The 57,671-nt window shown below is 47.5% G+C and carries 50 protein-coding genes, 1 tRNA gene and 1 pseudogene (1 of these 52 running past the window's edge); 28 read left to right on the plus strand and 24 right to left on the minus strand.

The features are described 5' to 3' along the window. Nucleotides 1-581 precede the first annotated feature (581 nt). The 3 genes from KXR87_RS11420 (at nt 582) to KXR87_RS11430 (ending at nt 3,911) form a co-directional block, all read left to right on the plus strand. Entirely contained in the window at nt 582-2,468 is a 1,887-nt protein-coding gene (locus KXR87_RS11420; protein ID WP_437432380.1) for a beta-glucoside-specific PTS transporter subunit IIABC, read from the plus strand. A 151-nt stretch (nt 2,469-2,619) separates the two neighbouring features. After that, entirely contained in the window at nt 2,620-3,639 is a 1,020-nt protein-coding gene (locus KXR87_RS11425; protein WP_437432381.1) for a LacI family DNA-binding transcriptional regulator, read from the plus strand. Between the two features lie 11 nt (nt 3,640-3,650). Then, complete coding sequence (locus KXR87_RS11430; protein ID WP_437432382.1) at nt 3,651-3,911, plus strand: SemiSWEET family transporter; 261 nt, start codon at nt 3,651-3,653, stop codon at nt 3,909-3,911. 59 nt (nt 3,912-3,970) lie between these two features. Here the strand turns inward: KXR87_RS11430 and KXR87_RS11435 are convergent, their stop codons facing one another. Together KXR87_RS11435 and KXR87_RS11440 are read right to left on the minus strand one after the other, a co-directional pair. Then, a complete protein-coding gene (locus KXR87_RS11435) occupies nt 3,971-4,561 on the minus strand; it encodes a hypothetical protein (protein WP_437432383.1) in 591 nt (196 codons plus the stop codon). Next, nucleotides 4,561-4,707: a hypothetical protein gene (locus KXR87_RS11440; RefSeq protein ID WP_437432384.1), complete on the minus strand. Its 147-nt coding sequence runs from the start codon at nt 4,705-4,707 to the stop codon at nt 4,561-4,563. The genes KXR87_RS11435 and KXR87_RS11440 overlap by 1 nt, the downstream gene beginning before the upstream one ends. A 341-nt stretch (nt 4,708-5,048) precedes the next feature. On the opposite strand from KXR87_RS11440, the gene KXR87_RS11445 reads away from it, so the two are divergent. Beyond that, nucleotides 5,049-5,372 (plus strand): DUF1889 family protein, encoded by a 324-nt coding sequence (locus KXR87_RS11445; protein WP_437432385.1) that lies wholly within the window; start codon nt 5,049-5,051, stop codon nt 5,370-5,372. A 559-nt stretch (nt 5,373-5,931) separates the two neighbouring features. After that, complete coding sequence (locus KXR87_RS11450) at nt 5,932-6,189, plus strand: hypothetical protein (RefSeq protein WP_437432386.1); 258 nt, start codon at nt 5,932-5,934, stop codon at nt 6,187-6,189. Nucleotides 6,190-6,659: 470 nt separating this feature from the next. Here KXR87_RS11450 and KXR87_RS11455 read toward each other — a convergent pair whose 3' ends face one another. After that, nucleotides 6,660-7,055, minus strand: coding sequence for a putative T6SS immunity periplasmic lipoprotein (locus tag KXR87_RS11455; RefSeq protein ID WP_437432387.1), 396 nt, complete (start codon nt 7,053-7,055; stop codon nt 6,660-6,662). Nucleotides 7,056-7,955: 900 nt separating this feature from the next. Between KXR87_RS11455 and KXR87_RS11460 the strand changes: the two genes are divergently transcribed. Next, a complete protein-coding gene (locus KXR87_RS11460; protein ID WP_437432388.1) occupies nt 7,956-8,117 on the plus strand; it encodes a hypothetical protein in 162 nt (53 codons plus the stop codon). A gap of 336 nt (nt 8,118-8,453) precedes the next feature. After that, on the plus strand, nt 8,454-8,987 hold the full coding sequence (locus tag KXR87_RS11465) for a beta-carotene hydroxylase (protein ID WP_437432389.1): 534 nt from the start codon (nt 8,454-8,456) through the stop codon (nt 8,985-8,987). On the opposite strand, the gene crtB is transcribed toward KXR87_RS11465, so the two are convergent. From crtB to KXR87_RS11500, 7 genes are all read right to left on the minus strand, one after another. Next, complete coding sequence (crtB, locus tag KXR87_RS11470) at nt 8,884-9,855, minus strand: 15-cis-phytoene synthase CrtB (RefSeq protein WP_437432390.1); 972 nt, start codon at nt 9,853-9,855, stop codon at nt 8,884-8,886. The two genes, KXR87_RS11465 and crtB, sit on opposite strands and share 104 nt — an antisense overlap. After that, on the minus strand, nt 9,845-11,329 hold the full coding sequence (locus tag KXR87_RS11475) for a phytoene desaturase (protein ID WP_437432391.1): 1,485 nt from the start codon (nt 11,327-11,329) through the stop codon (nt 9,845-9,847). Before KXR87_RS11475 ends, crtB begins: the two co-directional genes overlap by 11 nt. Next, nucleotides 11,322-12,497, minus strand: a complete 1,176-nt coding sequence (gene crtY, locus KXR87_RS11480; RefSeq protein WP_437432392.1) for a lycopene beta-cyclase CrtY — start codon at nt 12,495-12,497, stop codon at nt 11,322-11,324. The genes KXR87_RS11475 and crtY overlap by 8 nt, the downstream gene beginning before the upstream one ends. Beyond that, nucleotides 12,494-13,765, minus strand: a complete 1,272-nt coding sequence (locus KXR87_RS11485) for a glycosyltransferase (protein ID WP_437432393.1) — start codon at nt 13,763-13,765, stop codon at nt 12,494-12,496. Before KXR87_RS11485 ends, crtY begins: the two co-directional genes overlap by 4 nt. Beyond that, nucleotides 13,762-14,805 (minus strand): type 2 isopentenyl-diphosphate Delta-isomerase, encoded by a 1,044-nt coding sequence (fni, locus tag KXR87_RS11490; protein ID WP_437432394.1) that lies wholly within the window; start codon nt 14,803-14,805, stop codon nt 13,762-13,764. Before fni ends, KXR87_RS11485 begins: the two co-directional genes overlap by 4 nt. A 45-nt stretch (nt 14,806-14,850) precedes the next feature. Beyond that, a complete protein-coding gene (locus KXR87_RS11495; RefSeq protein ID WP_437432395.1) occupies nt 14,851-15,756 on the minus strand; it encodes a polyprenyl synthetase family protein in 906 nt (301 codons plus the stop codon). A gap of 259 nt (nt 15,757-16,015) precedes the next feature. Continuing rightward, nucleotides 16,016-16,564: a YtfJ family protein gene (locus tag KXR87_RS11500; protein ID WP_437432396.1), complete on the minus strand. Its 549-nt coding sequence runs from the start codon at nt 16,562-16,564 to the stop codon at nt 16,016-16,018. A gap of 1,556 nt (nt 16,565-18,120) precedes the next feature. Between KXR87_RS11500 and KXR87_RS11505 the strand changes: the two genes are divergently transcribed. Together KXR87_RS11505 and KXR87_RS11510 are read left to right on the plus strand one after the other, a co-directional pair. Beyond that, nucleotides 18,121-19,437, plus strand: a complete 1,317-nt coding sequence (locus KXR87_RS11505; RefSeq protein ID WP_167610287.1) for a tyrosine-type recombinase/integrase — start codon at nt 18,121-18,123, stop codon at nt 19,435-19,437. 4 nt (nt 19,438-19,441) lie between these two features. Further along, nucleotides 19,442-20,056 (plus strand): Fic/DOC family protein, encoded by a 615-nt coding sequence (locus KXR87_RS11510; RefSeq protein ID WP_172665411.1) that lies wholly within the window; start codon nt 19,442-19,444, stop codon nt 20,054-20,056. Here KXR87_RS11510 and KXR87_RS11515 read toward each other — a convergent pair. Further along, nucleotides 20,053-20,211: a hypothetical protein gene (locus KXR87_RS11515; RefSeq protein ID WP_103161909.1), complete on the minus strand. Its 159-nt coding sequence runs from the start codon at nt 20,209-20,211 to the stop codon at nt 20,053-20,055. The genes KXR87_RS11510 and KXR87_RS11515 overlap by 4 nt on opposite strands. Nucleotides 20,212-20,727: 516 nt before the next feature. On the opposite strand from KXR87_RS11515, the gene KXR87_RS11520 reads away from it, so the two are divergent. The 4 genes from KXR87_RS11520 (at nt 20,728) to KXR87_RS11535 (ending at nt 24,586) form a co-directional block, all read left to right on the plus strand. Further along, nucleotides 20,728-21,474, plus strand: coding sequence for a hypothetical protein (locus tag KXR87_RS11520; RefSeq protein WP_437432397.1), 747 nt, complete (start codon nt 20,728-20,730; stop codon nt 21,472-21,474). Between the two features lie 514 nt (nt 21,475-21,988). Then, a complete protein-coding gene (locus KXR87_RS11525; RefSeq protein WP_046694510.1) occupies nt 21,989-22,225 on the plus strand; it encodes a helix-turn-helix transcriptional regulator in 237 nt (78 codons plus the stop codon). A 123-nt stretch (nt 22,226-22,348) separates the two neighbouring features. Next, nucleotides 22,349-23,773 carry a YfjI family protein gene (locus KXR87_RS11530; protein WP_437432398.1) on the plus strand — a complete coding sequence of 475 codons (1,425 nt, stop codon included), beginning with the start codon at nt 22,349-22,351 and terminating at the stop codon, nt 23,771-23,773. Nucleotides 23,774-23,965: 192 nt separating this feature from the next. Then, the gene (locus tag KXR87_RS11535; protein ID WP_167610297.1) at nt 23,966-24,586 is read left to right on the plus strand and encodes an inovirus Gp2 family protein; all 621 of its coding nucleotides are present in this window, start codon (nt 23,966-23,968) and stop codon (nt 24,584-24,586) included. A gap of 71 nt (nt 24,587-24,657) precedes the next feature. On the opposite strand, the gene KXR87_RS11540 is transcribed toward KXR87_RS11535, so the two are convergent. From KXR87_RS11540 to KXR87_RS11575, 8 genes are all read right to left on the minus strand, one after another. Continuing rightward, nucleotides 24,658-26,064, minus strand: a complete 1,407-nt coding sequence (locus KXR87_RS11540) for a tetratricopeptide repeat protein (protein ID WP_145550668.1) — start codon at nt 26,062-26,064, stop codon at nt 24,658-24,660. After that, nucleotides 26,057-28,264, minus strand: a complete 2,208-nt coding sequence (locus KXR87_RS11545; protein WP_437432399.1) for a hypothetical protein — start codon at nt 28,262-28,264, stop codon at nt 26,057-26,059. Before KXR87_RS11545 ends, KXR87_RS11540 begins: the two co-directional genes overlap by 8 nt. 94 nt (nt 28,265-28,358) lie before the next feature. Beyond that, complete coding sequence (locus KXR87_RS11550; protein ID WP_437432400.1) at nt 28,359-30,302, minus strand: DUF262 domain-containing protein; 1,944 nt, start codon at nt 30,300-30,302, stop codon at nt 28,359-28,361. Between the two features lie 5 nt (nt 30,303-30,307). Then, nucleotides 30,308-31,744 carry a DUF262 domain-containing protein gene (locus KXR87_RS11555; protein ID WP_249938836.1) on the minus strand — a complete coding sequence of 479 codons (1,437 nt, stop codon included), beginning with the start codon at nt 31,742-31,744 and terminating at the stop codon, nt 30,308-30,310. Between the two features lie 54 nt (nt 31,745-31,798). Next, nucleotides 31,799-34,714, minus strand: coding sequence for a type I restriction endonuclease subunit R (locus KXR87_RS11560; protein WP_063923459.1), 2,916 nt, complete (start codon nt 34,712-34,714; stop codon nt 31,799-31,801). Between the two features lie 58 nt (nt 34,715-34,772). Next, nucleotides 34,773-35,987 (minus strand): restriction endonuclease subunit S, encoded by a 1,215-nt coding sequence (locus tag KXR87_RS11565; RefSeq protein ID WP_063923460.1) that lies wholly within the window; start codon nt 35,985-35,987, stop codon nt 34,773-34,775. Next, nucleotides 35,987-37,594, minus strand: a complete 1,608-nt coding sequence (locus KXR87_RS11570) for a type I restriction-modification system subunit M (RefSeq protein WP_063923461.1) — start codon at nt 37,592-37,594, stop codon at nt 35,987-35,989. The genes KXR87_RS11565 and KXR87_RS11570 overlap by 1 nt, the downstream gene beginning before the upstream one ends. Nucleotides 37,595-37,641: 47 nt before the next feature. After that, on the minus strand, nt 37,642-38,214 hold the full coding sequence (locus tag KXR87_RS11575; protein WP_063923462.1) for a restriction endonuclease subunit S: 573 nt from the start codon (nt 38,212-38,214) through the stop codon (nt 37,642-37,644). A gap of 180 nt (nt 38,215-38,394) precedes the next feature. Between KXR87_RS11575 and KXR87_RS11580 the strand changes: the two genes are divergently transcribed. The 10 genes and pseudogenes from KXR87_RS11580 (at nt 38,395) to KXR87_RS11625 (ending at nt 44,388) form a co-directional block, all read left to right on the plus strand. Next, nucleotides 38,395-39,363, plus strand: coding sequence for an IS5 family transposase (locus KXR87_RS11580; protein ID WP_249938832.1), 969 nt, complete (start codon nt 38,395-38,397; stop codon nt 39,361-39,363). A gap of 272 nt (nt 39,364-39,635) precedes the next feature. Then, a complete protein-coding gene (locus KXR87_RS11585; RefSeq protein ID WP_249938831.1) occupies nt 39,636-40,499 on the plus strand; it encodes a GTPase family protein in 864 nt (287 codons plus the stop codon). 91 nt (nt 40,500-40,590) lie between these two features. Next, nucleotides 40,591-40,929, plus strand: a pseudogene (locus KXR87_RS11590) (DUF932 domain-containing protein); the annotation flags it as partial. Nucleotides 40,930-41,222: 293 nt separating this feature from the next. Continuing rightward, nucleotides 41,223-41,462, plus strand: a complete 240-nt coding sequence (locus KXR87_RS11595) for a DUF905 domain-containing protein (protein ID WP_063163853.1) — start codon at nt 41,223-41,225, stop codon at nt 41,460-41,462. 98 nt (nt 41,463-41,560) lie between these two features. Next, complete coding sequence (locus tag KXR87_RS11600) at nt 41,561-42,019, plus strand: antirestriction protein (RefSeq protein WP_437432401.1); 459 nt, start codon at nt 41,561-41,563, stop codon at nt 42,017-42,019. A gap of 15 nt (nt 42,020-42,034) precedes the next feature. Then, nucleotides 42,035-42,511, plus strand: coding sequence for a RadC family protein (gene radC / locus KXR87_RS11605; protein ID WP_050296583.1), 477 nt, complete (start codon nt 42,035-42,037; stop codon nt 42,509-42,511). Nucleotides 42,512-42,519: 8 nt separating this feature from the next. Further along, nucleotides 42,520-42,741, plus strand: coding sequence for a DUF987 domain-containing protein (locus KXR87_RS11610; RefSeq protein ID WP_249938829.1), 222 nt, complete (start codon nt 42,520-42,522; stop codon nt 42,739-42,741). A gap of 18 nt (nt 42,742-42,759) precedes the next feature. Continuing rightward, nucleotides 42,760-43,077, plus strand: a complete 318-nt coding sequence (locus KXR87_RS11615) for a type IV toxin-antitoxin system YeeU family antitoxin (RefSeq protein ID WP_437432402.1) — start codon at nt 42,760-42,762, stop codon at nt 43,075-43,077. 20 nt (nt 43,078-43,097) lie between these two features. Then, nucleotides 43,098-43,439: a TA system toxin CbtA family protein gene (locus KXR87_RS11620; RefSeq protein WP_050150735.1), complete on the plus strand. Its 342-nt coding sequence runs from the start codon at nt 43,098-43,100 to the stop codon at nt 43,437-43,439. A 115-nt stretch (nt 43,440-43,554) separates the two neighbouring features. Then, a complete protein-coding gene (locus tag KXR87_RS11625) occupies nt 43,555-44,388 on the plus strand; it encodes a DUF4942 domain-containing protein (RefSeq protein WP_167610339.1) in 834 nt (277 codons plus the stop codon). Between the two features lie 102 nt (nt 44,389-44,490). Here KXR87_RS11625 and KXR87_RS11630 read toward each other — a convergent pair. Beyond that, nucleotides 44,491-44,566: transfer RNA gene (locus tag KXR87_RS11630), tRNA-Ile, on the minus strand. Nucleotides 44,567-44,693: 127 nt separating this feature from the next. On the opposite strand from KXR87_RS11630, the gene mug reads away from it, so the two are divergent. The 5 genes from mug to KXR87_RS11655 all read left to right on the plus strand — a co-directional run bounded on the left by mug (nt 44,694) and on the right by KXR87_RS11655 (nt 52,948). Continuing rightward, nucleotides 44,694-45,200 (plus strand): G/U mismatch-specific DNA glycosylase, encoded by a 507-nt coding sequence (gene mug / locus KXR87_RS11635; protein ID WP_437432403.1) that lies wholly within the window; start codon nt 44,694-44,696, stop codon nt 45,198-45,200. A 543-nt stretch (nt 45,201-45,743) separates the two neighbouring features. Further along, nucleotides 45,744-46,520, plus strand: coding sequence for an ABC transporter permease (locus KXR87_RS11640; RefSeq protein WP_437432404.1), 777 nt, complete (start codon nt 45,744-45,746; stop codon nt 46,518-46,520). Next, complete coding sequence (locus KXR87_RS11645) at nt 46,517-47,185, plus strand: ABC transporter ATP-binding protein (RefSeq protein ID WP_437432405.1); 669 nt, start codon at nt 46,517-46,519, stop codon at nt 47,183-47,185. Before KXR87_RS11640 ends, KXR87_RS11645 begins: the two co-directional genes overlap by 4 nt. Nucleotides 47,186-47,196: 11 nt before the next feature. Further along, nucleotides 47,197-50,652 carry an HAD family hydrolase gene (locus KXR87_RS11650; protein ID WP_437432406.1) on the plus strand — a complete coding sequence of 1,152 codons (3,456 nt, stop codon included), beginning with the start codon at nt 47,197-47,199 and terminating at the stop codon, nt 50,650-50,652. A 274-nt stretch (nt 50,653-50,926) separates the two neighbouring features. Further along, nucleotides 50,927-52,948: a hypothetical protein gene (locus KXR87_RS11655; RefSeq protein ID WP_437432407.1), complete on the plus strand. Its 2,022-nt coding sequence runs from the start codon at nt 50,927-50,929 to the stop codon at nt 52,946-52,948. A gap of 36 nt (nt 52,949-52,984) precedes the next feature. Here KXR87_RS11655 and KXR87_RS11660 read toward each other — a convergent pair whose 3' ends face one another. The 4 genes from KXR87_RS11660 to KXR87_RS11675 form a co-directional block, all read right to left on the minus strand. Further along, nucleotides 52,985-53,656: a hypothetical protein gene (locus KXR87_RS11660; protein ID WP_437432408.1), complete on the minus strand. Its 672-nt coding sequence runs from the start codon at nt 53,654-53,656 to the stop codon at nt 52,985-52,987. Between the two features lie 218 nt (nt 53,657-53,874). Then, entirely contained in the window at nt 53,875-55,131 is a 1,257-nt protein-coding gene (locus KXR87_RS11665) for a capsule biosynthesis protein (protein WP_437432456.1), read from the minus strand. Between the two features lie 16 nt (nt 55,132-55,147). Continuing rightward, on the minus strand, nt 55,148-57,172 hold the full coding sequence (locus tag KXR87_RS11670) for a capsular polysaccharide biosynthesis protein (RefSeq protein WP_437432457.1): 2,025 nt from the start codon (nt 57,170-57,172) through the stop codon (nt 55,148-55,150). Nucleotides 57,173-57,278: 106 nt separating this feature from the next. Then, nucleotides 57,279-57,671, minus strand: the end of a protein-coding gene (locus KXR87_RS11675) for a polysaccharide biosynthesis/export family protein (RefSeq protein ID WP_437432409.1). It continues 1,284 nt past the right edge of the window; 393 of the gene's 1,677 nt are visible here — the last part of the coding sequence; its start codon lies off the right edge, out of view — the gene reads right to left on this strand; the stop codon is at nt 57,279-57,281.

The raw sequence follows: 57,671 nt of genomic DNA on the forward strand, positions 1-57,671 counted from the left end.
CACGTTCACGGGTGCGGTGGCTTCAGAGGGAGAATGCACTCAGGGTGAACGGAACCATTCCACGTAGCCTGCATGGGACGAGTCCATGTAACCTGAATAATCCCTTTCGCATCCGTGCGGAATTCTCCCCTCACCCTGACCCTCTCCCCAGAGGGGCGAGGGGACCGTCCGTGCCCACATACAATTCCCCCTCACCCTGACCCTCTCCCCAGAGGGGCGAGGGGACCGTCCGTGCCCACATACAATTCCCCCTCACCCTGACCCTCTCCCCGAAGGGGCGAGGGGACCGTCCGTGCCCGCGTACAATTCCCCTCACCCTGACCCTCTCCCCGAAGGGGCGAGGGAATGGTTCGTGCCCACATACAATTCCCCCTCACCCTGACCCTCTGCCCGTAGGGGCGAGGGGAGCGTCCGTACTCGCTCACACTCTCCCTTTTTTGCTCATAACATATTCACCACGTGAAGTGATTTACCTCTCATATTTCCATGAAACCGGTTGCATGGACAATTGACCAGGTTAGCATGAAACCGGTTTCACTCAGTTACATGACGCACTTCCGATAAAAAAAGGTAGATAAAACATGGCTGTTATCCGGGATTACAACAAGTTAGCTAGCGACATCCTGCGGGAGGTTGGGGGCGAAGAAAACATCAATAGCTTTTCTCGCTGCGCCACCCGCTTACGTTTGGTACTGAATGACACGCCCACTGATGCAAAACGTCAGGTGCAGAGTTTGCCAGGGGTGATTGCGGTGGTGGAAAGCGGTGGACAATTTCAGGTTGTGATCGGAACGCATGTGGCTGATGTGTTTAACGCCATGTCAGGATTAGTTAAAGAGACCGGCTCCGCATCGGTCGCGCAGAAAAAAACGCGCTGGCTGGATGCGGTGATCGCCACCATGTCTGCCGTCTTTGCGCCGATTGTTTACATTCTGGCGGCTGCGGGGATTTTGCAGGGGCTGCTGATTGTCCTCGGCCTGATTGATGCCGACATCAAAACCACCGGCACCTTCGCAGTGCTGAACTTTATGTCCTGGACGCCATTCGCCTTCCTGCCGGTGTTTATTGCCATCACGGCGGCACGTCACTTCAAGTGCAATCCGTTTATTGCCGTACTCTGCTGCTGTGCGTTGATTAGCCCGGACTGGGCGGCGCTGGCAGGGCGTATTGCAGGCGGCGAAAGCATCAATTTCCTCTTCTTCCCGCTGTCGAAAACGGTCTACACCTCGTCCGTTTTACCGCCACTGTTCCTGGTATGGGCACTCTCCTGGTTTGAGCGTCGGGTCGAAAAGTTGATGCCGGAAGTGGTGAGCCCGCTCTTTACACCCCTGGTCTGCTTCGTAGTGATTGTGCCGCTGACCCTCATCGTCATTGGTCCTATCACCACCTGGGCGGCAATGGGCGTTGCTAACGGCTATAACGCGCTGTTCCAGGCCGCGCCTGCGGTGGCGGCTGCGGTTATCGGTGGTGTGTGGCAAATAATCGTCATCTTTGGTGTGCACTGGGGCATTACCCCGGTGATCATGGCGAACTTTGATACCCAGGGTTACGACTCCTTCCAGGCCTACCAGACCATTGCGGTTATCGGCCAGATGGCGGCGGTATTTGGTGTCTTCCTGAAAACCCGGAATACCCAACTGAAAGCGACCTCCATGTCTGCCGGTATTACGGCGATTTTTGGTATCACCGAACCGGCGATTTACGGCGTGACCCTGCGTTTTAAAAAGCCATTTATCTGTGGCTGTATTGGTGGCGCTATCGGTGCGGTGGTGGCGAGCCTGTTCGGTAGCCTCTACTATGCTTATGCCGCGCTGCCGGGCCTGTTCACGCTGGTCAATGCAATTAGCCCGGATGCGCCGATGTCCTTTATTGGTGAGCTGGTGGGCGCTGGTACGGCGATCGTGCTGACCATCGTGATGGTGCAGTTTGTGGGCTTTGAAGATCCGGCAAACGAAGAGGAAACCAAACCGACTGAGCCGGTAAAAGCGCAGGCAACGCCGAATGCAGCAGCGGTGAGCGCCGTTGAGATGCTCAGCCCGCTGAAAGGGGAAGTGATTGCGCTGGAGAGCGTTGCGGATGAGGCTTTTGCCGGGAAAGCGCTGGGTGATGGTATCGCCATCAAGCCCCTGGAAGGGCGGGTAGTGGCACCCTGTGACGCCACGGTCGCAACGCTTATCGATTCACATCATGCCATTGGGTTATTGTGCGATAATGGCGCTGAGTTATTGATCCATGTCGGGTTAAATACCGTCAACTTGCAGGGACAGCATTTCCGTCCACTGGTGAAAGAAGGGGATGTGGTTAAAGCAGGCACGCCGCTTCTTGAATTCGATAAAGCCAGTATTGAGCGCGAAGGGTACGACCTGACCACCCCGGTTCTGGTGGTGAACAGTGAAGACTTTACGCTGACGAAGCATCAGCTTCAGGGCGCAATCGGTATGGGGTCGCCATTGATGTCTCTGGCATAAAGAGACACGGGCACACGTCATGGTGTCATGAAGTCTCGCCGCTGGAAGTGGCGGGCTTCACGAGAAAATCTTTCGCCGTGTATTTACGCATCAGGTCTGCCGGTGGGCAGGCATGCTGTGTTGTGAGCCACCCTTTGATTGAGGTCTGAATATGGTAACGATACTGGATGTCGCCAGACTGGCGGGCGTGTCGAAGGCGACAGTATCGCGCGCGCTGAATGGTAAGGTGTTCGTGCGGGAAGAGGTAAAGGCCAGAATTATGCAGGCCGTTGCTGATACCGGATATCGGCCAAATCTGCTGGCGCGTAACCTTGCCAACAGTAAAACCAATTCAGTCGGGCTGGTCATCACCAACGGACTCTACAATGGTCCGTTCTTTTCCAGCATGATTTACCATGCCGCGACATGCAGTGAGAGCCACAGCCGGCAACTCGTGCTCGCGGACGGTAAACACAGCGCCCAGGATGAGCGCAACGCGATTGATTTACTCCTCGAGCTTCGCTGCGAAGCCATCATGATCTACCCCAAATACCTGACGGTCAGTGAGCTGGATGACATCATTGACGGCAGCCAGACCCCTATCGTTGTTATTAACAGGGAACTTATCAGGAACCGGCATCAGTGTGTTTTCATTGATCACCGGCGCAGTAGTGAAGAGATGGTGACGCACCTGCTGGCCCAGGGTCATACCCGGATTGCTTTTGTGGCAGGCATTTGTGGCTCGCCAACCGGTGAGCGGCGTTTGCGCGGCTACCGCGATGCCCTGCGCAAAGCGGGCATCAGCCCCGATCCGAAGCTGGTGGTTCGCGGTGCCTGGAGTACCGAGAGCGGTTATGAAGCCGGTCGTCAGTTGCTCGCACAAAACATCCCTTTCACCTGCGTACTGGCGGCCAACGATGACATGGCCATTGGACTCGCTAAAGCTTTCCAGGAAGCAGGCAAAAACCTGCCGGGCGATATCTCCCTGGCCGGATTCGATGATTCCGTGATTGGTAAGTACTTCACCCCTTCGTTGACAACAATGCACGTCCCGATGGACGACATGATCCGTGACGCGGTCGAAATATTGTTGAACCCGGATGAAGCGCGTGTCGCTACGCATCTGGGAACGCTGGTGCACCGGGATTCCGTGGCCCGGCGCGTTGACGGAGTTAACGAAAGCACGTCATAAGGCGAAGCGTGATGCTGTACTCAAGAGCGCATTTTGTCGTGGGCTGGATAGCCACGATTGCGTGTTGTTTTATGTATATTTCCTACATTCCACTGATTCTGGATAATTTAAACGGCCTGAAAACCAACCCGCTACAGCCCCTGGCCGCCGCCGTTAACTGCGTGCTGTGGGTGACGTATGGTTTACTGAGTGAGAGGAAAAACTGGCCGATTGTGATAGCCAACTCGCCGGGTATAGTGCTTGGTTTGATTACGTTCAGCACCGGGTTGTAACAGCCTGAACCAGTAACAATGCCGCCATGCGTGACCCGCTGGCGGCTTTTGTTTTGCATCTACTGATTTTTTACGCGCATCTCACGAGAGAGAGTGGCGATGCGCTGCGTGCGGCTATAGAGCACGAAGAGAATAAACCCTCGTCCGTTAAACAGAGTGCGGCAGGCCAGCAGAGCAATCAGCGACGCCAGCATGATGACCGCATGGTGTGTCTGCCCGTTCAGCAGAGTGACCAGCAGCAGCGCCGCGCTCAACACGCTAAGTGTGCGGTGCACCATGCCATACCACGCCAGCCCGGATGTTCTGCCACGCGCGATAAGCAAGGTGGCGGTCAGATTGCTGAAAATAAACAGGACCGCAGGCACGAAGAAGCAAAATGCCCTCACGGACGGCGACTGTTTGGGCAGTAACGCCATCAGCGTCAGTAAAGTACCGGCGAAAGCGACCAGCAAAAACAGCAGCGCGAACGCCAGCGGAAACCCGTTCTGCCGGGGAAGTTCTGCGGGAGGTTTATCAAACCAGCGCTCCAGCCCCGGCGTTGAGTGCTGCAACAGGCTGTTATCACCGCGGGCAATGACCTCTTCCATCTCGTGACCGTGGGCCAGCAGGTCACAAAAAAACCTGCCGGAAATAAATGTCGCAAACCCCATTACTGCACCGCCAGCGCAAAATCACACCTGATGGCTATCGAAGTACCAGGTGCATCGAAACTGAAATCTGTCGCACCTTTGTCATTACAGCGAGCAACGTCGTCGCCGGGCATATTGGCTTCAGGATTGCGTCCGGGCAGCATCATTTGTCATTCCTTATAAGACAGTAAGTCATAGCAATGTATTCAACCAGCGAGACCGGTTTGTTCTGCCATTAACATGGCCGGGAAGAGTAATGGCTGTTACCCGCTGGCGGCTTTGTACATTGTAGAATCCTTCAAATGAACCTGTTGTTCCAGTGGGAATGTCAGCGGGTTGCGGCTCAGGCAGGTGAAGAAAAAAGGGCACCACCATCGGACAGAAAACCGCCACATGCGACGCTGATTCTGGCTCCAGGTAACAGATTTAACCATCAGTTGCAGACTCCTCGCCATTCCAGGCCATAGTGAAGAGGTGATTATTAGATGGTTAATTTAAGGATACGAATATGCCAACAGTAATTGATAAAGCACTGGACTTCATTGGCGGTATGAACACGTCAGCGTCAACGCCGCATTCCATGGATGAGAGTACAGCGAAGGGGATGTTTAAATACCTGAAGGACCTTGGTGTTCCTGCTCACTCAGAGGAGATTTTTGCGCGAGGAGAACAGGAAGGCTGGAACCCCGAATTCACCAAAAAAGTGGCGGGGTGGGCAGATAAAATCGAATCCGCAGACCGGGTGGTGATTAAAAATCCTGAATATTTTACGACGTATATGAAAGAAGAACTGCGCGCACTGGTGAACATTGAGTTCGATCCGGCAAACTGAGTCTGAAGGGCGCTTTCACAGGCTGGAGGCGTCCTGTTCATAGTTATTATTGAGTTGGCTTTAAGAACTCTAAATAAAAAATAGCCCTGACCCGGGACAGTCAGTACCAGCGATTATATTTAATATAAAAATAAGAAACGATAATAAACCATACGAAAGTCAGCATACCTGAATAGTCCGGAATGAATCGGATAAATAGAAAAGCCCCCGCCAGAATAAGTGCGAGAGGGACTAAATGAGAGTGCGTCCCCCATATAAACAATAAAATCTTTTTCATCTTTTTAATACCTCATATAAAGCGTTATCCGTAATGTATAGACTGTTTGCTCACCCCTGAACGTCATAACTCACGTGAGATAGATGAGGTTCGATAAAGAGACATAACATGCCTGATTTTTCACAAAACAGTATAAGGTAATATACTGGGGCCTGAAATATAATTTTTCCAGCTTTCTTTCTGCTCTCGCTTTCTGCTTAAATGTTCTGCCATTTCCATAGGGTTTGTTATAATCTTAGCTGTCAATAATTGGCCACAAGTGTCAGAGAGGCAAGGAAGATAATGAAAAAAACAGGCAGAAGAGTAATTTATGTTTTGGTGGTGATTATTTTTTTTCTAATAATTCCTGAAATAGTAATTCGTGTACTGACGCCTGACCAGTTTGCGCGACTGAGTGATTACACGAGCTTCGGGGGGCTTTTTAGCCATCTTCTTTCTGTGCTGATTTTTCTTGGGGTGGCGTCCATTCTGGCCGCAATGGGTAGCATATATATTGTGCGTAAAATTTACCAAGGCTTAAGGCGTGTTAAGGATATATAAAGACGATAGGATGCGAAATAATCGCTTCATGCAAAAGCCTGACGCAGCGATGGCGCGCTAAATCGTTGCAAGAAAGATGAAGTTCCTGGAGTGGATTAATCATTTGATAATACGAGATTTTTATGAGGCTAGTGACGTCTAAGAATGCTGAAAAGGAAAAGGGGCTTATTAATAGCGTTGTAAGAAGCAGGATTTGACGGATGGTAGCGGCCTCTGCTGGGTTTTAGCCTGTGACTCTTTAAATGGGCTGGCTGCATACAGCGCATATCATATCGTCATTACCCGGGCAGCGTGACCTATCGACATTCGCTGGCGTATGAATTTTTGCGCTAACGAATCAGCCTGCACCGTCCGCAATATGATATATACAGTCACTATGGCCAGAACCTCACTCAATGCCGAAGGATGTCGTGGGCAGACCGGTGGTGTTGTAATTTATAAGCTTTAGTATCTGACGCTACATATCGGAGTTATTTAGTCGCAAGTTCATTGAGAGTAAAACTACCAGACCAGAGTCTTTTGGTTGCAACTTTATCCTCTGGTTGTGCAGTAATAACAGTAACGCTGTATTCCTTATCGCGACTAAAATGATAATTAACAGGAATGCACTGTCCTGCATGTATCGTGTACGAAGGACTGTCGAAATTGTCCTGTTTCCATACTTCCCGCAAATGACCCTTAACGTCACGGACTGACAATGACAATGTAAGCAATTTTGCATGACCGTTTTTAATGGTGGAGTCATTATTGACTGAAATACATGGTTGATTGTTTTTAAGGGTTATATCAGCGACCCGGTAAGCATTATGTTCCATGCTACAGGCCGCCAGAAACAGAGGGGAGAGGGAAAGGATTTTCAATTTCATTTCAATAAGCTCCTTTTGTGGCGCAGTGGGGCAAGGAGATATTGCATCGAATTTCGATATTTTGCAAATTAATCAGGGCCAGGTATTGCGTTGGAAATTTTTTCTATGCATGGATTACAATCTTCCAAGGTATGATTTTAGTAATTGACAACAATATTTTTATTTTGCTCCATTCGTAAATCAACAATTTATATTCAGGAGTAATAATTATAGTTCATATATTTACTGATAAGCCCTTCTGTACGCATATTCGTGATATGTCGCCAGATGTGCATAACCTCATGCATATGTCGGTTGTTATTTAATGAACTCTCAGAAGAGGAGTCTTTTTTTGGAAGGTTCAGGCCAGCACATTTTGCCGGTTGGCGTAACGGCTGGTGCTAATCCTGACGGTTGAAAGGCAGGTCGCTACTTTATACAACCTGATATGCAGGTAATTGAAAGTATCACCGACGATAGTACGCGCATCCGAAATATTATGAATGCCCACTATCAATGAGCAGATACTTATTCTGTCCGTAGGAGGTGAGCCTGATAATGATTTTAAAGCGAGAATTTTGTGGACACCTCTGGGCTTGAGCCTGTGGCCAGGCGCTCATGAGCCATGAAATCGGCATGTCTCTATTCGTTCGCTAATAACGCTTATTGTATTTTTAATTTTCTATAGTTAATTAGTTACGATGTGATTTTCTTTGTGAATGGCTCACTCATATCCTCACTGTACTATCGTTACCTCACCCCTTACCTGACCCGAACTGGGTATCAGGTCAGGTAACATTTATCCTCAGAAAGGTCACTTCATGGCCGCTAATCTTATCGAGACCGCTATACGCGTATGGAAGACAACATGCATGGCGTACCGCATGTGAAACAATAGCCCTCAGCGTGGAGCGGGCTCGTGTGCGTCAGAGCATGGATGAGATCGCCCGGGACTGTACCCAGCAGCGTCACGGCATCGTTCGGATTGGCCAGACGATGCCTGAGACGAACACTACCACGCAGCAGAACGCCATGCTGATTGGCAGCCGCCTCGTCACCCGAAGCTCAGACGCGAGAACTTGAACAGCGGGTCGGCGTGTTTCATGTCAGCAATGGCGCGACCTATACCCCAACACCTGTCGCCACCTGACCGATGGTGGCAAGCCCGGAATCGGTAATGATTGCCGCACCTGCGCCGAAACAACGTGCCGTCGCGGGCGCGCAGGGCGAATGGGAACATATTTAAGCGTTAGCCCTTCACTCCTTTACCCCGGTTCGCCGGGTTTTTTTATCCTTACGCGCCTCGTGAATGCATCAGGTATTTGCGACTGGGTTGCTATACTCTCTGGGTTGCAGCGCGCATTGCGCTTACGTTTCCCGGCAACAGGACGTTTCTTTCCATCGGGCCCAGGAGAAATTATGACGGTGTTGTATAACGTGGCGATTGTGTTACTGACGGTCGCCCTGATGGAGATACTGGCGACACTGACGCATAAATATGTCATGCACGGTTGGGGATGGGGCTGGCATCTTTCCCACCACACGCCGCGCAAAGGCTGGTTTGAAGTTAACGATCTCTACGCTGTGGTGTTTGCTGGCGTGGCGATTTTGCTTATCGCACTCGGTACGGGCGGCCACTGGCCGCTGCAATGGATAGGCGCCGGAATGACGCTCTACGGCGCGCTCTACTTTATTGCGCATGACGGCCTGGTCCACCAGCGCTGGCCGTTTCGTTATGTGCCGCGTCGGGGTTACCTGAAGCGGCTCTACATCGCGCACCGACTGCATCACGCGGTGCGCGGGCGCGAAGGCTGCGTCTCGTTTGGTTTTCTCTATGCGCCGCCGGTCGCTAAGCTGCAGGCGGTGTTGCGTGAGCGTAACGGTCGTCCTGCGCGTGAGGGCGCTGCCAGAGCGTCAACGGACGAGGCGTCGAGGTCGCGCCGCGAGAGCTAAGCGCCATCGCGGCACCTTTGCCCAGCAGGGCCAGCTTTTCGGCTCTGCTGGTGCCCTGACGCGAATCCCACGCGTTGACGCCCGCGCGTTTTACTTTTACCCCAATCTCCCGGTATACGCCGTGGGCGGTGGCGATAGCCCAGGCGCAGCGCAGCGGCAGCCCCGCCAGCCCGGCGCGTGCCGAGGCGTAATACGGCTCCGCTTCATTCACGAGGCGGGCGGCAAGGCGCGCAATCTGCGGACGATGCTCATGTGCCGCCAGCGTCTCGCGGCGCAGCCCTTCCTGAAGCAACCACTCGTCCGGCAGATAACAGCGGCCGATGGCAGCATCCTCGACAATATCCCGCGCAATATTAGTAAGCTGAAACGCGAGCCCCAGATCGCAGGCGCGATCCAGTACCGCCTCATCGCGCACGCCCATAACGCGCGCCATCATCAGGCCCACCACGCCAGCTACGTGATAACAGTAACGTAGGGTGTCATCAAAGGTGCGGTAGCGTTCGTCGCGCACGTCCATCGCGAAGCCTTCCAGATGATCGAGCGCCAGCGCAGGCGGGATCTGATGCTGTAAGGCGACCTCCTGAAACGCGGCAAAGTTTGGCTCTGTCATCGGTTTGCCCGCGTAGGCCTCAAGCGTTAACTCACGCAGCATGGTGATGCGCGCCTGCGGCGTCTCGGTGGCGGCTGACGGCGCGCGAAACCCGAGCACCTGACCGTCGGTCACGTCGTCGCAGTGGCGACACCACGCATAGAGCATTAGTGCGCTGCGTCGCGTCTGCGCATCAAAGAGTTTCGAGGCGGTGGCGAAGCTTTTCGAACCGGCTTCAATGGTTTCGGTGGCGTGTGTCAGCAGCGGTTTATCGGGCATGTGTCTCCTCCAGCATCAGCCCGGCGGTGGCTTTTGCTGAGCCGATAACACCGGGAATGCCCGCGCCTGGGTGTGTACCGGCACCGACCAGATAGAGGTTGTCGATACGGCTGTCGCGGTTATGCGGGCGGAACCAGGCGCTTTGCGTGAGGATGGGTTCCACCGAAAACGCCGAGCCCTGATACGCGCCGAGCTGGTCGCGGAAATCGAACGGCGTAAACATGCGGTGCGTTACCAGTTGCTCGCGCAGGCCCGGCATATAGTGCTGCTCCAGATAATCGAAAATGCGATCGCGCAGGCGCGGGCCTTCGACATCCCAGTTCAGATTTGCGGTGCCAAGATGCGGCACCGGAGCCAGCACGTAATAGCTGCCGCAGCCCGGCGGCGCGAGTGACGGGTCGGTCACGCAAGGCGCGTGCAGGTAGAGCGAGAAATCCTCCGCCAGCGAGTCGCGCTTGAAAATATCCTCAATCAGCTCTTTGTAGCGCGGCCCGAAGCAGACCGTGTGGTGCGCAAGCTGGCTGTGGTGATGATTGAGGCCAAAATAGAGTACGAACAGGGAGTTGCTCATACGCTTACGGCGCAGCGACGCTGCCTGGGCCACGCCGCGTGGATGATGGCCGAGCAGATTGTTGTAGGTGTGCACCACATCGGCGTTCGATGCCACGGCGCGAGCCGGGATGTGGCGTCCATCCGCAAGCGTGACGCCGCAAATCTTATCGCCCCGGGTATCGAGGCGTGTGACCTTCGCGTTGAGTTCGATTTCGCCGCCCAGATCGGTAAAGAGTTTCGTCAGCCCGTTGACCAGCGCGCCGGTGCCGCCGCGGGCGAACCAGACGCCCCACTGGCGCTCCAGCGCATGAATAAGCGTATAGATGGACGAGGTCGCAAACGGGTTGCCGCCTACCAGCAACGAGTGAAACGAGAAGGCCTGGCGCAGATGCTCGTTTTCAATGTATTTCGACACCATGCCGTAAACGCTGCGCCAGGCCTGCAGGCGCGCCAGTTGTGGCCCGGCGCGCAACATATCGCGAAATGATAAAAACGGCACCGCGCCAAGCTTCAGATAGCCTTCTTTAAATACCGCCTGCGAATAGGCGAGGAACTTGCGATAACCTTCGACGTCGCGCGGGTTAAAACGCGCAATTTGCGCCTCAAGGCTTGCCTGATCGTTATCGTAATTAAAGACCTGGCCGTTCTCCCAGCAGAGGCGGTAGAAGGGCGCTACGGGCAACAGCTCGACGTAATCGGCAATATTTTTCCCGGCAAGCGTAAACAACTCCTCGATAGCCGAAGGGTCGGTAATGACGGTGGGACCGGCGTCGAAGGTGAAACCCTGATCTTCGTAGACATAGGCCCGTCCGCCGGGTTTATCACGCTGCTCCAGTAGCAAAACAGGTGTGCCCGCCGCCTGTAAGCGGATAGCCAGGGCCAGGCCACCAAAGCCGGACCCGATAACAACAGTTTTAGTCATGATGAAAAGCTCGCAGCCGGGGTGTTTGCTTAAGCACGGCCTGCAAGGCTTCGCCCACCGGTACCGGGGGTTTGCCTGTCAGCAGTCGCACCATATCTAAGGGGGTCAGGCGTCCGGCATAAAACCGGGCGATAAGCCCCGCATTTAATCCATAAAAGCGCTGCATGACCTGCCAGCGGCGGTCTGGTTTGCCCGCCAGAAACAGCATGCGGTTCAGCAGCCGGAAAAAGCGCTGACGCCGCCACTGGCGCTGCGCGTAGCCCGCCGTCAGCGCGTATAACGCCTGAGCGGTTTCAGGCGGCTGTGCGGCGATACTGTCAGCAAGCGCCGCCGCGTGCGGCAGCGAATAACCGGTAGTGGCGTGAAACAGTCCGGCGCGCAGGCCGCTGCGCGCTATGCCCTGCGCCTCGCGCCAGAACGCCTGCGGCGCGCCCGTGAGCGTAATCGGCAGATTGCCGTGCTCTTCACGCTCGAGCGTTGTAAGCGTCCAGTTGTGTGTACGGGCGTAACTGGCGATGTTGTCGCGTGCCCGCGCCGGATCAAGCGTCGCGCTGTCGATATAGTGCGTGTCTTCAATCAGCAGCGTGTCGGGCGTGAGCGGTAGCGTATAGACAAACCGGTAGCCGCCTTGCTGCGCCACCGTGGCGTCCATCAGGATCGGACGCGTCAGGCCGTGGGGCGCCGCGAGTTTCCACTGCTGGCCGAGAAACGCCTGCTGGCCCACCGTCAGGTGCGGGCTTGCCTGCCAGCCGCGGCCATCAAGCACCGCGCGGGCATGCAACGTGCGCCCGTCCGCCATCGTCACTGCCTCTGTTGTGAGGGCAGCGACAGGCGCGTTACACCAGAGCTTGTCGCCGAGCGTGTGAGTCAAGACGTCGGCAAAACGCTCAGACGTCACGCTGTAATAGCCGCCATCAAGCGTGCGCGTCAGCGCCGGGAAACGCACCTCATAACCGTCCCAGCGGTGCGCCACCAATGGCGCAAGCCAGGCGTGCTGTGCGGGCGTGATGTCATCGCCATGAAACGACCAGGTGTGGTTGCCGCCGGGCTGGTCGCCTGCCTCCAGCAGCAGTACTTTCAGCGAAGGGGCGAGCGCGTGCAGACGCAGGGCGATAAGCCCGTTCGCGAGGCCACCGCCTGCAAGAATAAGATCCCATTGCGCTGTCATGATACCGCCTGCGGGAGAACAGGCCGCCGCGCGCTGAGCGCCTGCTCGGTGATATGCGCCGCGCGCTGAACACCACCTGCCTGCGCGAGTGCGCGCTGCATCGCAATAAGGCGCGAGCGACAGCTCTCATCGCTCAGCAGCGCCTGAAGCTTTTGCGTGAACGCACGGCGTCCGGTGAAGCGTGAGACGCGCCGGCCGATACCGCAATGTTCAACCCGCGCCGCAACGCCGGGCTGATCGAACGCCAGCGGGACGACCAGCAGCGGTGTGGCGCTGGCGACAGCGTCCATCACCGTATTCAGCCCGCCATGCGTGATAACCGCCTGCGACTGGCTGAGCGCCAACGTCTGGTCAGTAAACCCGGTCACGCGCGTGGAGCCGCAGGTTTCCAGTTTTGCAACCTGCGTGGCATTCAACCCGCCACAGTGGGCAATCAGTAGTTCGACATCGGCGTCACGGCAGGCTTTTGCGATAGTGCGAAACAGTCCGTAGCGATGACCCTGCAATGTACCGAGCGAGGCAAAAATGCGCGGGCGCGACGACGGTAACGCCGGTTCGGAGGCTGGTTGGGGTGGTCGCAGCGGGCCGACCGCGTGAAAGCACGCCGGCGGTGCGCGGCGGGGGAAATCAAGCATGCTGAGCGTCTGGCTGATTTGCGCGAGCGGTGAGAGGCAATCGTGCAGGCCGTGGCGGGGCGGCAGCCCGAAGCGCTGCGCGTGGTGGGCTATCACCGCGCCATGACGGCCCATCAGCCAGTCGTGGATCTGCTGGCTGGTCTGGTAAATTTTGCGTGCGCGTGGCGTGGGGGCGTAGCGAAACGGCATGACCGGTAGCGGCAGCCCTGGCTCGCGGTTGACCGGCAGGGCGCAGGCGACGGAGACAAACGGCAGCCCGAGCGCATCAGCAACGAGGCCGCCCGCGGCTTCCATTTGATCGACAATCAGGCCGTCCACGCCAAGCCGCGACAGCGCATCGGGCAGTTCCCGGCACAGCATATCGGTAGTGCGAGCCAGATCCTGTATCAGGCTTAAGATGGCCGGGCCGCCGGGGTGTGCGGTCAGGCGTAACGTGCGGGCGAGGCTGCCGGGCGGGTGGCTCGCTTCGCCCACCGGATAAAAGCCGATGCGCGGATCGTCAAGCAGCGTGCGGGCCTCTGCCTGCTGAATAAAGGTGATGCGGTGCCCGCGTGCGATAAGCGCCTGCGCGAGTGCCTGCATGGCATGAACGTGGCTGTAGAGCGGTGGCGTGATAACGGCGTAGTGGCTCATACCTCATCCCCGGTACGAACCAGCCGGGCATCCCGCAGTGCGCTAAGGCTGGCGCTGCCGGTGCAGAAACAAGCGACCCGCAATTGTTCAATTACGACCGCGAAATGCGCCAGGACTGCACTGGTTGAGGTCGTCGCGCTGCCGAGTACCGCCGCCGCCTGGCCGACCAGATCCGCGCCCATACTGATGGCTTTGGCAACGTCAATGCCGTCACGAATACCGCCAGAGGCAATAAGCGGCATAGTGGGGAGCGCCTCGCGTATCTGGCGCAGCGCCTGTGCGGTGGGAATACCCCAGCCCGCGAAAGCCATCGCCACGTTGTGCGCATGCACGTCTGCGGCGCGCTCGCCTTCTACTGCGGCCCAACTGGTGCCGCCTGCGCCTGCGACATCCAGCATGGTGACGCCCGCTTGTGCAAGCTGGTGCGCCACCGACACGGAGAGCCCGGCTCCGACCTCTTTCACCACTACTGGTACGGAAAGCGCACTGACGACGCGTTCAATGGCCGTCAGCACACCGCGCCAGTCGCGATCTCCACCGGTTTGCAGCGCCTCCTGAAGCGGGTTGAGATGAATAATGAGTGCGTCCGCGTCCACCATCCCGACGGCGCGCTTTGCGTAATCAAGCCCCTGCGCGCTGCTAATCTGCGCCGCACCGAGGTTCGCCAGCAGCGGGATATCCGGCGCGTATTTACGCAGTTCACCGGTCAGCCCCCAGTTGTCCTCGCTTTCCAGCGCAACACGCTGCGAGCCAACGCCCATCGCAAGGCCCAGCGTTTGCGCTGCCTCCGCCAGATGCCGGTTGATATCGCTCGCACGCCGCGCGCCGCCGGTCATTGAGCTTATCAGGATCGGCGCTTTCATCGGACGGCCAAAAAGGCGGGTATTGAGGTCGATGGCGTCAAGCGAAAGCTCCGGAAGCGCGCAGTGCTCGAAGCGCCAGTGTTCAAAGCCGGTGCGAATTGTCTGTTTAGCCCGCTCCGGATGCAGCACGATATCCAGATGATCGTTCTTGCGTTGGCTCAGTTCCTTGTCCTTCATTCCTACTCCAGTTACAGTCGCTGTCAGCCGCGAAGAGGCGCGCGTTTAGCCAAACATGGCCAGCTGTTTATCAAACCAGGCGTACATAAAACGGCGGGTAGACGCGCCGCGCGAACAGGCGCAGGCGAGATGTTCGTCGGCACGCAGAAGATGATCGCGCAAGTGCCGATGTACCGCCTCCGGGCCGAGCATTGCCACAAGCGTAGATTTGCCCGCGTCTTTGTTGATGTCTTTACCGGTATTGCTCAGGCCGTCTGCCAGATCGTCAAGCAGCTGAAACGCCTGGCCAAGATGGCGTGAGAACTGGCGCAGTTTCTGGCGCACCGAGGCGGACGCGCCGGCAGCAATAGCGGCAATTTGCAGCGTGGCGTCAAACAGCACACTGGTCTTGAGATCATTGGTCGCGAGAATCGCTTCTGGGCTACGCGTCTGGTTGCCTTCACTGAGGTCACGAAACTGTCCCTGCACCAGCCCCTGGAGGCCCACCGCCGTGGAAAGCTCGCTGACCGCCTCGGTTTTGCAGCTATCGGAAAGCTGGCTTGCCTGTGCCACCACGCCAAAGGCGCGGCTAAGTAACGCAACGGCGGCGAGGATCGCGACGCTTTCACCATACTGGCGATGGATAGTAGGCTTGCCCCGGCGCAGCTGGGCGTTATCCATGCACGGGATATCATCGAGCATCAGCGAGGCGGCGTGTACCATCTCCACCGCGCAGGCGAGATCCATCAGCGCGGGCTGACTGGCGTCGCAGCCGAGATCGCGCGCGGCGAGAATAAGCAGCAGCGGACGCACCCGTTTACCGGGCGTAAGCGCGCCTTCGCGCATCGCGGCACAGACCAGATCGCGCTCCTGGCCTGGCGGTAAAAGTTCATCAAGGCGAGCCTGCAGGGCGTCGCGCAGCGCCTGCAATTCGTTTTCCTGCCCTGAAGATTTCACGGCGTTAGCGTTCATGGTTTAGGCCTCTGATGATGTTCGGGTGCTGTGAACGGGAAGGCGTTAAAAGCGCAACTGTGCGAGGGTGCTGTCATCAGGCGCGCAACAATCGTCGCAACAGGCGGAATGTGGAATTTTCGGTGTATGAACAACTGATTATCTTCACGTTCATCGTTCCGGGGACTCTCTTAAAAAGCGTAGCGTAATCGCGAAAAATTTCTTTGGCGAACTCAGCACGTCACAAAACTTTACACAGAGTTAACATGTTGTACAAGTTTTACGCCAGTAGTGAACGCAGTAATTTCATTACCTGACGCACTTCGTCCGGCGTGAGCGCGCCATCTTTGGCAAAACGAATGCGGCCTTCCTTATCCAGTACGACTACTGCGGAACTGCCTGGTTGCAGGCCCCAGGCGCGCTGTGCGGCACCGTTATCATCGAGTACGAACACCGAGGCCGGGAATGCTTTTTTGGTGCTTTCCAGACTGCGGCGTACAAACATGGCGCTGCCCGGAATAGCATCGTCCGTATTGATGATGGTGGTAGCCTGGAATTTATCGGCGGGCAGGCGGGCTGCGGCGATGGCGTCGCTGGTGCCTTTATTGAGATCTTTCGCCGACAGCCTGCCCGCGACATGCAGCACCAGCCCGACTTTGCCGGTAAGCCGCGCGCTGTTCCAGTCGCGATAGCGGATCTCGCCCTGGTTAAGCGTCAGTTCGCCACGCTCCGCTACGCCGACCGGCGCTACCCGTTCGCCCTCTTTGAAATTATGGGCGCAGGCGAAAAAAGGCAGCAGGGCGGAGATAAACAGTAACGGGCGCAGCATAGGGCATTCTCAGAGCGATAAAGTTGGGGAAAGTGTAGTGGAGATTATCTGGAAAGGGGGGCGAGCGGGGCATTATGGTTTCACGTTAAACGGTTTCTGGATTCTCAGTTTGTAAAAGCGGTGGCGTTGCCTAAGGTAGCTTTGCTGAGTATTAGCCTTAGGTTTATTTGCCAGGGTGTCCAGGCCATAAAATAATAGCTCAAAATTATTTTTCTTACGCTTCCAAAAGCGTAAGGGGCTGTGATTAATATAGGTAAATTATTTTGCGTGAAATTTTAATCAGTAAATGCATGGTTCCATTTTAGAAGGGATTTTAATGGAGTTTATTGAATAGTAGACAATAAATATTTCTTTAATGGGATGCGTGTTAATTATCTTCATATGGCTGGCATGTTACTCGCGTAATGCTTTTGTTATAGCAATAGCCATCCGTTTATCAGCCTGCATTTTCAGTTTAAGATAGTTTTCTGCCATTTCAATTAGGCTTGTTGTAGTATTGTGGCTTAATAATTGGTCATGCTCGTCAAAGTGGGCAAGAAAAGAATGATTAAGGGAAAAAAGCAGCGATTTATGTTATTATTGCAATTATTTTCTTTCTAATTATTCCAGAGTTCGCAATAAGGTATATTCCGACGGGTTTGCTGGGCAGGATTAGCGACTTTACAAGCCTGTGGGGAACGTTTAGCCCCTTTCTTTCTATGCTTGTTTTTCTTGGCTTATCTTCCATTATTCTTGCTGTTATCACCGTTGCTTTTGTTGGAAAAATTTACCGGGTTTTATCCCGTTCCAACGGCCAATAAATCCGTATAAAAACAGTTATATGTCTTTTTATTTAGAGCGCATGCATCTGATGCATTAGTTTGCATGCGTTTCTTTCCCCATCTGATGATGACCCGCTCCAGGGTTCCGAAGTTCTTATGCAGCTGCATCAAAACCGACCCGTGAAGCGGGCAGGCGAGGCGGGGAAAGCACTGCGCGCCGGGGGCGTTATTTATTTAATTTTCGCGCGTCAGCAAGGCTGTGACACCCTCCGAGCTACTGGGTTGGATAAAGGGGTGACGAGAAGGTAAAGCGCCGCATACGGGCGTTGGGTATAAACAAACCGCCCTTCGGCGGCTACTCTTTTTCGGGGTCAAGGCTGTATTTCTGAAACCTTATGATCTTCTCACCCGCCCACGCGTTGAGCTTCAGAAACCTCGATTGCAGCGGTATCAGCTCGTTGCGCATAAACATTTTTGCGACACTGAAGAACGTAGAAACAAAAAAGCCACTCTATGGAGTGGCTTAATCATATGATTTCAAAGCTAGAATTTGGTGGCCCCTGCTGGACTTGAACCAGCGACCAAGCGATTATGAGTCATAAAATTGGCATGTTTTTAATTGTTCGCCATTGTCTCTGTTTGTGTTTTTAATTGCCTATAATCAATTGGTTATTAAGTTATTTTTGTTTCTGATTGGTTCTCTCATTTCCCCATTGTACTATCCTTACCTGACCCATTACCTGACCCGAAATGGGCATCGGGTCAGGTAACGCTTATTCTCATAAAGGTAAACTCATGGCCGCTAATCTTACCGAGACTGCTATACGTGGATTGAAGACAAAAAGCACGGCGTACTACGTGTGGAGCAACAGTGCTCAACGTGGTACCGGCAGGCTTGGCGTTAAGGTTCAGCCTTCAGGCAGCAAGGTTTTTTATTTCCGTTACTACGTTGATAAAGGGAAAAAAGAGAAGTTCATCCAATTGGGCATCTGGCCTGAGATGAAACTGGTGAAGGCCAATGAGCTGGCGAAAAAGTATGGTGCCTGGCTTGTTGAAGGAAAAGAGCCCCAGCAAGAGCTTGAGCAACAGCGCCTGGCCGAACAGCACATCATGCAGATCCATCGTTCTCAAGGATCATTTGAAGAACTGGTGCATGGCTACGTTAACAAGATGAAGCTCGACAATAAGCGGACGTGGGCTGATGTATTGAAGCGCATGGAAAGAGAGTGCTACTCGGTTATTCCTCGTGATACCAAAGCGAAGGACGTGACGTCTCTGCAGATCAAAACCATTCTCTCAGGCATTATCCAGCGTGATGCGGTGGTCCATGCGAACCGAATTCGTTCCTACCTGATGGCGGCATTTAACTACGGTCTGAAGGCTGATAACGATCCGATGAATACCAGCGTGGGTATTACGTTCGGCCTTGAAGTTAACCCGGTATCGGCCATACCGAAGCAGTCTTCGGCGGAAAAAGTGGGTGATACATGGTTAACGTTGGAAGAGCTGCATGTTGTCATAGAGCAATTCGCAGAGGCAACCAACGTTGGGCCGCTGATGCAGCATTTAATCCGCTTCTGCGTTTATGCTGGTGGGCAACGTCCTTTCGAAATGATTGCCAGCCAGTGGAGCGCGATTGACTGGCAGCAAAAGACGTTACTAGTCATTGCCGATGTATCGAAAAACAAACGTGAACATCTGATCCCGCTGACTGAATCGGCATTGAGTGAATTAGCCTCAGTGAAAGAACTGACTAAGGAAAGCAACAGTCCCTATATCTTCCCACTCTCGACCAATGGAGATCGACCGGTACGTACTGATAGTCTGGCGCGTTCCATCATGTATTTCCGGGCTTTTAATCCTGAGTTTAAAGTTTTCACAGCGCGAGATTTACGTCGGACCTGTAAGACTCTGATGGGGGAGGCGGGGATCAGCAAAGAGATCCGCGACCGTATTCAGAATCATGCTCTGAATGATGTCAGCTCGAAACACTATGACCGTTATGATTACCTGACTGAAAAGCGCAGGGCGCTTGAGATCTGGGAAGACCGAGTTAATAACTATCAACGGCAGCAGGAAAACAACGTTGTGAACTTGTTTGGGCGGAGGTAAAAGCTTGTCAAAATATGAGCTTAATTCTGCAGAGGAACGCTATCAGCCGGGCTCTGGAGACTTAGTGCTGGCTAATAAGCTGGGATTTATTGATGAACAGGAAATGGAGGCGCTGGAGTCTGGCTTGCTGCTGATGCTGTATGAGCAGCTATTTATTGAGGGCCAGCCGCCTGAGGCGCTGGCTTTTGAGCACATCAGCAGGTGGCATCGCCAATGGCTGGGGAATGTGTACGACTGGGCGGGGAGGCTGCGTAATGCCAACCTAACTAAGGATGGCTTTCAGTTTGCGGCTGCCGACAGGATTCCGCTGCTGCTTGATGGCTTCGAGAAGCAGTTTCTTTCTCGGTCTGGTGAACTCAAATCCCTGGCTCGTCTGGAGCTGGTAAGTTATCTGGCTGAATGCCATGTGGAGTTTATTTTGATCCACCCATTCAGAGAAGGTAACGGGCGTCTGTCGCGGCTACTTTGCGATGTGCTGTCGGTTCTGGCAGGGAAGGGCTTACTTGATTACAGCCTGTGGGATGAGCACAAGGCGTTTTACTTCAAGGCAATACAGGCGGGTGTCTCAGGGAACTACAGCCCTATGATGCAACTGGTGAGCGACATCTTGCCAGATTAACGGGCGAGGCCAACGGCTTTTGCCTGTGCCTGATTTTGTTTGAGTTGCTGCTCAATTTTTTGCACAGAGACACCAGTTTCGATCGCGGTTGAGCTGGCGACGGCACGGTAGATTTGAGTCCTGGTGATCTGAGTATGTGATGTTTTTTTTGTCATGTGAGATCCCTTTTTACTGCACTGATTCTAGTTCGGAAGGAGAATGCTAGCAAGGTTATCATTAATAGATAGAAGGGCGGCGTATGCTTGTCTTGCCCAAAATTCTGGTTCTTTATTCTCCATTCGCTGCAGAAGGCAAAGAGTTTTCTAGTCATCTGAATTTTTTGACTGTTGCGTGATTCTTGAATTGTCACCATATGATACACGTCTATTTTTTTTAGATTAATTTATACAGTTTGTGATTTAATTCACATTAATGAATTTGTTTTTTTTGATTCTAAAAACGATGTATTTTTATGTTTCTCTTAATAGAAATCATGTATGATAAACGTAATAGTTAAAAGCGCTATCTTTATTATATAATTAGTGGGGGGATGTTTGTTTACTTTAGATAACAAAAATAATAATGCAGTCGAGACTGGCATTTTCCTTTCAATCACTGACATATGTGAACGGGAAAATATATCTATTACGAAAGTTATAAGCGATTGGTTGAATTTTTCGAGGAAGCTATTTGTGAAATTAGATGCTGTTCCATGTTGCTTGAAAAGAACATTCGAAGGGGATGACAATTCGGAAATAGAAAATATTACTTCAGGTTCTGATGAGTACCAAAGCGTTTTTGGTTCAACGGCTTACAGGGTCTTTATTCCTCTAAATCCACAAGAATGTGAAATTGAAAAAAATAAAGATCAAAATGAAATTGTTTCATCTTATATTTCTTACCAAGGTCTGGCATATGGCTTTTGGGAAGTAAAACCAACTAAAATAACTCGTTTTGCAAATGAAGGGTATCATATTGCAAATGGAACCTCACGTAATGCTATTATTAATACTCCCGGAGCAGTAATTATTAATGGCAATGTAAGTGATCATATTTTATTTTTTAATCATTCTTTTGTGATTTTCAAAGAAGACTTCTTTGTTGGACCTGACATTGAAGCTGTTTTAGATGAGTCTTTATTTACCGAAGGTACAGTTGAGATTTCACCTCAAAATATAAAGTCAGTAGTTCCCGGAGCAGAAAGTAACGTTGATCAAAATGTGAACGCTAAAGAAATTGTTAAAGGGGCTAAAGAAAGGGTATCTAAGGCAGAACGGGATGCTATATTTATAATGTTAAGTAAACACTATAAAAGTAAAAATGGTAAACTTGAGGCTGCACCAATCGCGAATATGTTGAATTCGGATGCCAAGGATATATTACCTGGACGAGAATTCAGCCCGGAAACTATTCGCCGCTGGTTGAAATCAATTCAATGATACTTCAAGTAATTTATTTTTTTATGGCAAATATAAAAACTTGTTAGCATTATTCATGAGTTCTAATATTTATCATTCTCAGCAATCTATGGTGGGAAAGTTATAATAACTTTTTTTGTTGACTAATCCTTAATTATGCAAAGCTAATATAGAGTATAGCCATAAATGGAAAAGTTAATATTGAGAAAAATGTATTTATGAGATTTTTTCATTATTGTGAGTTGCATGATTAATACATATCTCTTAATGAATATCCCTTTTAACCTTTTCAATATTTATGTTTCAGGTTTTACTAAAAACGTAATGACGCAAAGGAAAAACGGTAAACACATCGAATATTCTATTTAAGAAGCCTCAAATGTATCTTAAAGCTCCCACATTAAGCCACCGTAAAAACCACATCAAGCCACTGTAAGCACCACAATAAGCAATGTGCACCTTAATAAGCCGTCAACTTCTTTTATATTAACGCCTGCTTGAGCCATGCTGCATCCATCGAAACAAAGGAGGCAGTATGAAAGCAAAATTCAACAGTCCAACATCAGAAGAACGCTTACAGGTATTACGCAACAATGGCGAACCTCATGATCGCCTTGTACGTGAAAAAGAGCGTCAGCACATTACATCTGTATCCCGTTCAACGGCCTGGAAACTAGAGCAAGTCGGTCAGTTTCCACTGCGTAAGTCTATTGGTCTGAAATCCTGCGGGTGGCTGTTAAGTGACCTGCTGTATTGGATCAGTGAGCGTTAACATCAGGTGTTTTTTGCATTTATTTTTTGGATGACCCGAGTTCATCCTGCTATTTCTACTATTAATAGCGGAATAGCAATATGAGTGAAATCGTTTTAAACGTTAACTGAATGAGAGGTATCTATGCTGTGTGGTCGTCCTTTTCCTGTACATGTGTTCCCACAGATCATCAGAAATGCAGTTTACGAAGTAGAACAGCATACGCAGGCTCCTCAGGCTTTGATTGCCGCATCAGTACTAGGGGTTATTTCTCTTGCCTGCCAGAACCGGATTGATGTGTGCAGACTGAATAATCTGCGCAGCCCGGTATCGCTTTTTTTACTGACACTGGCGGAATCGGGTGAACGCAAAAGTACGGTGGACAAACTGCTAATGAAGCCATTGTATCAGCTGGAAGATGAATGGTTTGAAAAATATACCCAGGATCTGATTATCTGGCGGAATGAGGAAACGGCTTTTAATGTTGAAAAGAAAGCCTTGATGTCAAAACTGAAATCAGAGATTTCCCGTAACAAAGAACATTCCACAACGAATGAACGACTGAAAGCGCTGTTGGCAACATACCCGAAAGCACCGGTCAGGTTCAGACAGATATTCAATGATGCCACACCTGCGGCGATAAAAGACTATCTCAGTGGGCGCTGGCGGTCTATCGGGCTTATGTCTGATGAAGCTGGCACCATTTTTAACGGCTATGCGCTGAATGAACTGCCTTTCATCAATAAAATGTGGGATGGCGCAATGTTTCCCGTGGAAAGAAAAAGCGAACCAGATAAATTAATCAAAGATGCCAGAATGACGCTGGCACTGATGGTCCAGCCTGATGTGCTTAAAAAAGGATATCTGGAACGAAAAGGCGATACAGCGAAAGGGATCGGATTCTTCGCACGGTGCTTGATGTGTCAGCCTGGTTCAACACAGGGCTACCGGCAAATTACCAGCCCGGTTGTCTCAAGCGAGCATCTACCGGTATTTCATCTACGACTGATGGGGATCGTTAACGAGAGTATTACCAGAAATGATGAAAATGAACGTCAGTGTCTGTACTTCTCCCCTGAGGCTGAAAAACGCTGGCTCGAATTTTATAATAAAGTTGAGTCGGAAATGGGGATTCTTGGAGCGCTGTCTAATTTTAAAGATTATGCCTCTAAAATGGCTGAAAATATGGCAAGAATTGCGGCATTATTGCATTACTTTAATGGTGATGAAGGTGATATATCTCTTCTTACTACGGAGGCTGCTGTGGAGATCAGTGCCTGGTATGTTGATGAGTATATTCGACTTGTTTCTAATCCCCCGAGATTTACACTGGTTAATTCAGAAGCGGATGAACTTTACTTCTGGATTAAAGAGTATTGCTGTCGGTGCTTTGTACCCTACATCAGGAAAAACACTATACTGCAATATGGACCCAGTAGGTTTCGAAATCGTAATAAACTGAATGAGTTGTTAGGTGTACTATATTCTAAAAAAAGGATACTCGCTGCTAAAAAAGGAAAAACAGTATTTATAGCACCCGCTAATATCGAATTTAATATTTATAGTTAAATTAATTGCAGAGTGGATTGGTAAAGCATTGGTGTTACGCAATGTAATTTTTTTGATGAATTTAGTGTTGGATAGGTAATATATTTCTATCATCTTTAATATTATATATACCCTACAATCAAGTAATGCTTGTATCTATTTAAATCATTAAAATTAAATGGTGTTGTAGGAATATACATAAGGATTTAATCTATGAATTCATACCCAGGATCGCATGGTGAGCATGTACTCGCCTATAAAAAGCATATTGAACGAGTCGTCAATGATGCTGTAAGTGAATTCCCTAGAACAATGGCATTACGTATTGATGCCCATTATCCCCCTATTTTAGATAGAGGAGATACAGTTTGCTGTTTCCCAAATCTGGAGCCTGGAGCGATATCCCGTTTCCGTAATGCGTTAAATGCAATGCTGGAGGCCAATGAGAAAGCCAGAGCAGCTAACGGTAAACGAATCTATCCAAACCGTGTTCGTCACGTTTGGGTACGTGAGTTTTCCGAAGAGGGAAAATGCCACTTTCATCTTGGTCTTTTTTTTAACAAAGATGCTTATTACCATTTAGGTGATTATGAGGCTGAAAGCAATTTACGGATGATGATTGTAAGGGCATGGTACAGTGCCCTGGGGTTGGAACTGGATGATTATCCGGGATTAGTTCATTATCCTGAAAACTGTCGTTATATATTAGATGTCAATGATCTTAACTTTAAAGGGGAGTTTAACAACTTACTAAATCGTTTGGATTACTTAGCCAAGCTTGATACTAAGATATTTGGCGATGGAGATCGGAACTTCGGTTGTAGTCGAGGGTGATTATTTTTTTACGGCAATGGCCTTTCTTATGAATGGAAAGGCCTGATTTTTCAGTGTTCAATATGTAATCATCAGGAAATGATTACTTTTAATGCTCTCCAGCCATAACGATTTTTGGTTTTATCGAGTTCAACAACACGTACAACGTGTACTTTTTGGCCATCCATTCCCGCAGGCACGAGATCTTTTGGAACAAAAGTATCACCCACAAAAGCAAAACCTTTTTCTGTCACACGTAGTATATCTTCTATTTCACCGGCGTCTGTAAGAGGCTGCGCTTGAGCCGGCGCGACGGCAACAACTGACTGATCCTCTTCAGCAATTGTCAGTTGAACGTAATCACCAGGTGAGAGTGGTAATTTATCAGACCAAAGTTTCATTCTGACTGACAGACTTTGATTTCTGCTCACCCAAGCATGGAAACCACGATTACCAGCATGGATATTCTGAACTAAAGCCAGCTTCTGGACGCGTTCACCAAAAAGATAATCTGCCGCATTCTGAGAACGCTGCAGTATAAATGAGGTAAGTAGCTCAGTATTTACCTGGTGATTATACCAGGGTTGGTTGAGTAGTTGTTCAAGATCAGTTTTTATCTGCCAACCGTTATGCAAATAACAATTAACAGCCCTATGCACACAGATTGATGCTTCGTTATGAAGACCTTCAGCTGCTAACAGTACAGCGAATCCCTTTAGAGTCGGAAGCGCCAGAGCATCATCGTGGGCACAACTCAAAGCTTTAGCAAACAAGGTAATAGCAGCTTGAGGATCTTTCTGGCGGTAAGTGGTCGCTAGTGCCCCCCACGCCCAGGCTTCATTCTGTTTTTTACGCAGCACTGCCAGTATTCGTTTTCGCGCCTCTTCGTAGCGTTTTGCAACAATAAGGCATCGCGCTTCGTCATAATCAAGCCAGATTAATTGTTGGGTATCTTTAACTTCATGGCGCGTTAGTGTCAGCAAAGTGATCAGGTCATCCACAGATAGATGACGCAATGTAGTCTGGCTACTCCAGGTTTTCGCAAGCTTGCGGGTAAATTTCAGCATCAAGCTAGGAGATTCGCCTTTCTCCGTAATAAACGGCTGTTTGTCTTCCGGACTGAATAGGGTTTTCGCATGTTTGGCCAGTAGCAGCATCAATTTGGGGAAGTGCTCCAAATTAGCCTGAAAGATAAGTAGCAGGCTGCGATACTCGAAACCACTGTCCGGTAAATCAAGCCAGATTATCCAGTCCAATAAAAAGTCGATTCGTTCGGCTTCTTGTCGCGTAGGTGTAAACTCACTTTTCCCTGCTGCGGCTCGCGCTTTAATAGTATCCCGTACATCTTTTAAATATGCATAACATACCCAGAAGAAAGCCCCTTTAAGAAAGCTATCACTTGGGTTTTGCTGCACTGTTGTACAACCTAGTTCCCAGGCTGCATCCAGTTCACCACTTTTCCTCAAACGGTTGATTTGTTGGAAAACTTGCTCAGCCATTGATGAAATCCACCTTAAATTGTGTGCTTACAGCTTTAGAATCAGCTTGGACCAGATGAATACTACTGATAACGCCTTTTCGAGAAATGCTACTCGCAGAAGGTATATTAATATCCAGTTTTAATTTGCCTGTGGAATGCTCTGCAATAGCGAAAACCTTGTATGGTTTCTCATCGATGTCAATTATTCGCCATCCTTTTTTGGCAATTAGGGTATCGATAAAATGCATAGCTATACGGATGTTATCATCGAGCCAAACTACTGGTGTATTGAGTAGTTGTCTTAACTCTTTTTCCAGTTGAGCATTGCCACTTAGCCCCTGGTATTTCCCAATAGTTACCTCAAATTTACCGTTATAATCGAAGTCTAGTGTTGCTTCACCGCATTCGTTATTAAGGAAATAGCGCTCTTTATAGGGATGCTGGTGTATTGAACTTATACGCCACGCGCTATGGTAAAGAGCGTCACTTATAGCCAGTAGTAGTGCAAATAACTCAGGTGTTTTCGGGTTGAATCCTGCGGGTAGCTCTCTGTTTAGCTCGTTCTCTGTAGGTAATCTGTTTTTAGCAAAGTGAAAATGCTGTTTTACAACCAATGGTACTGTTCTGATAGAGGATAAATGCCATTCAGTTTTTGATAGCGGATTAAGCGTAGGATAGTTAAGTATATCCAGCGTATGCATGGTTCGTGTTGTGGCAGTATAAAGCCAACGGAAATAACTATCGGTAGCCGGGTTGTCAGTATCATGGGCAGCACTCGCTTCCAGAATCACTCTCTTAAATGGAGGATGTGACTGCGCCCGATGCACAGTGAGTGCCCAGGCGTAGCGAAGTCGAGCGGCGTAGGTAAATTTACTATTGAGAATCAACTGACTGTGCTTTTTTTGATACTCTTCGCGTGCTGCCTTGTATTCCGAGCTTTTTTTATCCATCCCTTCCAGGGAAGATTTCGACTCCTTAAGCTGCTCATCTGCCTCTACTCGAGCCCAAATTCGTAGTGCCAGCAGTTTGTCAGTATCAAGTTCAGGTTTAAGCGAAGTCAAAAACTCCGGTAGGTAGAGTACGGTGGAAGAAGTGTCATTGCTTTGGAGTGTAACGTGGGCAAATTCAACGGTCGTGGGTTTATCTCGGCCTTTAAGCGTAATGCTTTTACTGAAGAAACCTCTGGCTGCTTGAGTTACTCTTGCGAATTGTCCCGCATGTAGCGGTATATGTTCATTCAGCGCATCACCATCATGTTCAAAACTATAGGTTTTGTTGTAAATTTCAATACGGTCACCTTCTACTAAATGACCCGGCTCTCGTGCTTGTAAATACCTGCTTCGGATACCAAAGTTTACTGCTTGAGCCCGTTCGTTAGTTGCACAGAGATAAATACACTCACAGCCCGGAGAGATAAGGTCTTCGGCAATCTGAGCTGTTTGTTCTCCCTTGGTTATAGTACGGAGCGCTAGCTGCTGGCAGATGGGTAATTGAATGAATTTTTGTGCAGCGAGTTGACCAACCAATTCGCGCTGAAAATCGAGCTGTTCATTCCGTGATTCCAAATCACGATCCTGTGAATTCAACTCAACTGTAAGGAAAGGGATCTGTTGCTGTTGGAATATCAGGCCTTCCAGCAGACTTTTCTCTTTGGCACCACGCCTTAGCTGATAAGGGTCGCCAAGTAACAGAATTTTAGGTAGTGATTGCGGCTGAGCATCCTGCATTTTGCCTTTCAGCAGCAACAAAAAATCGCTGAGAATATAACCACTACCGTAAAGTGCAGTATCTGAGGCAAAAAAATCATTACCGAGCAAATGTGCATCGAAAATGACTAACAAAGACTCTTGTGGTGCGTTAAAAACTTCATGATCCTGACAGTTTATTGGGTACCACGGCTTATCTTCTTTTATATCCTGAGGGTGTTGGCTGTAGAGCCAGCTATAGATACTAGTAACTTCTTCTATCTGACCGGTAACGTGCAGTCTGGCAGTTCGAGCGTTAGGAGCCAAATAACGCCGAGTGGTTATAGTTTTCGGCATTTGCTTCAGCAGCGCCTGCAGCACCTTACTTTTTCCTGTGCTATATGCGCCTGTAAGGGCGAAGACCGGACAGGCGCTATCACAGAACCATTCATTGATCGCTGTGAGCGCCTTACTCTGCTCTATATTGAGCGATATTGATGGCGAGTTTGTGCAAATATAGCCAGGGAAATCCATTGTTTGGATGCTCCATCAGATTATCAGATATGCAAAAAGAATCCACGATAGTGGGCATAGTGTCAAACTAGCTTGTGGAAGTTTAACAACCCCTCTACTCGATGTAATGTGCATCGAATACCTTTAACATCTCTTGCTGGTGTTGAGATATTTGTTCTTCTCCCCAAGCTTCGTCGGCAGCCTGGCGAGCCTCAAAAATAGCTTTGAGCTTCAGTGAATCAAACACCGGCTTAGCATCAAAATCGATTTTTTTCTTGCCGACAGCTTGGTTACTGTAAGCAGAGTTTTCACCTGGGCTTAAAAGCACAAGATTTCCAAAACTATCCAGACTCTCTTTATCTAAATAGCGCTGGTACTCTTCTTGCTGCGGATAAACATGCTCAACCGAATTTTTTGCGGTAATACGGTATTTTTTAAACTTGGGATTATCTTTCCACACTGATTGGTATTTTTTCCATAGAAGAAACTCTAATTTTTGGAACCAATAATGTTCAAAACGCGTGCCATGATTTTCAGAAAAATACATGCGTATTTCTGCCCATTTTCTCAGTGACGCATTTTCCGATTTTGCCTGTTTAAAACTTACACTTTTCTGCGTTTCATTATCAGCGGCCATAGACAACTCGTTGTCAATCCTTTCTAAAAGGGCTAGAACCTGTTGTTCGTTATCACCGGGTTGTTCTAATAGCTTCCCGAGGAAGGGAGTTAGCCAATATTGCGCGCTTCGCTCACCGGTAAACAGGCGTACACTCTGTAGCAGAGTTAATGCATTTATCTCTTTCTGAGAGCGATTGATATACCAATGATTACCGGAACGGCTACGTGAAACATATGTTAGTCGAAGCTCTTCATTTTCCTTATCTTGCTCCATCCACTTGATGACCCAACGGTCGAACTGATAACGAGTTTTCCACAACAACTCAAAAAAGCTCTTAATTTCTTGTTCTTCGGCAGAGCAGAGATGAGAGAAAATTTCTAACAGCTTATCGGTATGTAGCCGGGTAGAAATATCGGATTGTCCATGCCTGGCAAGATGAATTCGATAGACATGGATCAGCAATAACGGAAATGAAATTATTGAACGGCAATACACACCATCCTTGTTTTGAAGAGATAACTTCTGTTTTTCTGTTTCGAACTCTTCATGGACCTGAGAAAATAGTTCGCTGATATTCACCGCTACAACTGAGTGAGTTTCTTCTTTTGCGTAAACGTTTAGCGTAGGTGGTACAACTGCCAATTGTTCATCCGTGATGGAATCCCAGTCAGCTTCAGTGAAAGTCTGCCTGGCGTTTCTCTCAAAAAAATTTTCTAGGTGCTGGCAGGTTTGCCAGATAGCATCATAAAAACTTTTGTTAGATTTTATTTTTTTTAAAAGCCGTGATTTTAAAATATCAGATGCTTCCAACTGAACACCCGCCGTGTTCATTGTCGAAAAAAGGAGATTTAAATCCATTGTCCGAGGGACGCAGTTATTAACCCACTGAACATTATTGAATATATAATCCGCAAGTTCAGTTGCTTGGTATTTTAACGTATCGACTTTTTTTATAAGAACAGATAAGGCTGCATCCAAATGGGTTAGATAGGGATCATTCTTTATGTCGTTAGCTGAAGGGAGTTGATACTGTTCTAAGCCTGCAAGTCCCCCTAAAAGGTTCTGAACCTGGTGTCGGATAGTAAACTGTAGACGTGGTTTTTTACCGAGTACTGCTATATTACTTAATGGAGCATTGATACCAACTTTACGGAATGCCAAAGCAATTAGTACCAGTGTGGTGGTTCTTTGCTGCCCATCAATTAACTCAAGGATTCGGGTGTTTTCTGTGGGATTTTGCTCGGCGGTCAATATAGTGCCAATAAAGTATAACCGCTCCTTTTCTTGCCAGGCTTTCTCAATATCCTCAAATAGTTTGAGCACATCGCTGTCTGGCCAGACATACGGTCGTTGATAGCTAGGGATAACAAACTGATAATTTTTGTCTGCTATATTTCGTAATGTCATCAATTCAGAGTTAACTTTTTGTAGATTTGTCATTTTTCTCAATCCTGATGTGACAAGTTTATTATTTTATTTTGCAGAGTATATTGATATTCATTAGCCAATGATTGTGCGGGGGCGTCATGACTTACTTTAATATCAAAGTAACGCAACACTTGGTAAATGAATCGTTTTTTGACACTATTATCATCAGGCCCTATATTCTTAATGTCAATGTCAAAAGTATAGTTATTCAACCATTGAAAACACATCTCAGGGGTATAGCTAGTAGCAATCCAGTCCAGTACAGGGGCCCTATCTAATAATGTGTTTAATGTTGACTCTTTAACTGTTTTTTCATTGGTTACTCGTGGTGAATATATCACCATAAATAATTTCTTTAATGCCGTGGTTAAATTTTTTTCGCCAAATTGGCTGATGTATAACATTAAGGCAGTATCAAGTAACTCTTTTAAGTATTGGCAGCCTTCGAGAGGTATAATTAGTTCCTGGTAGCATTGAAGGAAATTTTGATGCTCTGGTGTAATGGCAAGTTCTGGATCCATCTCAGGAGACATAAAATGGTTTTGAATCCCCTGAAAGTAGGCTAGGTAGTGAATAGTATTAATCCCTGTATTGAGGGGTTGCCGTAATTCATAACCTTCTAGTGTTTGTTCAACTAAATAGCGGCCTTGGCTATGCTTATTTTTTCGATGACTTACAGAACGTCCATATGCAATATCTGGCCCTATAGTTGTCATTTCCCCAAATTCTGTTACTACCGCATTTCGCACAAGCAAAGGTTTTCGATGGCTTGGTACATCACGCTTGTGCAACGTATTACAAAACCTTCCCCGAAGTAAGGAGTTAATTATAGGGTTGAGATCTCCCAATATTTCCCAGCGCTGGGCGTAATGATTTTGTTGTTGGCGTTCAATACTACGTAAATGATGTGCTTTTATAATATCTGAGCCTGTAAGGCGAACCCCTCCGGTATTCTGCGTCTCAAAAAATCGATATGCCTCATCTTCTGAATCAGTCACTACCAGAGTAAAGTTTACGTCAGTGGCTGAAAATGTTGGCTCTGATGACTGTTTAAGAGTTTTCAACAACCATTTAAAATTGCTTCTGATTTGATGTTGAGACTGTGGAGAATGGTAGGATACATTATTTGCATATTTTGATATTTGGTGGGGGTTCAATATCGCATTAATCAGTGTTAATGAGGTTAGTCGTTGCTGGCCATCAATAATATTTAATATTCCGGAAGGATCTTTATGCAGTATTAGACTGCCAAGATACCAGGCATTCTCTTGATGATTTTTTTTATAATGAAGATAGTCTTTCCACAACTTATCCAGTTGTGACTCTCCCCAACAATAGGGGCGCTGGTATTCTGGAATAGCTAAGCTTCCTGTAATTAGTTCTCCTTCCGTTGGGGTAATCACCTCGCCAGATAACAGCTGGGCTAAATTACAACTTGCTACCACCACCGACATAAAACATACCTCATAAAAATTATGCTAAAGGCCCCGTTAGAGGCCATACAGTTTTTAAAACCCGCGCATCCCATTGATAAACGTATCAATCACATTCTGAACACGGTCGTAGACCCGAGCTCGCACGCTTTTACGTTCCAGAATCTTTGGTGTCCAGGTCAGCGTTTCCGCCACTTCATCTTCTCGTGGCATCACATCGGTAAAGAGGTAGTTGTCCAGTAAGCCGTTCAGCTTAATAGAATCAAGTCGTTCTTCGCTGCACAGCGTAGCCAGCGCCTTACCTTTTTCCTGTTCGACATAGGCTTCAAACACCTGAGTGATATCTTCGTCATGCGCGGCATGTAGCAGGCTTTTTTCAATAAAGTTATCGATAAGCTCACGTTTGCTGCGTAGCGTGACGTCACTGTCGACAATATCCATGATCTTTTTCTTCTGCTCCTGCTGCTCTTTTGGCGGCATCGCCTGAATACCCGCTATCAGACGCAGAATATAGCCGACATTAATTTCGTCGCGATGAATCAGAGAGACTTCAAAATCCACGTCTTCAAGAATCGAGACTTTCTCTTTGCTGGAGTGCTTTTTCACCTTGTCGTGGATATCGAGGTATTTACTGGTGAAATCGGCCAGCGTCTGGTCCGAGAGCGGTTTCGCCGCATCGTCAAAATCGGCAAAGCTTTCGAGGATGTTTTTCAAACGCATCACATCACGGAACGCCGTTACAAATGCCAGTTGTGCGTCTTCATCAGGTAAATCGTCCACGCTTTCTACCGTTGGCGTCAGCGTTAACAAGCGATCGACAGCGTCCTGATAATCCCCGAAGTACTCGTCAAAAGGTTTGACCAGCACCGTAGAAGAGGCATCTTTATTCGAGAACAAGGCAATAGCATCGTCGGTGGCTTTCTTCAGATTACGGAAGCAGACGATATTCCCGTGGCTTTTCTTCTCGTTAAGGATGCGGTTGGTGCGGGAAAACGCCTGCACCAGGCCGTGAAAACGCAGGTTTTTATCGACGTAGAGCGTGTTCAGCGCCGGGCTGTCGAAGCCGGTGAGGAACATATTCACCACCAGAAGAATATCGATGCCTTTCTCTTTGGTACGCTGGGCAATATTTTTGTAGTAATTGTAGAAGCTCTTTGAATCATTGGCCGAGAAGCTGGTGCCGTACAGCTCGTTATAATCCTTGATAAAACTATCCAGATGATCGCGACTTGAGGAATCAACTTTCGCGCCCTGCGGCAGGCTGATATCTTCTTCATCCAGCAGGCCGTTTACTGCCTCTTTGTCACTTTTATCCGCTTCATTAGCGGCATAAGTGAAGATGGTGGCAATTTTTAATGGCTTGTAGTTGGCATCCGCCGCCTGCAGTGCGGCTTGCTTTTCTTTAAAGAGTTTATAGTAGGTGATCAGCATATCGACTGACCCGACGCAGAACATCGCGGTGAACTCGCGATTGCGGGTCTTGGCGTTATGGTGGGCAAGGATGTAGTCGGTCACTTTGCCCAACCGGATGTCGCTTTCCATCACCTCTTTGGTGTCGATATCCTCCACATCGATATCGATCTCATTGCTGCTTTCTTTGCGCTTGTAAGTACCGACATATTCCACGGCAAAGCGCAGAACGTTTTCATCCCGTATGGCGTCGACAATCACGTATTTATGCAAGCATTTATCGAACAACAGTTCGGTGGTCTGTTTGACACCATTGGTTATATTGACGTTATCGGCAAAGATTGGCGTCCCGGTAAAACCAAACAGTTGCGCATTCTCGAAGAAGTTCACAATCGCTTTGTGCGTCTCACCGAACTGGCTGCGGTGGCATTCATCGAAGATAAAGACGATGCGTTCTTTACGCAGATGTGCGAGCTGCGCTTTATACCCTTCATGGGTAATGGCGTTATTCAGCTTCTGAATGGTGGTCAGGGTGAGTTTGGTGCTGCTTTGCTTAAGATGTTTTATCAGCGTACTGGTGTTGTTGGTGGTATCCACGCTGTCTTTCGCAAAACCGTTAAACTCTTTCGCCGTCTGATAATCCAGATCCCGGCGATCGACCACAAAAATGACCCGATCCACTTCCGGCATTTCCATAATCACCTGGCTGGCTTTAAACGAGGTCAGCGTTTTACCGGAGCCGGTGGTGTGCCAGATATAGCCGTTCTCCGGCCGTCCCTGCTTGTGGAGATTGTCCTTCACATGGCGGATCATCGCCTCACAGGCGTAAAACTGATAGGGGCGCATCACCATCAGGCACTTACGGGTTTCGTTCAACGCCGTATAGTGGGTGATCATTTTGGCGATGTGACAAACCTTCAGAAATGCGTCGGTGAATTTCTCCAGCGTTTTGAGCGGGTTATTCTTTTCATCGGTCCAGAAGAAGGTCTGCTCGAAATGATTGGCGCGGTTGTTGGCGTAGTATTTGGTGTCCACGCCGTTGCTGATAATAAAGATCTGCACATACTGGAACAGGCCGCTGCCGACCCAGAAAGCATCCCGATGGTAACGATCGATCTGGTTAAAGGCCTCTTTCAGCCCCAAGCCGCGACGCTTAAGTTCGATCTGCACCAGTGGCAGGCCGTTGATCAGCAGCGTGACGTCGAAGCGAGTTTTGCGCGTGTTTTGCTCGGCGTTGAACTGCTTCACCTGGCTTGTCACCTGAAACTCGTTCTGGCACCACTCCTCTTTATTGATAAAGCTGAGCCATTTCTCGGTGCCGTCATCGCGCAATAACTGGTAGCGATCGCGCAGAATTTTGGCGCGATCGATGACTTCATTGCCTTTGGTTAGATGCAAGAAAATACGGTTAAACTCGCTGTCCGTGAGTGGGGCAGATTCCAGTCGGTTATGGATTTCAATCTGCTTGCGTAGGTTGGCTTTCATACTGGTTTCATCGGTGACATTCACCCGTTCGTAGTGCATGCCAACCAGCTGTTCCACCAGCTGCGTTTCTAACTCGTATTCGCTTTGCGTTGCCATCAGTGTGTAGTGCCTTTTGTTATTGTGCAGGCCCGGAGTTGGTCGGGCCGGATGATTTTTATACAAACATTTGCTGGAGCAGGCCCTGCTTCCAGGTTTTTAACTTGTCCAGTTCTGCTTTTTTGACGGCGATTTTATCGTCAAGCATAGACAGTAAAGAAACTATTTTCTCTTGTTCTTCTCTAGAAGGTAAAACGATATCACCAGTCAATACATGCTGGTTATTAACTTTCATATCATTTTTAGCACCTTTGTTTATCAACGGTTTCAAATAGTTGTTAACAACTTCTTTTCTTGAAAAATAATAGTCAATATAGTTATGATCGATACAATCAAGGCAACTATAAACAGCATACAATGTTGATACTATCCCAGAATTTCCTTTATTTGATTTTATTATCCCAAAAGGATTTTCTTTCAGTGGGCTTTTTGTGTAAACAATATCTCCTTGATGGACAATATGGTAATTTTCAACAGACTCACCGGCATATGATCTTCCAAGCAATTCTATTTGATTGACAATGCCAACATCACCTGAGACAGACAGAACTTGCTCTTTGCTATAAATTAGTTTTTTATTTCTTTTCTTATGCTCATACAAACATTCAGATAATTGTACTGTTCTCCAGTCTAAGAAATCGCTACCATCATTACTTTTAAATCTAATTTTTTGACTAAAAATCTTCTGCATCATGCCTTTTTTGTACTGGCATAACAGGTCGTACTGCTGGTTCAGTAACGAGATTTTTTCGTCAACAGAGGACAGAAAATCGGCGATTTTGGTTTGCTCTTCCAAAGAAGGTATTGCAAATTCAAACTCTTTATACTCTTCAGCATTAATGCCAGGCTGCCCTGATCTCATTGAGTAAATTTTAACCCACTTACGATATTTTTCAGTAAGCGTTTGGTTATAAACAAAATATGGATTGGCTTTGTTTATTGTTAGTTTTATTAGAAACCCAGCAAAATAAAGCCTGCCGTCTTTTTGTTTATATAAATATGACTTACCTACGCTTGCTCCTGTTCGAGCAAAAACGATATCTCCTTTATTAAGAAGATATTTATTTTCAAGCTTACCTGATGGAGTGGTTAAAGGGGAAGGGGTGAACTCCCTTGTATCGTCATCTATATCCGTGATTCGAATATATTTATTTACGCCATCAAATTCAATTGCTGAACTGTTCATGCCATAGGCAGCGTGAGAACTAACGCTCCCTAAAGTCGTTTGCTTCCATGGCATGTTAAATTCACTGAATCGTAATTTCGGCATCATTACTTATTTCCCTCCGTCAACGTAAACGGCGTGTCAATCCCCAACTCCTTACAGAACCCAGTAATGGTCTTATCAATCTCCGCCACTTTTCCTTCCAGATCGCGAATTTCCTGCGCCACCGCGTTAAGGTCAATCTCTTCTTCCACTTCAAAAGTATCAACATAGCGCGGAATATTAAGGTTGTAATTGTTGTTGCGGATCTCCTCCAGCGTCGCGATATGGCTGTATTTCTCGATCGCTTTCCAGTCGTTATAGGTATCGGCAATCTTGTCGATATGCTCCGACTGCAGGTGGTTCTGGGTTTTCACCTTCTCAAAATCGTTACTGGCGTCGATAAACATAATGCTGTCGTTGTGTTTGCGGCATTTACGCAGCACTAATACGCAAGTAGCTATCGGTGTTCCATAGAAAATATTTGCGGGTAAGCCGATCACCGCATCGATGCAGTTCAGCTTCTCAATCATAAACTGACGAATATGACCTTCGGCGGCTCCCCGGAACAAGACGCCGTGTGGCAACACCACCGCCATGGTGCCGTCATCTTCCAGGTGATGGAACATATGCTGTACAAACGCCATATCCGCTTTGCTGGATGGGGCCAGTTTGCCGTACTGGGCAAAGCGATCATCGTTCATAAACAGCGGGCTGGCGCTCCATTTGGCGGAGAACGGTGGGTTGGCGACGATGGCGTCAAATTTCAGATGCGTATGCTGCGGGTGCTCCAGCGTATCTTCCTGAATGATCTCAAAATCTGCATAGTGAACCCCGTGCAGAATCATGTTCATACGCGCCAGGTTATAGGTGGTACGGTTCATCTCCTGGCCGTAGATTTTACCCACCGACGAGGCTTCACGTTTCACGCGCAGTAACAAAGAGCCAGAGCCACAGGTCGGGTCATACACGTTTTTCAGCTTCAGCTTGTGGGTGGTAACGATTTTCGACAGCAGTGTGGAAACCGGCTGTGGGGTATAGAACTCACCGGCTTTCTTACCTGCGCCTGAGGCGAACTGGCCGATAAGGTACTCGTAGGCATCACCCAGAATATCGGAACTCGCCTCGCTTAGGTTAAAGCTCAGTTTGTCGAGTTCAGTGACGACTTTGCCGATCAATTCGTTTTTCGCTTTCGCAGTATTACCAAGCTTGCTTGAGCCTAAATCGAGATCTTCAAACAGGTTGCTGAAGTCATCCGCAGAGTCGGTACCCAGCGTGCTCTGTTCAATGTTGCGTAGGGTAGTGGCGAGGTCTTCCAGAATAAAGCCGGTGCCTGTGCCCTTGGGGTCTTTAGCCACACGCTCAGCCATGGTGTGGAATAAATCCGTTGGCGGCAGGAAATAGCCTAAGGTCTGGATACTGTCTTCTTTTACCGCATCAACGATATCCTGATACGCCGGATGTTCCGCAGTCAATTCATTGTACTGAATGCCATCTTCCGCCAGGATTTTGTTCGCATACGCGACAAATTTTTCTGACAGGTATTTGTAGAAGATAAAGCCTAAGCAGTAGTCGCGGAATTCATCGGCATTCATCTTACCGCGCAGGGTATCGGCGATATTCCACAGGCGGCCTTGCAGTTCACTTAAATTTTGCGCTTCAATCTGGGGGGACATAGTTCTTCCTGTTGTTTTTCTTCGTCACGAAAGGGTGACGTAATAAGTCAAATCATACCACTGAGCAGGCTCAGGATCTGTTGTTCGCTCAGGGCGGCAATCCGCTGCTGATAAAAGCGTTTTTCTCGCGCCGCCAGATAGAGCCCCCCCATCGCTTTTTGCTGTGCGAGTGGTGGGAGGGTAACGGTAAAATTTTTCAGTTCATTAACCGCGATACGCTGTACGACGGTTGAACCCTGGGTGGCCTGAATCCGCTGACGTCGCCCCTCTGGGCTTTCATTGAAATGCCAGAGAAACCACGCTGTATTAATCTGGCTGTCATCCACATCCACTTTGACGTAGTTGTTACCTAAAATACGTCCGGCATTTTCGGTGCTCACGCGAACCGCCTTGCCATGAATCAGGCTTATGACAACATCTCCTTTCTGCGCCAGCACAACATCCTGATGCGTTTTCACCCACTGTTCTATCTCGGCTGACACAATATCTGACTGCCAGTCATCTACCAGAAACTGTTCGGTCGCATAGAAACGAAATGCGGACCCATCTGCGTTTTGCTGGATACGGCTGATGTGCGAGCCTGCCGTAAAGTGGGCGATGTCTTTGTAGCTTCGCGTCATTCTGCAATCCGAATAAATTTAAATTACATTGTCGTGGTATTGCCAATCATAAACCTGATGAATTATTTACATCAAGGAATTTAAATTTATTACTCATGCGGCCGATCAATGTTTTTGTGACTCAGAAATCGTTTTATAGCGTCTAAAGGGCTTTGTTGAATAAATCGAACTTTTGCTGAGTTGAAGGATCAGATCACGCATCCTCCCGACAACACAGACCATTCCGTGGCAAAGCAAAAGTTCAGAATCACCAACTGGTCCACCTACAACAAAGCTCTCATCAACCGTGGCTCCCTCACTTTCTGGCTGGATGATGAGGCGATTCAGGCCTGGTATGAGTCGGCAACGCCTTCATCACGAGGAAGGCCCCAGCGCTATTCTGATCTCGCCATCACCACCGTTCTGGTGATTAAACGCGTATTCCGGCTGACCCTGCGGGCTGCGCAGGGTTTTATTGATTCCATTTTTGCCCTGATGAACGTTCCGTTGCGCTGCCCGGATTACACCAGTGTCAGTAAGCGGGCAAAGTCGGTTAATGTCAGTTTCAAAACGTCCACCCGGGGTGAAATCGCACACCTGGTGATTGATTCCACCGGGCTGAAGGTCTTTGGTGAAGGCGAATGGAAAGTCAGAAAGCACGGCAAAGAGCGCCGTCGTATCTGGCGAAAGTTGCATCTTGCTGTTGACAGCAACACACATGAAGTTGTCTATGCAGACCTGTCGCTGAATAACGTCACGGACTCAGAAGCCTTCCCGGGCCTTATCCGGCAGACTCACAGAAAAATCAGGGCAGCCGCGGCAGACGGGGCTTACGATACCCGGCTCTGTCACGATGAACTGCGCCGCAAAAAAATCAGCGCGCTTATTCCTCCCCGAAAAGGAGCAGGTTACTGGCCCGGTGAGTACGCAGACCGCAACCGTGCCGTTGCTAATCAGCGGCTGAGCGGAAGCAATGCACGGTGGAAATGGACAACGGAATATAACCGTCGCTCGATAGCGGAAACGGCAATGTACAGAATGAAGCAGTTGTTGGGAGATTCACTGACGCTGCGTGACTACGATGGTCAGGTAGCGGAAGCTATGGCCATGGTGCGTGCGTTGAACAGGATGACAAAGGCTGGGATGCCAGAAAGCGTGCGTATTGCCTGAAAATCCAGCCAGCTACAGGGTCGTTCGCACGAAATCTTATTTATTCAACAAAGCCCCGGGCATTTTACAACGTGCTGAATGGCTTAGAGAGTCATGGCGATATTAGTTATACACCAAAAGTTTTTAGGTTACTTATTGTTTTAAGTAGATTACTAAACTGTATCGGTAACTTATAAAAACATTCAGATATATATCATTCTCCTGAACATACCTAATTAACGGCGGAATCTCACGGTTCTGCTGTTTTTATATTCATTTTCAGAGGAGTAATGATGAAAAAATCTGAAGGCTTGCAGTCGCTGCAGAGGTCGCTTTCTGGCCTGCCACAGTGGGCATCAGAGCGTATTCTGCAACAGATAAACCAGCTTGCTCACTACGAGCCAGTGATCGGCATTATGGGTAAAACTGGAGCGGGAAAGAGTAGCCTTTGCAATGCCCTGTTTGCTGGAGAGGTATCGCCGGTCAGCGATGTGGAGGCCTGTACCCGTGAACTACTGCGTTTTCGCCTGCAGGTTGGCGACCGCTATATGACGCTGGTGGATCTGCCCGGCGCTGGGGAAAGTAGCGTTCGCGATACCGAGTATGCTGCGCTGTACCGCGAACAACTTTCCCGGCTCGATCTGGTACTGTGGTTGATTAAGGCAGATGACCGGGCGCTGGCAGTAGATGAGCATTTTTATCATCAGGTGATTGGGGAGGCATTCCGGCATAAGGTGCTGTTTGTTATCAGCCAGTCGGACAAGACTGAACCCACCAGCGGTAGTGGTCAATTGTCCACGGCGCAGAAGCAGAATATCAGCCGCAAAATCTGCCTGCTGCACGAGCTGTTTCAACCTGTACATCCGGTGTGTGCGGTGTCGGTCCGTCTGCAGTGGGGGTTACGGGTGATGGCCGAGCGGATGATAAAGTGTCTGCCACGTGAGGCCAGTAGCCCGGTGGTGGCGCAACTGCAGTCTCCCTTTCGCACAACGACAGTCCAGGAAAAAGCACGTGACGATTTTGGTGAAACGGTCGGCGCGGTACTGGACACGGTAAGTGCTTTCCCACTGATACCGGCTCCGGTACGGGCCGTAATACAGGCCGTCCGTAACACCGTGGTGTCGGTTGCCCGGGCTGTCTGGAATTTCTTCTTCTGAACGTTTAACGCCTGCCTGTTCTTTCCCGATCCCTGTCGCTAGTGCGGCAGGGCTTTCTTTATTTGTTTTACCCGTATTGAAGAGTCTGCTTATGACCCGTCTGGCTTCGCGCTTTGGCGCAGCAAACCTTATCCGTCGTGACCGTCCGTTAACCCGTGAAGAGTTGTTCCGCGTGGTACCCAGCGTATTCAGCGATGACAAATATGAATCCCGTAGTGAAAGATACACATATATACCCACCATCTCTTTGCTGGATAGCCTGCAGCAGGAGGGCTTCCAGCCGTTCTTTGCGTGTCAGACCCGTGTGCGATCAGGCCGGAGAGAAACTGACCATCAGTTGCAGCTACAAAAAGATGGTTGTGGTCGGCAGGTTCCGAAAGAGGATTACCGCGCCACCTCTGATGAAGGAATGAGCAGGGTGTATCTTCTGATAAACAATGAAAAATACTCGCTTGAGAATGAAATTTTGCTTCCTGGCGAGGTCGTTCCGGCTCAGGTGGCTTTTGAAGCGCTGAAGCACACAGGAGCAAAAGACAAACTGGCCTTCACCGCCTTACAGTCAGGAGAATCGAAACCGTTCAGTGCCCGTGGTCTTCACGATGCGCTGAAAGATATCACTTGGCAGGATTGTCTCGATCAACCCTGACGCCTTTTCACATAAGTCATTCGACCAGCCCTGTTGCACATGTGCAACAGGGCTTTTTGCTTTTTGAGGTCATCATCATGCCTGAATCCCCGTTACTACCGCCCGGTTCTTTCACCCGGCAGCACGCCGAAGCCATTATCAGTCGTTACCACAACGTCACCATCGAAGATGACCAGACCACGCATTTTCGTCTGGTTGTGCGCGACGATGATGGCGGCATGGTCTGGCGTGCCTGGAATTTTGAGCCCGATGCCGGTGCAGAACTTACCCCATATATCCGGCGCTATGGCATCCGCAGGTCGTTACTCACCGACTGACAAACCCCATTCCCGACAGCCACATCTCCCGGACCATCCTTTATTAACCCACACGCCAGCCATCGCGGCTGGCACTTTTTATTGACGGAGACATTTACATGACAACAGCGACACAGTACGACCTTGTACCCGCTAACGAATCCGATTTCAAACTCACAGTAACGCAGGTTCCCGACGAACAGCGTCTCGATTTCTGGCCACAGCACTTTGGCTCTATCCCACAATGGATAACGCTGGAACCCCGCATTTTTGCCTGGATGGACCGCTTCTGTGATGAGTACAGCGGTGGTATCTGGTCCTTTTACACGCTCAGCAATGGCGGCGCGTTTATGGCCCCTGATGCTGACAGTGACGATAAATGGCGTCTGTTCAACAGTATGAACGGTAATGATGCGGATATGATTGCAGAAGCTGCCGGTATCGCTGTCAGCCTGATTGACTACAGCCATCACGCCTGTCGCACCGAATGCGATGCCATGACGGAGCACTATTACCGCCTGCGGGACTATGCGCTGCAGCATCCAGAAGCCCACGCCATTCTGCGTATCATCGACTGACCGGAGGAACAACGGATGAAACAGCTTTCCTTTTTACCCGGCGAGATGACGCCACAGGACCGGCGTCTCATCCAGCGGGCGCTCAGGGTTCTGGACCGGCATCTGCATGAGCCCGGGGTAGCCTTTACCTCCACCCACGCCGTACGTGAATGGCTGCGACTGCATATGGCCGCGCTTGAGCGGGAAGAGTTCCGGGTGTTGTATCTGGACAACCAGAATCAGCTTATTGCCCATGAGACGCTCTTTAGCGGCACAATTAACCGTACCGAGGTGTATCCCCGGGAGGTCGTTAAGCGCGCCCTTTATTTCAATGCCGCAGCGGTGATACTGGCGCATAACCATCCTTCCGGCGAGACGACGCCCAGCCAGGCTGATAAAGCTCTCACGCAGCGCCTGATACAGACACTTCAGCTGGTGGATATCCGCGTCCCTGACCATCTGATTGTCGGCGGCAGGCAAATCTATTCGTTCGCAGAACACGGTCTGCTGTGAGGAATTACATGAAAATTATCAGTAAGCGCCGGGCAATGACGATATACCGCCAGCATCCGGAGTCCCGAATCTTTCGCTACTGCACCGGAAAATATCAGTGGCACGGTAGCGTCTGCCATTACACCGGCAGGGACGTTCCGGATAGCACAGGAGTCCTGGCTGTGTACGCCGAACGCCGCCAGGACCGCAACGGGCCTTATGCCTGCCTGATGAGCATCACCCTGAACTGACAATAGTGGAGAACTGTAATGAGCAACATCACTTGGGGCTTGCAGCGCGATATCATGCCGCGCCTGGGAACACGTCTGGTGCAGGAGGGCAACTGGCTGCACTACCTAGCTGACCGGGCCAGTATCACCGGTAAGTTCAGTGACGCCGAATGCCAGAAGCTGGATGAAACATTCCCGCACTTTATCAGCCAGATGGAATCGATGCTGACCACCGGTGAACTGAATCCCCTACACGTTCATTGCGTCACCCTGTACCACACCGGTTTTACCTGCGAAGCCGACACCCTCGGCAGTTGCGGCTACGTATACATCGCCATTTATCCCACTAAGCGCTAATTACTTTCACGAGAGCAAGCATGAAACCTCAATCTGCAGCAACTTCGCGGGCGGTAAAACCCTGCCTGTCCCCCGTGGCTATCTGGCAAATTCTACTGACACGCCTGCTGGAACAACACTATGGCTTGACTCTGAACGACACGCCGTTCAGGGATGAATCCGTTATACAGGAACATATCGATGCAGGTATCACGCTGGCCAATGCCGTTAACTTTCTGGTGGAAAAATACGAGCTTGTTCGTATCGATCGCAGAAGGTTTAGTTGGCAGGAACAATCACCTTATCTTCGGGCTGTAGATATTCTGCGAGCACGGCAGGCAACTGGCTTGTTGCGGCAAAGCCGTAACAACGTAGTACGGTGAATATTGCGTACAACCTTCCTGATTTAAATTTCTGAGCTTTCTCCCTTGTTTACATATTGCATAATGCGCCTGCCATTACCCGGCGGGCGCGTTTGCTTTTTAAGGACAAAATGTCATGCAAACTAAAGCTGAAGTATTAACCGATCATAGCGAGCTAATTTGCTCGACCAGTATTGAACGCATAGTGACAGGCCGCGATACAGCACTAAAACAGATCGAGCAACTCATCCAGCAACTTGATGCCATTTCACAGCTAACCTCAGAAATTGGCGGTGGTACAGCGCAAGACTGGGCGATGAAAGCCGGGCATCGTTACGATAGCTGGATGACCGAAAAGGTCGATAAAGCACTGCCTGCCGTTACCCGCAATATTGACCGTAGTATCTGGCGCGATTTGATGTTGAAGTCTGGCATGATGGCCTTGATGGATGCTCAGGCCCGTGACCAGTGGCATAAGAACCTGGAGGAGGGGGATCTGCCTGCCATCAGCGAGGCGAATATCCTGAGTACTTTTGAGCAGCTACATCTGAACAAAATGGATGTATTTGAGCGTGGCATTATCAATGTCTTCAAAGGGCTGTCGTGGGATTACAAAACCAATAGTCCCTGCAGCTTTGGTAAAAAGATCATCGTCAACAATTTGGTGACGCATAACCGCTGGGGATTTAGTTTGAACTGGGGTTGGCGACGGGATCAACTAGCGGACCTGGAACGAATGTTATTTCTGCTGGATGGTAAACCGATACCCGATAACCGTGGTGATGTTACTACTCGATTGATGGAGCATATTCGGGATAACCCTTCGAAGGATGTTTACGAAGATGATTTTTTCAGTATACGTTACTTCCAGAAAGGAACCGCGCACATCACTTTTAAACGTATCGACCTGACAGAAAAGATGAATGATATCGTGGCGAAGCACTATCCGGGGATGCTGGCAGCGAGATGAAGAGGGCAGGGAGGCAATTCCTTACCTGACCCATTACCTGACCCGATTCGTATAAAACGAAAAAGGAGTCAGATGATTTCTCATCTAACTCCTTGTTTTATCTGGTGGCCCCTGTTGGGTTTGAACCAACGACCAAGCGATTATGAGTCGCCTGCTCTAACCACTGAGCTAAGGGGCCGAGGCGGACGATTATAGAGGAACTTTCCTGAGCAATCCAGCACCATTCATTTAGCTGCTTGTTTTATAACCAATGAGAATTCAATCCTTTATACTTAAGCAAGGTACTGACATTCTGGGGAATACATATGATCCACGACATTCTTGAACCTGGGCTGCGTGTGGTGTTCTGTGGCATCAATCCGGGGAAATCATCAGCTCACACTGGTTTTCATTTTGCCCATCCGGGTAACCGATTCTGGAAGGTCATTCATCAGGCAGGCTTTACTGAGCAACTCCTGAAGCCTGAAGAGGAAAAACGTCTGTTAGAGACGCGTTGCGGCATAACTATGTTAGTTGAACGACCAACAGTGCAGGCCAGCGAAGTGGGCCTGCAAGAACTTCGTACCGGTGGGCGAGAACTGATCAGAAAGATTGAGGATTACCAACCTGCGGCGTTAGCCATTTTAGGTAAGCAAGCCTTTGAGCAAGCGTTTAGTGTACGCGGCGCTGCATGGGGGAAGCAGGGTTTTACTATTGGTGTGACCCAGGTTTGGGTGTTACCTAATCCGAGTGGGTTGAACCGGGCAACACTGGATAAATTGGTAGAAAGCTATAAGGAACTGGATGAGGCGCTGGCGGAGAGAGGTCGGTGATGCCTGATAAGATTGCTTCCGCCATCATCACTACACATCTATTATTTACTACCTATTTTTAGGGTTGCTTTGCCCTATTAATTGTATTGATGGGACGGGAATGATAAAAAGTCGCGCTGAGAATGAAGTGCTAAAATACCAGGCTTTCGATAGCCAGCAGTGATGCATAATTCGAGTGACCTATAACTGGTTGAATTAGAAGCGCTATAAAGGACAAGGTATTTTGGTTACATCTTTGATAGGTGCTGTGCATCAATGAAGTAGTATTGATAGGTTTTAAAATATATAATTTAGGTTAATACCCCGCTACATTTATAGCCGTTTTACCACCTATGGAAGTTAGGATCAGGAAGATACCCACTGGTTTTACGATTTACCTCTTTGCCTTCCTATCAACAAGTTTACGCCGAAGGGCAGCTTTTTGCCTTTTTAAAAGATTAGCAAGCTAATAATATGCTTCGCTTCATATCCTTACGCTCAAAGCGCTCTGGTTGCTACAGCCAGGGGCGGTAGCGTGTCTGAAAGTTCAGGGTTACTACTCTCATGGCCAGAAGTGGTTTAGAAGTTCAACAGGCAGCTGTAAAAGCGCTGTTTCTGCGCGAGATTAAGACGCGCTTTGGTAAGTACCGTTTAGGGTATTTGTGGGCGATTTTAGAGCCTGCAGCGCATTTGCTAGTTCTGATAACAATCTTTGGATATCTCATGCATAAAACCATGCCTGATATCTCTTTTCCTGTTTTCTTATTAAACGGATTAATTCCATTTTTTTTATTTAGTAGCATAGCAACTCGTTCTATCGGAGCAATTGAGGCAAACCAAGGGCTATTCAATTACCGACCTGTAAAGCCTGTCGATACTATAATTGCCAGAGCGCTCTTAGAAACGCTTATTTATAGCGGAGTCTACATTGTTCTTATGTCGGTAGTAGGACTATTAGGGGAAGAATTTGCTATAACAAACATTATTAATTTAATGCTGGCGTGGATACTTCTTGTAGTATTCTCATTTGGTCTAGGATTGATTTTTATGGTGTTAGGAAAAACATTCCCGGAAACAGAGAAGTTTCTACCAATATTAATTAAACCATTGTATTTTATTTCATGCATAATGTTTCCACTTCATGCTGTTCCTAAAGAGTACTGGCCATATTTGCTGTGGAATCCAATAGTACATGTGGTGGAGTTAAGTCGCGAATCAGTAGTTGCTGGTTATATTAGTGAAGGCGTGAGTCTGAATTACATTGCTTTGTGCGCGCTGGTTACACTTTTTTTAGGCCTAGCTTTGTATCGTAAAAGTGAGGAGGCAATGTTGACATCATGATTCATATTGAAAATCTTACTAAGTCCTACCGTACTCCGAAAGGCAGGCACTACGTTTTTAAAGACCTCAATATTGAATTACCGTCAAATAAAAGTGTAGCTTTGATTGGACGGAATGGTGCCGGGAAATCCACATTATTACGCATGATTGGTGGCATTGATAGACCTGATAGTGGAAGGATTCTAACAGACAGATCTATTTCATGGCCTGTTGGTTTAGCTGGGGGCTTTCAGGGCAGTTTAACAGGGCGTGAAAATGTTAAATTCGTTGCCAGACTTTATTCAAAGAGTCATGAACTTAAAGAAAAAGTTTCTTTCGTAGAGGATTTCGCCGAGTTAGGAAAATATTTTGACATGCCTATTAAAACATATTCTTCAGGTATGCGGTCACGCCTTGGATTTGGTTTAAGTATGGCTTTCAGTTTCGATTATTATCTTGTAGATGAAGTTACAGCCGTCGGTGATGCCAGATTTAAGAAGAAATGTGAAGACATGTTTAAAGAAAAACATAAAACTTCCAATTTTTTAATGGTTTCGCATAGCCTGAACTCTTTAAAAATATATTGCGATAGTGCTTTGTTGATTGATAGGAACAATTCTGTTTCTTACTTTGAAAATATTTCAGATGCTATATCACAGTATAATGTTAGCGAAAATATAAGTTAAGCAGGAAGAATATGAATATTTTATTTTTTTTAGAACCATCAATTGAACTCGGAAATCCTGTTTTCAGATATGCAACGTTAAGAAATTCACTACTTCCTCAGATTATGTCCTTGAGAAATCAAGGGCACGACGTCATTACTTTTTTAAGTGAGTCAGTGGCTCAGAAATGTATTGATGAAAATAAATTGAATCAAGTTGGTAATGTAGCAGTCATTGATCCCATTGAATGGATGAATGGCGAGGGATATTTTCCACGTTCAATGCGACATCAGGAAAAAAAATATTTTCCTGGAGAAGTAGAGCTCATTAAAAATCAATTGTTAAGCTCGATAAATGATCCTGCCTTCTCACCAGATATTATTATAGTTTGGGAGTCTCCAGCTTATTACTTGGAAACTATTTTCCCTAAAGCAAAAATTGTTTACCAAATGCCTGGGGTCTTTTCCAGACCTCCATATGCTAATATGGTTTCATTTGATTCAGGCCTGCTTGCAGGCGGCTCTGAAATCAAGGAGTACGTACCTGGTGAAGAAGAATTAAATGATTTTTATGAATTAAGAGAAAAGGATGAAATTTTCTTATCGTCGGTAAGTCCTACCAGGCACATTGTTGAAAATATCAAAAGAGAATTTTCAAAAGTAGTTCTTTTCCCACTCCAAATCGATAATTATTTTATGATCTCATCGGTTCTTGGCGAGGGGAAAAGTCAATTTGATATCTTAGTTGAATGCTTGAAGAAAATATCAAGCAATGTTGCCTTGTTAGTAACCAACTATATTTCACGCGATACTCAGAGCGCAGTTCTTAGCCCCGAAAGTATCAAATATTTACGCGCAAAATATCCCAACTTCAAATACTTTGATGAAACAAATTCAATACCTTGGGTTTCTCAATACTTAACGAAAGAAGTTGATGGTGTAATAACTATTTCGTCTTCTCTGGGATATCAGGCGGCATATTGGGGTAAACCATTATTAACACTTGGTAAAAGCCATATTAGTGAGTTTGCTAGCGCTTCTAATTTTGAAGAGTTTTCTGAACAAATTAATGGCCTAAATCTTTATTATAAAGATGAAAAGCTTTTATCGTTAATTAACTATAAAAACCTCCCCCAAGATTATCTTTCTAATGATAAATATGCAGAGTGGTTAATTAATTCGGTTAATACTAATTATAATCAAAAATGGTCTGACAACGTAGCAAAAGAACTTATCGAAAGAAGACGAGAAACAGCTAGTCTTGAATCACTTTTACCTTATACTAGAAAATTTTCACCTCCAGATGATTATCAGTGTAAAGAACTTTCTCAGCAGATTAGACGCTACCCAGTTGTCTCTTTCGATATTTTTGATACACTATTAATGCGCCCATTTAGGCATCCAACGGATCTTTACGATTTTATTGAATCTGATGCTCGAATAATTACAAACATTCCATATTTGAATTTTAAGCGTGAACGTAAGAATGCTGAAAGAGCTGCATTTGAAAACGCTATCGAAGCAGGACTGGGTGAAATTACCCTTGAAGAAATTTACGAAATCATAGCCGAGAATTTAAATTTAAGCGATGATTCTCGCGAAAAATTAATGCAGCTTGAAATGCAAACTGAATATGATCTTCTTTATCCAAGGAAAAGTGGCTATAGAGCGTATCTTGAAGCCAAGCAACTGGGTAAAAAAATAATATTCGTGTCAGATATGTATTTATCAGCAGAATTCTTAGCGAAAGTTCTTGAGAAAAATGGTTATGGCGAATATTCAAAGTTGTACGTCTCATCTGAACATCGTGTGAAAAAACACAGCGGTGCGCTCTTTGATTATGTGCTAAAAGATTTAGATATTAGCCCTGAAACAATTTTACACGTTGGTGATAATGTTGAGGCCGACGTAAAAAAAGCACAGGCAAGAAAGATAAAGCCATTCCATCTGAAAAAAGCTTATGATGAATTTACCTTATACTCAGATTATAGGGGACCGTGGAGTAGAGATGAAAGCAGGCATTCATTAGATTGGAAGATGCTATTATCTATTGCGGGCAATAATCTTCATGATAATCCATATTTACCTTTCCGTACTGGAACACTTTTCGGGGGGTCTCCTATAAAGTTAGGATATTATGGCCTTGGTGCTCTGTTACTCGGCTATGCGAAATGGTTGGTGGAAAACTCAATCAAAGACAAAGTTGAAAGATTATATTTTCTTTCCAGAGATGGAAAGTTAATGAAGCGAGCATATGATATTGTTGCTAAATTATATGACAACGCACCAGAATCACATTATCTCCTTTGTTCACGCCGTGCAGTAAACCTTGCAAAAGTTAAGACCCATGATGATATTATTGATTTGGTGAACGTAGATTATGCAAATAATGTACGAATCGCACATTTACTACTTCATCGTTTTGGTTTAGAAATTGATACTATTTCAGACGAAAAATTAGCTGAGCATGGTTTTAACAGACATTCAAAACTGACTGCTAATGATATTGATAAACTACAAGATCTGTTAATAGATATAAAAGATGATGTATTAGCCGTAGCGGAAAAAGAACGTGATCTATATCTTCAATATCTTGCAGATAAAAAAGTCTTTACAGATGGTAAAGCATCTATAGTTGATATTGGTTATGCAGGAACAATGCAACAATCCTTACATCAGCTGTCTCCCAATGGTAAAAAAATTGGTGGTTATTATTTGATCACCTTTAGGACCGCACTTAAACGTGTAGCTGAAAACGGTCTTGATATTAAAGGTTATCTGGCAGAATTTATTGATAGACATGATACTTATCATAATTTCTGTCGACATGTACCGTTGTATGAAACTCTATTTAGTTGTTCCGATACAACATTTGTTCGCATGTCAAAAGATTGGAACGGTAAATTAACGCCTGTTTTTATGGCCCATTCACCTGTAGAAAATGTTAGAGAAATTGTTGTTGAGGATATTCAACAAGGGGCAATAAATTACGTTTCTGAAGTTGTTAATATCCTTAGCGACAAACTCAAGCGTATTGACATTGAACCTAATAAAACTCTTCGCAATTTAGATAATTATTTCTCTAAACCTCATCCGCGTGATGCAAGAATATTATCAGGTGTTATGTTCGAAGATGCTTATGGCGGAACCCAATACAAAACGATATTGCCTGACATTCAAAATGTCAAAAATGAATGTGTCTGGAAACAGGGTAGAGAAGCACTACTTAATGATTTAAATAATAGCGTTCGTAATAATACTGTTAAGGTTAAAGCGCCCGTTAGAGTTGAGAGTGTCAAATCGGAAATAAATTTTTCTGAACCAAAGCTGATTTCTAATGAAAAATTCAAAAAGAGATTTATTTATTGGGTGCTTACTAAGACTTTGAATGAACGCAAGAGAAAAAAATTCATCAAAAATCCTTATCTTTTTTTCGCTGATTCAAAAAGTGGATTTATCAAAAGAATCGGTAAGGATTATATGAGTTAACATTAACGTATAGATAAAAAATGGAATACTTGAGTATTCCATTTTTTTTAATTTAGAAATGATGATATGCATACGATAAAAATTTATCTGCGCAGTATGGAATCTTTATGTCAATTTCACGTAGATTTTTCTTTAAATGGTTAATACCCTCAGCCATTATTAATTTTAGCCTTAGTTCGAAAAACTGGGCTAAGAATAGCGATGCTAATGCCCCAAAGAGGTCAGCCCTGAATTATCAAAAAATGAAAATTCGGGGCCAAAAGAAATAAAAGATATGAGTGCTAATTCGCTAAGAGTTCAGTTATCAGATCCTAATGGTTTTAATAAATACCCAAAATTACAGATTTCAAGATGGCGCGATACATCCGATATACGTGCATGGGGAGCCATAGGGGATGGTTATAAACTTTGCGATGAGAGCTTTAAAAATGCAGAACTTACAGAGTCTATAATTTATGTGCCTAAAGGCATTTGGCGTTTATCAAGCCCGATGATTATTGGCGATAGAGTAAAATTTTTCGGGCCTGGTGTTTTAAAGTTCGATAACGCGGAGTGGTGGAGGCGCGGTGGTTCTTCTGGAAGCTTAGATGTCGATGAGCGTTATACTTTATTTTATAATTTTTCTTCGAAAGAAGATGTCACATTAAAGTATGATGGAAAAGTAGTAGACTTTTCTTGGATTGATGAAAGAACTATTTTAGCTGCTGGTACAAGAAAAGATACTAATGTTGTAATAAGTATCAAAAATGGGACGTTAACCCTTGGTTGCGTTGCAGAGTCCATACGTACATTCAATGTGTTCGGAAATGGTAACAATGGTGATGAGATAATGCCTGAGTTATTAAAAATATCCGATATGCCGAAGGGATATGATAATACTTCTTTCGGAGCACGAGCACTAATGTCCGTAGTTAAAGGAGGTAATAATACTGCTTTTGGATCAAAGTCATTACTAAGTAATGTCAACGGTAACAATAATACTGCTATAGGTTTTCAAGCTTTGTATCGAAGTTTAGGTGATGCCAATACTGCTTATGGCTCTATTTCGGGCGAATGGTTGAATAAAGGTAGTTATAATTCTTTTTTTGGTGCTGGCTCTGGAAAAAAATTACAGAATGGTAACTCTAATGTCGCAATTGGATTTGAATCCTTAGGTGAGTCATTAAGTTCTTCATATGTTGTAGCTATAGGGTACCGCGCAAATGCTAATACTGGAGATAAATCTCAATCAAACTCTATATATATTGGTGCATTTTCCGGTGATTATAATTTAGGGTCAAATAATACTTTTGTCGGTTATCGCGCAGGTAATAGTCTCAACGCAGCTGAAAATGAAAAAGGTGGAACGGGGCATGATAATGTCGGGGTGGGAATGTTTTCATTGCGGCGTAATATGTCTGGTTCAGAGAATGCGGTGGTAGGCGCAGGGGCGTGTGCTGAGTCTTCAAATGTAAGTGCAACAGTAGCAGTTGGTTTTAACGCTTTAGGCTCTACAACAGCTAATTCAAAGTGTTCTGTGGCAATTGGTCATTCTAGTCTTAAAAATACCTCTGGTAACTTTAATGTAGGAATTGGATATCAATCTCTTGCAAAAAATACGAAAGGCTATAAAAACGTTGCTATTGGTACGTGGGCACTGTCTTCAAATTTAACGGGTAAATTCAATTCTGCATTAGGCATAAATTCTGGATGTATTACTCAATTAGGAAGAAATGCCATTGATCTAAATAATACAACCCTGCTTGGATACAATTGCCGCGCCTCAGGCAACAATCAGGTGCAGCTAGGTAATAGTCGCTCTACAACATATGTTTATGGTACTGTGCATAACAGAGCAGATCTTAGGGATAAGGCTGATTTAAGAGATACTGTGCTTGGTATTGAATTCATTCTTGGTCTTAGAGCAGTAGATGGTCGTTGGGATTTACGCGACGATTATGTTCAGATAGATGATAGAAATAATAACGACAATGGCGGGGATATATCTCATTCAACTCATTCAGGAAATTTAAGTGAGCATAAGAATACTAATTTTCAAAGCCTAAGACCTGATGGAACCTATAAACAGCCTCGGTATCATCACTGGTTCATAGCTCAAGAGGTAAAAAAACTCTGTGAGTCTTTAAATATTGAATTTGGTGGGTTACAACATCATGCCTTAAATGGTGGTGATGATATTTACACTTTGGGGTATGATGAATTTATTCCTCCAATAGTAAAATCTATACAATCCTGTTGGTATCGTTTAGATGAAATTGAAAAACGTCTGGAAATAATTGAGAATAAAGAACGATAATTTTTTAATCAAGCCGCCATATTGGCGACTTATTAATTAAGACCAGCCATGTATGTTTTTTTGTATCAGTCTCTGGGGATTGTCTTCTGAAATAATTAACGAAATTAATTTCCCAAATTTTTCAGTTCCCAATACTGCATTTATCGAATTATGACCACAATTTGGCGTTTCAATTAATAATGGTTTACAGGATTTAGGAAGCAAGTGAATGTGCTGCAAGTCCACACTGAATTCAGGGTCATAAAAAATGAAGGGGTTGGAAATACAGTCGCCATCATATATTTTCATGCCACTGTGATTATCAGCATCAAAATGCTCTTCATAACGTTTGTCGAAATTTTGTATTAAGTCCGGGTCTATGTATATTTGGGGACTGAATGAAAGAACAGTCGTTGCCCCTAGCGCAGATGAAAACTTCAATGATGCGTATGCACCCATTGAAAATCCATAAAGTATGACTTTTTTATAATTCTCTGAAATTTTAAGTATATTAGATAGAAATTTTTGAACGTCGTTATAGGGATACCAGTGAGGATGTTTAGGGACAACCCCAATACAAGTTATACCTAATTTCTCCGCAACATCTTGACCCCAAAAGGCTCTTCTGCCGGGCTTACCCATATGGTTAAAGGTTATCAATAGAAAATCGGAAGTTCCTTTTTGGAAAAGCACTAAATTTTCATCGTCCTCGTAAAGGCATTCTTGCATATTAAACCTCCGAATTTTTTCTGATGTTATACTACACGAAGTGTATTAATGTTCAATCTCATAACGGTTTTTAGTACCGCTATTACATTGTGAAGTGTTTTTAAACTAGATTAAGCTTAGCTTTTGTTCTTGGTTTACCATCACTTTCCTTCGGATGAGTATAGCCATTTACTTAAGATAACCTTGTGTTATATATAATAAAATTTAAAAGTTAATGCTCATTTTTCTGTATATAAGTTTGTAAGGCCAGCATTTTTTAAGTTAAATTTTAGCGGAGTGTCTGCATTCATGCTGTCTATTTTTTCCCCATAATACACCGCATTAATCTGGGTATTTGCCAGCAAATACCCACGAAACTTCTTAAACAACTTCATATCTGGCTGAAAATCGGCCGTCCAGAACTGGTGCAAATGTCCCTGATACGTCATTCCTTTAATGTCGTACAGGGCGTTCCCCATCACTTTCAGCGGTTTGTTGTGAATCAGCGCTGAAATTCCTGCCGTACTGTTGATAGTCACTACTGCTTTGGCGTGAGTCAGCAACTCAGGCATGGGCAGGTCATGCACGTAAATAACACGCTCTGTAATCCCATACTTCTTGCCAAGCTGTTTTATTAACGGACCATAAAGACGATGACCACGATCCATAGGGTGGTGCTTAATCACCAGAACGTCGTCTACCGGTGCTTTGCGTGAGAAAGAGAACATCACGTCATTAATATAGTCGCGAACATCGGCATACGGGCTGTGGTTGCGGATTTGGCTGTCGTTATAAACCTGCAAAATGGCGAGGTAATAACGCTGATCCAGTGTCGTGCGTAGCGTGTCGATAACATTACGCTCTTTAAAGCCATACCAGTATTTACGCCAGGAGGCACGGATCCAGCATTTGCCTTCATACCAGGGTGAAAAGGATTTGTGATGGCGATATTTCGCAAACTCATGTCGATAGTTCCAGCCAACCAGATAATACCAGATGGCATGAAAATAACGTTTACGTGCAGAGGGCTTCAGTTCCTGCACATTAGCAGGAGGAAGCTCCGGTAAATTGCGGTAAAACTCCGCATCACGTGGCAGCGGTGAATAGGCATTGACGCCACCTTCTTCCACCGTAATAAAGTGGGGGCGCAGGTAGCCTTCTTCAAAAGCAAGAAAACGGATACCTTTCGATTTGGCCCAGGCGCGAGCGGCCTGGTGCAGCGGACGGCAGTCACCAAAGCAGAGAATGGTGTCAAACGCATAGTCTTTCCAGGTCTCTTTCAGCCAGGCCGGGAATTCTTTTGGCGTTTGGGTAAAAGTCAGATAGGGGCGGTTGCGGCAGTAGAATCGATCCCCACCGTTAAACACGACGTTCACCGCTTCGCGTTCAAGCGTTTCCAGCCAGTTTGCAACATCATTAAAGAAGGGGCCCATGGGTCCTTGTAGCAGCAGATATTTCTTCCCTGCGAGCAGTGTCTTAACGGTGTTATTTTGCATCATCTTCCGTTGCACCCTATCCAAATCTGACTTTGTAGAACATTTTTACTTTGCGGTACTGCCGGGCTAAGCGGCCGATTTTTCTTGGCGTTATTTTCATTTCACCGCGAGGAGCGGAAATCAGCCAAAGCGCGGCCTCTTCAGCCGTCATTGGCGTTAAACGCTGCGGATGAATATAAGTCGGGTAGGCTATTAATGTCTGCCAGACCAGGTCATCAAGGCTGAGCTGACGGGTACGACGAGCCAGCCGGTGCTCGTCCGACGTCAATCCCCAGCCAGCATAGAAAGGCATTCCGTAGCAGTACACTTTCTTGCCATGCATGAGTGCCTCAAACCCGGAGAGCGATGTCATAGTATGTAGCTCATCGGCATGCTGAATGCACTGAATAATATCTGCATCCAGCGCCTGGCAGTCAGCCCAGCGTGCCACGTCTTCGGCCGGGACCTGCCCTTTACGGTTACCGACCAGCACATCCGGGTGCGGTTTGAAAACAATAAACGCATCCGGGTTACGCTGGCGCACCGTGCGAAGCAAATCGCCATTGGTACGCACTGAGAGCGCGCCGGTAGCAATAGACGCGTCATCCTCTACCTGACCCGGCACTAAGATGACTTTCTTACCCGCGGCCTGCGCCGGGAGTTGCCAGTCATTCCCCAGGTTGTACTTGCTGACTTTGTGGCGTACCAGCTGTAAACGCAGGGCATGAGCGCGTGCTGACTCACGCGCTGAGAGCTGGCTTGCGTTGAGTAAGTTTTCCAGATCGCTTGGGCGTGAAGCATCGTAATAAATACCGCACTTATCAAGCACCAGTGACAAAGGCGCCAGCAGATCAGAGCCCAGGCCGGATGAGCGGATGAAACCGTCTTCCATGCGCCATAGCGCTATGCCCTGTGCGTCCGCCTGAGCCTGCCATTTAGCTTCTCCGCGCGTGCCCCATGCGATAAGCGCGGTCGCGCGCGGGCACTGTCTGGCAAAGCGAACTTCATTCTCAGCGGTCTTCAGATAAGGCTTGAGAATGGCTGTTTTCCATAAACTCAGACCAGGCGCCCACAGAACGCCCCGACGGGCAAGCGTATGGCGACGCTGCAGGCTGAGCCAGTCCACCACGCAACCCAGCGATGCGGGTTCGCCGGTCACCGGGTGGCGATAATGGCTGTAGCGAAGATAAGCGGCGGTGAAGAGATCGATGAGTGATGCAGGCTGGCGGCGAGCGGCAAGGGCGTTAGCCTGCGGATGGCGGTCGTCCGTGAGTCCCCAGCCGGCGTACCAGGGTTGACCAAAACAAACCACGGTCTTGCCCGCCAGCAGGGCTTCAAAACCATATTGCGAGGTGACAACATACACTTTTCGCATATGACGCAGCAGCGACTGTGGGCTGACATCTTCAGCAAACAGACGCACCCGCGCGTCGGCTTTTAGGGCGCTGAAATAGCCGCTTTTTTTGCCGCACAAGACGTCCGGGTGAACTTTCACCCAGATTTCAGCGTTCGGGTTTTCCTGCTTCGCGCATTCCAGCATCTGCAGAAAACTCTCTGCGCTGGCATTGCCTTTCGTCACCGAGACATCGCCAAAAGTCTGATCAACGACCAGTACGGCATCGGGCATCGGGTCGGGGGCGACAAAAGGCGGGGCCTGATTATATTTAGACAAGTCCTGGTCAACGATGGCGTGCATCATGGCCTGCGCTTCTTGCGAAAGGGCCTGATTGCCGGCGCTGTCCTGAATCAGCTGTTCAAGGCTACTGGGCGTGGAGGCATCGTAATAGATGCCCGCATAGTCGATGACCATCGACAGGGGAGGGCAACCCTGGACGCCCAGGCCAGCAGAACGGATAAACCCGTCCTCAAGGCGCACAACAGGCACACCTGCTGCCTTAGCCAGAGCGGTGGGTTTCTCTGCGCTTGGACGATAACCCCAGACGGCCACCGCGCTGACATTTTCAGGAATCGCTTTCAGCGTCGATAAGCGCACGCGTTCGCCGGGCAGAAAACTCCCCAGGTAAGGAATGCGCCAGATACCCCCAGAAAAAATGCCCAGCACGCTGCTCATTGGCTCCATTAACTTGTTATTCATTCCAGAAAATAATCCAGAGAGGATTATCAGGCCTCCCCGGGGTCGCCCGGAGGAGGCATAAGCTGTGTATGGATTACAGCGTCAGTACCACTTTGGCAGCTACAGCCAGTTGATACAGGATGGTAGAGATCCCACGTGTCACTTCGATGTTTTTCGATTCGTACTTCGGCAGAACCATGATTTCATCGCCAGCGCGCAGATCTCCGGCGTCATCAGCATCAACCGATTCGCCATTCTGACGAATTACGATGATTTTCGCATTCCCCGATTTCTGCGTCAGACCACCACATTTTTTGATGTAATCGTCTGCGTCCATGCCCTTCTGCCAGCTGACGGCATTCGGGAACAGGACTTCGCCATGTACCATCACCAGTGAGGTCTTCTCCGGGATCATGATGACATCGCCATCTTCCAGCAAAACGGAATCAATGTTGCTCTCATTGAGCACCACTTCACCTTTAGGCAC

It is taken from the genome of Yokenella regensburgei, from assembly GCF_051486985.1.
Taxonomy (GTDB): Bacteria; Pseudomonadota; Gammaproteobacteria; order Enterobacterales; family Enterobacteriaceae; genus CBFFRJ01.

Excerpts from the sequence above, each read along its gene's own strand:
- crtY (WP_437432392.1), bottom strand. The coding sequence starts at position 12,497 with ATGACAGCGCAATGGGATCTTATTCTTGCAGGCGGTGGCCTCGCGAAC.
- KXR87_RS11530 (WP_437432398.1), top strand. The coding sequence starts at position 22,349 with ATGCTGTGTGGTCGTCCTTTTCCTGTACATGTGTTCCCACAGATCATC.
- KXR87_RS11565 (WP_063923460.1), bottom strand. The coding sequence starts at position 35,987 with ATGATGCCGAAATTACGATTCAGTGAATTTAACATGCCATGGAAGCAA.
- KXR87_RS11500 (WP_437432396.1), bottom strand. The coding sequence starts at position 16,564 with ATGCTGCGCCCGTTACTGTTTATCTCCGCCCTGCTGCCTTTTTTCGCC.
- KXR87_RS11525 (WP_046694510.1), top strand. The coding sequence starts at position 21,989 with ATGAAAGCAAAATTCAACAGTCCAACATCAGAAGAACGCTTACAGGTA.
- fni (WP_437432394.1), bottom strand. The coding sequence starts at position 14,805 with ATGAAGGACAAGGAACTGAGCCAACGCAAGAACGATCATCTGGATATC.
- KXR87_RS11420 (WP_437432380.1), top strand. The coding sequence starts at position 582 with ATGGCTGTTATCCGGGATTACAACAAGTTAGCTAGCGACATCCTGCGG.
- KXR87_RS11445 (WP_437432385.1), top strand. The coding sequence starts at position 5,049 with ATGCCAACAGTAATTGATAAAGCACTGGACTTCATTGGCGGTATGAAC.
- mug (WP_437432403.1), top strand. The coding sequence starts at position 44,694 with ATGATCCACGACATTCTTGAACCTGGGCTGCGTGTGGTGTTCTGTGGC.
- KXR87_RS11435 (WP_437432383.1), bottom strand. The coding sequence starts at position 4,561 with ATGGGGTTTGCGACATTTATTTCCGGCAGGTTTTTTTGTGACCTGCTG.
- KXR87_RS11645 (WP_437432405.1), top strand. The coding sequence starts at position 46,517 with ATGATTCATATTGAAAATCTTACTAAGTCCTACCGTACTCCGAAAGGC.
- KXR87_RS11540 (WP_145550668.1), bottom strand. The coding sequence starts at position 26,064 with ATGGCTGAGCAAGTTTTCCAACAAATCAACCGTTTGAGGAAAAGTGGT.
- KXR87_RS11535 (WP_167610297.1), top strand. The coding sequence starts at position 23,966 with ATGAATTCATACCCAGGATCGCATGGTGAGCATGTACTCGCCTATAAA.
- KXR87_RS11660 (WP_437432408.1), bottom strand. The coding sequence starts at position 53,656 with ATGCAAGAATGCCTTTACGAGGACGATGAAAATTTAGTGCTTTTCCAA.
- KXR87_RS11495 (WP_437432395.1), bottom strand. The coding sequence starts at position 15,756 with ATGAACGCTAACGCCGTGAAATCTTCAGGGCAGGAAAACGAATTGCAG.
- KXR87_RS11550 (WP_437432400.1), bottom strand. The coding sequence starts at position 30,302 with ATGACAAATCTACAAAAAGTTAACTCTGAATTGATGACATTACGAAAT.
- radC (WP_050296583.1), top strand. The coding sequence starts at position 42,035 with ATGAAACAGCTTTCCTTTTTACCCGGCGAGATGACGCCACAGGACCGG.
- KXR87_RS11585 (WP_249938831.1), top strand. The coding sequence starts at position 39,636 with ATGAAAAAATCTGAAGGCTTGCAGTCGCTGCAGAGGTCGCTTTCTGGC.
- KXR87_RS11430 (WP_437432382.1), top strand. The coding sequence starts at position 3,651 with ATGCTGTACTCAAGAGCGCATTTTGTCGTGGGCTGGATAGCCACGATT.
- KXR87_RS11555 (WP_249938836.1), bottom strand. The coding sequence starts at position 31,744 with ATGTCGGTGGTGGTAGCAAGTTGTAATTTAGCCCAGCTGTTATCTGGC.
- KXR87_RS11440 (WP_437432384.1), bottom strand. The coding sequence starts at position 4,707 with ATGATGCTGCCCGGACGCAATCCTGAAGCCAATATGCCCGGCGACGAC.
- KXR87_RS11650 (WP_437432406.1), top strand. The coding sequence starts at position 47,197 with ATGAATATTTTATTTTTTTTAGAACCATCAATTGAACTCGGAAATCCT.
- KXR87_RS11615 (WP_437432402.1), top strand. The coding sequence starts at position 42,760 with ATGAGCAACATCACTTGGGGCTTGCAGCGCGATATCATGCCGCGCCTG.
- KXR87_RS11575 (WP_063923462.1), bottom strand. The coding sequence starts at position 38,214 with ATGACGCGAAGCTACAAAGACATCGCCCACTTTACGGCAGGCTCGCAC.
- KXR87_RS11655 (WP_437432407.1), top strand. The coding sequence starts at position 50,927 with ATGAGTGCTAATTCGCTAAGAGTTCAGTTATCAGATCCTAATGGTTTT.
- KXR87_RS11515 (WP_103161909.1), bottom strand. The coding sequence starts at position 20,211 with ATGACAAAAAAAACATCACATACTCAGATCACCAGGACTCAAATCTAC.
- KXR87_RS11545 (WP_437432399.1), bottom strand. The coding sequence starts at position 28,264 with ATGGATTTCCCTGGCTATATTTGCACAAACTCGCCATCAATATCGCTC.
- KXR87_RS11640 (WP_437432404.1), top strand. The coding sequence starts at position 45,744 with ATGGCCAGAAGTGGTTTAGAAGTTCAACAGGCAGCTGTAAAAGCGCTG.
- KXR87_RS11595 (WP_063163853.1), top strand. The coding sequence starts at position 41,223 with ATGCCTGAATCCCCGTTACTACCGCCCGGTTCTTTCACCCGGCAGCAC.
- KXR87_RS11570 (WP_063923461.1), bottom strand. The coding sequence starts at position 37,594 with ATGTCCCCCCAGATTGAAGCGCAAAATTTAAGTGAACTGCAAGGCCGC.
- KXR87_RS11610 (WP_249938829.1), top strand. The coding sequence starts at position 42,520 with ATGAAAATTATCAGTAAGCGCCGGGCAATGACGATATACCGCCAGCAT.
- KXR87_RS11455 (WP_437432387.1), bottom strand. The coding sequence starts at position 7,055 with ATGAAATTGAAAATCCTTTCCCTCTCCCCTCTGTTTCTGGCGGCCTGT.
- KXR87_RS11465 (WP_437432389.1), top strand. The coding sequence starts at position 8,454 with ATGACGGTGTTGTATAACGTGGCGATTGTGTTACTGACGGTCGCCCTG.
- KXR87_RS11560 (WP_063923459.1), bottom strand. The coding sequence starts at position 34,714 with ATGGCAACGCAAAGCGAATACGAGTTAGAAACGCAGCTGGTGGAACAG.
- crtB (WP_437432390.1), bottom strand. The coding sequence starts at position 9,855 with ATGCCCGATAAACCGCTGCTGACACACGCCACCGAAACCATTGAAGCC.
- KXR87_RS11425 (WP_437432381.1), top strand. The coding sequence starts at position 2,620 with ATGGTAACGATACTGGATGTCGCCAGACTGGCGGGCGTGTCGAAGGCG.
- KXR87_RS11665 (WP_437432456.1), bottom strand. The coding sequence starts at position 55,131 with ATGCAAAATAACACCGTTAAGACACTGCTCGCAGGGAAGAAATATCTG.
- KXR87_RS11505 (WP_167610287.1), top strand. The coding sequence starts at position 18,121 with ATGGCCGCTAATCTTACCGAGACTGCTATACGTGGATTGAAGACAAAA.
- KXR87_RS11475 (WP_437432391.1), bottom strand. The coding sequence starts at position 11,329 with ATGACTAAAACTGTTGTTATCGGGTCCGGCTTTGGTGGCCTGGCCCTG.
- KXR87_RS11600 (WP_437432401.1), top strand. The coding sequence starts at position 41,561 with ATGACAACAGCGACACAGTACGACCTTGTACCCGCTAACGAATCCGAT.
- KXR87_RS11450 (WP_437432386.1), top strand. The coding sequence starts at position 5,932 with ATGAAAAAAACAGGCAGAAGAGTAATTTATGTTTTGGTGGTGATTATT.
- KXR87_RS11485 (WP_437432393.1), bottom strand. The coding sequence starts at position 13,765 with ATGAGCCACTACGCCGTTATCACGCCACCGCTCTACAGCCACGTTCAT.
- KXR87_RS11620 (WP_050150735.1), top strand. The coding sequence starts at position 43,098 with ATGAAACCTCAATCTGCAGCAACTTCGCGGGCGGTAAAACCCTGCCTG.
- KXR87_RS11625 (WP_167610339.1), top strand. The coding sequence starts at position 43,555 with ATGCAAACTAAAGCTGAAGTATTAACCGATCATAGCGAGCTAATTTGC.